The 57,671-nt window shown below is 33.4% G+C and carries 34 protein-coding genes (2 of these 34 cut by a window edge); 16 read left to right on the forward strand and 18 right to left on the reverse strand.

What is annotated here, in order from left to right; translation table 11 throughout:
* On the reverse strand, positions 1–1,503 hold the 5' portion of the coding sequence (locus FGM02_RS16775) for a hybrid sensor histidine kinase/response regulator transcription factor (protein ID WP_139959656.1). The gene continues 2,748 nt to the left of window position 1, outside the view; 1,503 of the gene's 4,251 nt are visible here — the first part of the coding sequence; the start codon lies at positions 1,501–1,503; its stop codon lies off the left edge, out of view.
* A gap of 280 nt (positions 1,504–1,783) precedes the next feature.
* Between FGM02_RS16775 and FGM02_RS16780 the strand changes: the two genes are divergently transcribed.
* Together FGM02_RS16780 and FGM02_RS16785 are read left to right on the forward strand one after the other, a co-directional pair.
* Positions 1,784–2,872, forward strand: coding sequence for a leucine-rich repeat domain-containing protein (locus FGM02_RS16780; protein WP_139959657.1), 1,089 nt, complete (start codon positions 1,784–1,786; stop codon positions 2,870–2,872).
* A gap of 182 nt (positions 2,873–3,054) precedes the next feature.
* On the forward strand, positions 3,055–4,134 hold the full coding sequence (locus FGM02_RS16785) for a hypothetical protein (RefSeq protein WP_139959658.1): 1,080 nt from the start codon (positions 3,055–3,057) through the stop codon (positions 4,132–4,134).
* Positions 4,135–4,213: 79 nt separating this feature from the next.
* Here FGM02_RS16785 and FGM02_RS16790 read toward each other — a convergent pair whose 3' ends face one another.
* The 10 genes from FGM02_RS16790 to FGM02_RS16835 all read right to left on the reverse strand — a co-directional run bounded on the left by FGM02_RS16790 (position 4,214) and on the right by FGM02_RS16835 (position 20,712).
* Entirely contained in the window at positions 4,214–5,260 is a 1,047-nt protein-coding gene (locus FGM02_RS16790) for a GntR family transcriptional regulator (protein WP_166461214.1), read from the reverse strand.
* A 441-nt stretch (positions 5,261–5,701) separates the two neighbouring features.
* On the reverse strand, positions 5,702–6,883 hold the full coding sequence (locus FGM02_RS16795) for a carboxypeptidase-like regulatory domain-containing protein (RefSeq protein WP_139959659.1): 1,182 nt from the start codon (positions 6,881–6,883) through the stop codon (positions 5,702–5,704).
* Between the two features lie 46 nt (positions 6,884–6,929).
* Positions 6,930–8,330 carry a sulfatase family protein gene (locus tag FGM02_RS16800; RefSeq protein ID WP_139959660.1) on the reverse strand — a complete coding sequence of 467 codons (1,401 nt, stop codon included), beginning with the start codon at positions 8,328–8,330 and terminating at the stop codon, positions 6,930–6,932.
* 74 nt (positions 8,331–8,404) lie between these two features.
* A complete protein-coding gene (locus tag FGM02_RS16805) occupies positions 8,405–9,826 on the reverse strand; it encodes a sulfatase family protein (protein ID WP_208021543.1) in 1,422 nt (473 codons plus the stop codon).
* Positions 9,827–9,875: 49 nt separating this feature from the next.
* Entirely contained in the window at positions 9,876–11,405 is a 1,530-nt protein-coding gene (locus tag FGM02_RS16810) for a sulfatase (protein ID WP_139959661.1), read from the reverse strand.
* 19 nt (positions 11,406–11,424) lie between these two features.
* Complete coding sequence (locus FGM02_RS16815; RefSeq protein WP_139959662.1) at positions 11,425–12,906, reverse strand: sulfatase-like hydrolase/transferase; 1,482 nt, start codon at positions 12,904–12,906, stop codon at positions 11,425–11,427.
* A gap of 96 nt (positions 12,907–13,002) precedes the next feature.
* Positions 13,003–14,550 carry a RagB/SusD family nutrient uptake outer membrane protein gene (locus FGM02_RS16820; protein ID WP_139959663.1) on the reverse strand — a complete coding sequence of 516 codons (1,548 nt, stop codon included), beginning with the start codon at positions 14,548–14,550 and terminating at the stop codon, positions 13,003–13,005.
* Positions 14,551–14,576: 26 nt separating this feature from the next.
* Positions 14,577–17,810 carry a SusC/RagA family TonB-linked outer membrane protein gene (locus FGM02_RS16825; protein ID WP_139959664.1) on the reverse strand — a complete coding sequence of 1,078 codons (3,234 nt, stop codon included), beginning with the start codon at positions 17,808–17,810 and terminating at the stop codon, positions 14,577–14,579.
* Positions 17,811–18,192: 382 nt separating this feature from the next.
* The gene (locus FGM02_RS16830; protein WP_139959665.1) at positions 18,193–19,017 is read right to left on the reverse strand and encodes a T9SS type A sorting domain-containing protein; all 825 of its coding nucleotides are present in this window, start codon (positions 19,015–19,017) and stop codon (positions 18,193–18,195) included.
* A gap of 207 nt (positions 19,018–19,224) precedes the next feature.
* Positions 19,225–20,712 carry a sulfatase family protein gene (locus FGM02_RS16835; protein WP_139959666.1) on the reverse strand — a complete coding sequence of 496 codons (1,488 nt, stop codon included), beginning with the start codon at positions 20,710–20,712 and terminating at the stop codon, positions 19,225–19,227.
* A gap of 161 nt (positions 20,713–20,873) precedes the next feature.
* On the opposite strand from FGM02_RS16835, the gene FGM02_RS16840 reads away from it, so the two are divergent.
* The 11 genes from FGM02_RS16840 (at position 20,874) to FGM02_RS16890 (ending at position 43,383) form a co-directional block, all read left to right on the forward strand.
* Positions 20,874–22,850: a sulfatase-like hydrolase/transferase gene (locus FGM02_RS16840; RefSeq protein ID WP_139959667.1), complete on the forward strand. Its 1,977-nt coding sequence runs from the start codon at positions 20,874–20,876 to the stop codon at positions 22,848–22,850.
* Positions 22,851–22,970: 120 nt separating this feature from the next.
* Positions 22,971–24,728: an alpha-L-rhamnosidase-related protein gene (locus FGM02_RS16845; RefSeq protein ID WP_139959668.1), complete on the forward strand. Its 1,758-nt coding sequence runs from the start codon at positions 22,971–22,973 to the stop codon at positions 24,726–24,728.
* 5 nt (positions 24,729–24,733) lie between these two features.
* Positions 24,734–26,254 (forward strand): sulfatase, encoded by a 1,521-nt coding sequence (locus tag FGM02_RS16850; protein WP_139959669.1) that lies wholly within the window; start codon positions 24,734–24,736, stop codon positions 26,252–26,254.
* An 11-nt stretch (positions 26,255–26,265) separates the two neighbouring features.
* A complete protein-coding gene (locus FGM02_RS16855) occupies positions 26,266–27,600 on the forward strand; it encodes a family 43 glycosylhydrolase (protein ID WP_139959670.1) in 1,335 nt (444 codons plus the stop codon).
* Between the two features lie 9 nt (positions 27,601–27,609).
* Positions 27,610–29,061, forward strand: a complete 1,452-nt coding sequence (locus FGM02_RS16860; RefSeq protein ID WP_139959671.1) for a sulfatase family protein — start codon at positions 27,610–27,612, stop codon at positions 29,059–29,061.
* 75 nt (positions 29,062–29,136) lie between these two features.
* Positions 29,137–31,707 carry a beta-glucosidase gene (locus tag FGM02_RS16865; protein ID WP_139959672.1) on the forward strand — a complete coding sequence of 857 codons (2,571 nt, stop codon included), beginning with the start codon at positions 29,137–29,139 and terminating at the stop codon, positions 31,705–31,707.
* A 369-nt stretch (positions 31,708–32,076) separates the two neighbouring features.
* On the forward strand, positions 32,077–36,045 hold the full coding sequence (locus FGM02_RS16870; protein ID WP_139959673.1) for a G8 domain-containing protein: 3,969 nt from the start codon (positions 32,077–32,079) through the stop codon (positions 36,043–36,045).
* Positions 36,045–39,080, forward strand: a complete 3,036-nt coding sequence (locus FGM02_RS16875) for a G8 domain-containing protein (protein WP_139959674.1) — start codon at positions 36,045–36,047, stop codon at positions 39,078–39,080. The genes FGM02_RS16870 and FGM02_RS16875 overlap by 1 nt, the downstream gene beginning before the upstream one ends.
* 91 nt (positions 39,081–39,171) lie before the next feature.
* Positions 39,172–39,945, forward strand: a complete 774-nt coding sequence (locus tag FGM02_RS16880) for a 3-keto-disaccharide hydrolase (RefSeq protein WP_139959675.1) — start codon at positions 39,172–39,174, stop codon at positions 39,943–39,945.
* 238 nt (positions 39,946–40,183) lie between these two features.
* Positions 40,184–41,551 carry a T9SS type A sorting domain-containing protein gene (locus tag FGM02_RS16885; RefSeq protein ID WP_139959676.1) on the forward strand — a complete coding sequence of 456 codons (1,368 nt, stop codon included), beginning with the start codon at positions 40,184–40,186 and terminating at the stop codon, positions 41,549–41,551.
* A 161-nt stretch (positions 41,552–41,712) separates the two neighbouring features.
* Entirely contained in the window at positions 41,713–43,383 is a 1,671-nt protein-coding gene (locus FGM02_RS16890; RefSeq protein WP_139959677.1) for a glycoside hydrolase family 43 protein, read from the forward strand.
* A 240-nt stretch (positions 43,384–43,623) separates the two neighbouring features.
* Here the strand turns inward: FGM02_RS16890 and FGM02_RS16895 are convergent, their stop codons facing one another.
* From FGM02_RS16895 to FGM02_RS16925, 7 genes are all read right to left on the reverse strand, one after another.
* Positions 43,624–43,932: a sulfatase-like hydrolase/transferase gene (locus FGM02_RS16895; RefSeq protein WP_139959678.1), complete on the reverse strand. Its 309-nt coding sequence runs from the start codon at positions 43,930–43,932 to the stop codon at positions 43,624–43,626.
* 11 nt (positions 43,933–43,943) lie between these two features.
* Entirely contained in the window at positions 43,944–46,682 is a 2,739-nt protein-coding gene (locus tag FGM02_RS16900) for an alpha-L-rhamnosidase (RefSeq protein ID WP_139959679.1), read from the reverse strand.
* A gap of 239 nt (positions 46,683–46,921) precedes the next feature.
* Positions 46,922–48,367, reverse strand: coding sequence for a sulfatase family protein (locus FGM02_RS16905; protein WP_139959680.1), 1,446 nt, complete (start codon positions 48,365–48,367; stop codon positions 46,922–46,924).
* 82 nt (positions 48,368–48,449) lie between these two features.
* Positions 48,450–48,764, reverse strand: coding sequence for an L-rhamnose mutarotase (gene rhaM / locus FGM02_RS16910; protein ID WP_139959681.1), 315 nt, complete (start codon positions 48,762–48,764; stop codon positions 48,450–48,452).
* Positions 48,765–48,841: 77 nt separating this feature from the next.
* Positions 48,842–49,921: a PKD domain-containing protein gene (locus FGM02_RS16915; protein ID WP_139959682.1), complete on the reverse strand. Its 1,080-nt coding sequence runs from the start codon at positions 49,919–49,921 to the stop codon at positions 48,842–48,844.
* A 29-nt stretch (positions 49,922–49,950) separates the two neighbouring features.
* Positions 49,951–50,982: a hypothetical protein gene (locus FGM02_RS16920; RefSeq protein ID WP_139959683.1), complete on the reverse strand. Its 1,032-nt coding sequence runs from the start codon at positions 50,980–50,982 to the stop codon at positions 49,951–49,953.
* Between the two features lie 5 nt (positions 50,983–50,987).
* Positions 50,988–54,245, reverse strand: coding sequence for a glycosyl hydrolase (locus FGM02_RS16925; protein WP_139959684.1), 3,258 nt, complete (start codon positions 54,243–54,245; stop codon positions 50,988–50,990).
* 379 nt (positions 54,246–54,624) lie between these two features.
* On the opposite strand from FGM02_RS16925, the gene FGM02_RS16930 reads away from it, so the two are divergent.
* From FGM02_RS16930 to FGM02_RS16940, 3 genes are all read left to right on the forward strand, one after another.
* Positions 54,625–55,842 (forward strand): alpha-amylase family protein, encoded by a 1,218-nt coding sequence (locus FGM02_RS16930; RefSeq protein WP_139959685.1) that lies wholly within the window; start codon positions 54,625–54,627, stop codon positions 55,840–55,842.
* 174 nt (positions 55,843–56,016) lie between these two features.
* On the forward strand, positions 56,017–57,399 hold the full coding sequence (locus FGM02_RS16935) for a hypothetical protein (protein WP_139959686.1): 1,383 nt from the start codon (positions 56,017–56,019) through the stop codon (positions 57,397–57,399).
* A gap of 190 nt (positions 57,400–57,589) precedes the next feature.
* Positions 57,590–57,671, forward strand: the beginning of a protein-coding gene (locus FGM02_RS16940; RefSeq protein WP_139959687.1) for a hypothetical protein. It continues 545 nt past the right edge of the window; only the first 82 of its 627 coding nucleotides appear in the window; its start codon is at positions 57,590–57,592; its stop codon lies off the right edge, out of view.

Raw genomic sequence — 57,671 nt, forward strand, 5'->3', positions numbered from 1 at the left:
AACCCCATACCAAATAGCCCCCTTTTTATCTTCTTCAATAGCAAAAACACGACTTTCAATAGGCCTTCCTAAATTATCTTTTATTTTATTGATTTCATTAACGTCATAGCTTTTGGCCGCTTTATCAAACGTAATTTTAAACAAACCATTCAAAGCACCAGCCCAAATAGTACCATCTCTAGAACTCATTAAACGTTTTACTTCTGGTTCTACCAAAAGCTGGTTTAATTGTTTGTCCTTACCCGAATAGGTATACATTAATGGTGATTTCAAACTGTTGTCAATCGTATCTTTTAGCATGTTTTTATCCATAGCCAATATATTTCCTTCTCGAGTTCCCATCCAAAAATCTCCATTTCTATCTTCACACATTGACACGATTGGAGATTTAGATAAACTTGAGGATTCTTTTGGATTTAAGTACTCACTAGAATTGTAAAAAGCATGACTGTCCAAATCCATTTTATACAAACCTGAATCCAAAGTACACAACCAAAGAATATGAGAGGCATCGACAAAAATTTCTCGAATATCTAAATTACTTATAAGCTCTTTTTGTTGTTTGTTTCTAGACAAATTATTGATCACACCTGATTCCAGCTCATAGTTCAAAAGCAATTTATTTCCTGCAATCCAAATTTTCCCTTTTCCATCACTACATAAATTAATATTGCGTTGCACTTTGGATCTGTCAATATCTGGCCGAGCACCAAAATCAATTTTCTCAGACTCCAGAACTTTTAAATTTTCATCCAATTTTATTTTCAGTAATTCATAATGATTGTTAACAATCCAAACGGTGTTTTTAGGATACTCTAACATGTCAAAAATAGTACTTCCCTCCTTAAATAAAGTTTCTGTATAATTAATAGCTTCTATGGCCAACTTAGGTGTTTTTCCTTCTCTAATAACATCAACTTGATGTAATTTCACTTTCTCTGTTGGTGTTAAAAACCAAAATTTCCCATTTAAAGAAGGAATTAAGTTTTGAATATTTAAATTTAAGCCTTGGTATTCCTTTAAAAAAAAATCATACTTTAATTTCCCACTACTTTCAATTTCAAAAAACCTTATACCTTTTAATGTATTGATAAAGAACACCCCAGACTGTGTTTGGTGGATACTTACTTTCCCTGTATATCTAGGATCTCCTTTTCCTGTAAAATAAACATCAATTTTTCCCGTATTTGTATTTATTCTATTCAAGCCAGCAGCTGTTCCTGCCCAAACAATTCCATCTTTGTCCTCAAACAAATCATAGATCACATTACTACTCAAGCCTTTTCCGCTTAAAACATAATTGTATTGTTTCATTGAATACCCGTCATACCTATTAATTCCGTTAAAGGTACCAAACCACAAATAACCATCTTTATCTTGAATGATACTCGTTACAGAATTATGCGACAATCCAGCTTCACCTGCTATTTGGTTCAGGCGCCATTGAGCAAACAAGGACAGGTGTAGAAGCAATACAAAACAGGTAAAATAACATTTTTTCAAAATTGCAGTCTTTTAAATTTAGTTAGTAACTGTAGTGCTAAGTTTAGCAATATATACTTAGCAAACAAGTTATTTGACAAAAACTCTAAACTAGAAGCTAAAAATAAATAACTACCAACGATCCTTTATTTAACAGAAACAGCAGGATGAAAACATGAATAAAAGTGAATAATATTGTAACAGAAATAACCATCGAAATTATTTCTAAAAAACAAAATTAATTCAATCAAGAGTACTTCTTGACTTGTATTAAACAAATATTAATCTAAAACCACTTAAAATGAAAAAACAATTACTATTGATTACAGCACTAATTATGTGTGTAACGCAATCTTTTGCACAATTTGAAGTAGGAGGCTTAACTTTTAACATTCAAGGTACTTCCACCAACGTAAGTTGTACAGGGTTTACCACAGGAAACGAAGTTGCTTCATTAGTTATTCCTGAAAAAGTAACTGACCCAGCAACAAGTATAGAATATGCTGTTACAGTTATTGCAGGTGGTGCATTTTATAACAACGATGGCATCAACGATGCTATTATAACTTCTATTAGTTTACCGGGAAGCTTAAAGATTATAGCACTTAATGCATTTCGAGAATTACCTAACTTGACAACTGTAACTTTTGCGCCTTCTAATGAAGATGTTGAATTGTTACGATTTGAGGATGCTATTTTTTGGGGCTGTTCAAAACTTGAGAGTATTGACTTAACAGGAACAAACATTAATTTTGGAAGAGGTGTAGGAACTCCAGCCACAAAAACAGGTAGAAATTTATTTAGAGATTGTACGAGTTTAAAATCTTTTACACTTCAAAACAACACACAAACGAGTAGAATCTTTACAGGTGCATTTAATGGGTGTACAAGTTTAGAAACTGTTGACTTCTCAGGTACTGCAATTTCAACGTTTAGTCCTAATGCATTTCTTAATTGTACGGCTTTAAAAACTTTATACTTAGGTGCTGATACTGCTCCTGTTACCGTAAATGCAACTGCTTTTGGAGGCATAACTGCACCAATATCTGGTGGACAGTTATTTTTACCATCGGCTACTGGAGTAACTAATTACACTGATAGCGCTATATTTGACTGGGAATCTTACTTCACTATTGCAACTGGGACTTTAGGTGTTGACGACTTAGACTTAGCGGCAAATTTTAAGTTATTTCCTAATCCTGCAAAAAATACGATAAGCGTATCTAATAATGTCGTTTCTGCTAAAATATATAGTCTTTTAGGTACAGAAGTTAAAAGCTTTTCTTCAAACAATGATTTTGATATTTCTTACCTAGCAAATGGTATTTATTTATTTAAAGCCGAATTTGAGAATGGTGCAACTGAGACAGTACGTTTTGTGAAAAAATAATATTTAGCAAAAACACTCACCTCAATTAAAAGGGCATAAATCAATGATTTATGCCCTTTTTTTCTTTTTCATTTATTATAAATTTAAGATTCCTAACCACTCCAAACAGATTCGACAGGATGAATTCCTTATTACTAAGACCTATACTTGTACTATTAAAAATACATGTAAATACAGTACTCATGAAAAAAGTAACAATAACAACATTTGCCATCATTTTAAGTTTATTTCTAACTGGATGCCATAAAGAGCCATTGGTTACAGATACGGAAGTTGAACCTAAAGAACATTTTCCATTAACAGGTTACAAAGTTTGGTTAGGAACTACTTGTACTCCTAAAAATGCCATTTTAAAACCGGAAACATGGTCACGAACCGCTAAATTAGTAGAAGGACTAAATGTTAACAACACTCCTGTGCTTCCAGCAGCTGGTACTCCTAGTGAAGGAGAAGAATCACTCTCTACAGCACAATTTAATCAATTGATTCAAAGCTTTGATTTAGGTAATAAAAACGGATTTATCCCCATACCTAGAACCTTTTTTAAAAGTGCTGCTTTTCCAGAAAGAGCAGATTTAATTCCCTTTCTAGAAAATAAATTTCGAGATATCGATGCGGCAGGCTATTCCATAAACGGAATTATGTTTTTCGATAATTTTATTGGTAGTAGCTCTGAAGCCTCTGGAGGGGTCGCTTATGTTTGGACGGAGGAAGAAGCCCTAACAATGAGAACTTGGCTAGATGCCAACCGACCAAATGTAAAACTGTATTACAATGCAAGAAATTTCTCTTTAAAAGATAGAAATTGGTGTGAAAATCCGTTGGTAGATAATGTTGTAATTGAAGCCAAACCTACCTTGTGGTATGAGAACAAAGGATCTAGACAAGATTTATTAAAATGGCTATGGACCAACCCTAAAACAATTCATAAACGCGTTATTTTCCAAGTTCCAGTACATCCATTATCAGAAAACCCTTATGGAGATCCAAATTCTTTTCAACAAATCCGAGAATGGGTTCGATGGTTAGGCGCTGATTTAATGGGCATTGAATTTCTAAGAAGCAGCAGAGTGGTATTGATGCCGGTTACCTACAATCCAGCATTTACTTTTTACCCAGAAACTAGTAACAATGGTGCTAACTATAGCAATACTATGACAGGAATTGCGCTATCACTTATTGAGCAAAAAAACTTATTTCAAGGTTTAGATGCCTTACCTACTAAAGAAGATGCTTACAATATGAATCGAGTTAATCACTAATTTAATTCGCTTTTAGCAACTAAAAAAAAGGCCGATAACTTGATAAGTTATCGGCCTTTCTATAAAAACAACTTCTTCCTTAAGCAGATGCTCTATCTATAAAATTAAAGGGAACTTTAAATTTACCTCTTTCTTTATTTAAAATCATTTTTGCCGCTGTATCGCCCATTATATTAAAGTCAGTAGACACTACTGATATTCCAAAAAGATCTTTTAAAGGGGTGTCATTATAAGAAATTACACCAATATCTTCTCCTAATACCGATTCATTTTCTCTAGCTTGTCTTATAAAATTCACCAAGTCAGATTCTTCTATAATGATAAATAAATCGCCTTGCTTAACAATCATATCATCATAAATTTGATCTATAACTTCAAAACCAAATTGATGTTCAGCACAAAATTTTCCAATTCCATGCAAAATTCTTTTTGGATACGGATAAATCGACTCTTCAGGATACACCAAAATTATTTTTTTATATTTAGATACTTTATGAAGACCTGCTGTTAAGGCCTGATATACATCATTTTCAAAATCTTGGTAAATAGAAATAATTTGATTTTGATCGACTTCTAAATCATTATCCATTAAAATCAGTTTGTTCTCCGGTATTTTTTTTAAGGCTTTAGATACCGTTTCTGTTATACTAGAATGCTGAAGTTTGTCTGTTTTAAAATGAGGCATCACCACATAATAATCATAAGACGATTTATGTTTGTCTAATAAATTTAAAAATAAGGTTTCATCACAATGATAAATATGAAGATCGGTATGGGCATTGGCTCCAATACTCTCTACAAATGAGTTGTAAATTCTCATTTTATAAGAACTTAATTTATTGATCAGGAACAAAATATTGGTTTTTGAAATAAGTTTTGTTCTAGCTATATAAAATCCTTTTCCTCTAATAGAAGAAATAACTTGTCTTTCTTTTAAAATATTATAGGCCTTTTCAACGGTATCTCTTGACACGTACAACTCCTCACTAAAATTATTTATAGAAGGAATTTTTTCATCCATCACCAAATTTCCTATGGAAATATTATGGATAATAGATTTTACAATTTGCTGGTATTTAGCCTCTCTTGAATCTTCATCAATTTGAATAAATTTTGATATCTCCATATAAACTTAAATTTTAACTATTGAACAAACTTTTTGAAATTGAGCCTCAAAACATACATTAAAGTATCTTCATTTAACTCGCTAAATAAAAGAAACTCGATTCCTTTTTATTAGCACTTCAAAATTAGGTTGATTCAAGAAAAATTATGGGGACATATATCTTTTAAATGAGGTTATATAACTAATCAAGGTGCGAAACAAAATGATAAAACATTACAATACAAGCACTTAATTATTAAACAAAAAAAAACACCTCCTAAAAGGTGTTTTTCTTGTTTTGTCCAAACTTCGACTAAAAACATCTGATTTTGTAGCCGTATGAACTAATAAGTAACGATTTAAATTCATAAAACACAAACTAATTTCTAATCGTAAAAAACAAACATTGCTATTTCAATACTTTCCATTTTACAGATAATTTTAGTACTAGGTAATTTGAATTTATTTATTTACGGCACTAAATTGTACTTTTAAAGGCACCCCATAAATAGATTCTAAATCTTTGACACTTTTTTTATAAAATGCCGTTTCGGGTGGTAAGCTAACCGTATCCCAAAAAACGGGATTGTATTTCACTCCATAATCTCCAGCATCTTTGCGTTCAGAAATTACATTCTTGATATCAAATTTTTTCTTATTTGACTCAATACTTAAAACGATTGCTTCATGTCTATAAGCGCATTTTACTTTTGTTGTTTTTAAATTAAGTCGTTTTCTTTTTTGCTCACTAATAATTCCATGAAAAAACGGGTCTCTTTTATGGTAGCTTAGAACCAATTTTCCATTAATATCTTTTTTATAAAGAAAAAGTGCATTTAATCGAGATAATTCCATTTTATAAATACCATAAGTATCAATCCCTATATAAAGTCTTATAAAGTCCTTTTTCTTTATTTTGTTTCGTCCTTCAATAATCACAAGATCTTCCCCATCATAGGAGGTATCACCCGTTTTACTCCACTTATAATCTTTTAATGAAAAACCTTGTCTAATTGGATCAATTTGAGTCATTACAATTACTGTATGCACAGGTTGTTTTTGATTGACAAATCTATAATCCGCCGATTTTCTTTGCTCCGCAATCTCTATCTCATCAAAACTTGGAACACTAGGGCCGTAATCAAGTATTTTAAGATAATGTTCTACCATAAAACGTGTTTTACCATTTTCTACAGAAGACCTTCTATAAATCATGTTAATCTGATGCTTAGAACTCAATGTGTTTTTTCTAACTTTTTTTACAGCATTTTTAACATACGTAGCTGGTTTTAAAATTTCCACTTCAGAAAGGGAAACATTTTCCTCAATCAAAAGAAGAACTTTTTCTTTTTGTTGTAAATAATCTTGAACTTTTATTTTCAGTGTTTTAAAACCAATACTAGAAACTTCCAAAGTATCTAACAAATGTTCTTTTGACAATTTCAAACTAAAACCTCCATCGTCATTACTAGAAGTTCCTATATATTTTGAAGGAATTCCAATGGCTGCATAAGGAACCGATATATCAAATTCATCTTTGACAAATCCCTCAACTGTTATATCTTTTTTTTGTCCATAGGATGAAGCCGTGAATACTAAGACCAATAATACTGTCTTTAAAAATGTTTGTTTCAAATAAGTCATGTTTAAGTTTTTTTTATTTTTTTTCTAAAAAAAATACAATTCATCATTAATTATTGGGTAAGCCATCTAAATAATAGTCAAAATAGTTATTCGCCGCGGCGGTCATACCTCCATTAGAAAACCCTCCTGGTGTTAGACCATTAGTCCAAACACGCAAATCTTCTTTAAGTTCGGTCGCTATTTCGGGTTCAACAGATAATAAATTATTTATTTCTCCAATATCTGCATCAAGATCAAAAAGGTATTCTCTATTATCTCCTTTTAAAAACTTCCATTTTCCTTTTCTAATAGCAGATTGTCCTCCCCATCTCCAACATAAAATTTCATGTGGAGCTCCCGCTTTTTCTCCATTCAAATAAGGAATTAAATTAACACCATCTAATGTATTATCCTTTGTCATACCGGCCAATTCTACCGCAGTAGCCGCAAAATCTAAAGCAGACACTGGGTGTTTATATACTCCATTTATCAATTTATCTTTCCAATACACCACAAAAGGCGTTCGAATACCTCCTTCAATTAAAGTTCCTTTCTCTCCATTTAAGGGATCGTTTAAAGAACCATCCCATCCAGGACCTCCACCAGGTTTGTCTTCTTTCGTTATTTTTAATGGCGCCCCATTATCTCCAATAATAAAAATAACTGTGTTTTCTAATAAGTTATTATCTTTCAAAGCTTTTACAATTTCTCCAACTCCATCGTCTACAGCAGACAACATTGCCAATGCTTGACGACGACGTTCTGGCATTTCACCAGGAAATCTAGCTAAGTATTTTTGAGTCGCATCCAAAGGAACGTGTGGAGCTCTATATGCTAAATAGAAAAAAAACGGATTGTCTTTATTCATTTCTATAAAAGTAGTGGCCGCTTTGCTACAGGCCTCTAAATGATATAAATTTGTCGATCCTTCCTTAATTGGGAATGTATTCCCATTTAAATCGAAATTAGCAATCTCATTATTACTGCTATTTTTTTGAAACACTTGATCAAAACCATGATCAACAATTTCTTCATTAGCACCTAAATGCCATTTACCAGCCATTCCTGTTGTGTAACCCGCTGTTTTCAATCGATCTCCAATAGTTATCTGCGCATTAAAACCTTCCTTAGAATCAGCATTAAGTTCCAATCCAAATTTTGATTGAAAACGACCTATTAAAATACCTGCTCTTGAAGGAATACATTGTGGAGCGGTAGAATAACCACTTTCCATGCGTACACCATGAACTGCCAAAGCATCAATATTTGGAGTTTTTACATCTGTTTTAACACCTTGAGCAGAAAGATCGGAATATCCATGATCATCGGTATAAATAACAATAAAATTAGGTTTCTTTTGTTCAACAATAGGTTCTTCATTTGTTGAAGAATCTGTAACTTTTTGACATTGAACAAAAGTAAGAGCAATAATAAAATGAAAAAATATTTTAAAAATAAGTTTGCGCATTTTCTATATTTTTTTTAAAAAAAATCAGTTACTATTCTTACACTGATAAACATAAAAAGGATATTGTAATTTATCTATTGCTTGCTTACTTTAATTTTCCCCTTAGTATAAGGCAAGCCATCTAAATAAAAATCAAAATATGTATTCGCATTTTTAGACATAGTTCCTTTTGTAAATCCTTTAGGTGACAAATCTTGACTCCAAGCAAATAATTCCTTTTTAAGCTGTGCCGCTATTTCTGGATATTGTTTTATGACATCCTTCTCTTCTTCAATATCCTTATCTAGATTGAAAAGATATTCTCTTCCATCTCCTTTTAAAAACTTCCATTCTCCTTTTCTAATTGCAGATTGTCCTCCCCATCTCCAACAAAGACTTTCATGTGGCGCTTCTGATTTCTCACCACTTAAATAAGGGATCAAATTCACCCCATCCAAAGTATCATCATTTTCTAAACCAGCCAATTCAACTGCAGTAGCAGCAAAATCTAATGCCGATACAGGATGCTTATAAGTTCCTTTTTGTAACTTATCTTTGTAATACACCACAAAAGGAGTTCTAATTCCCCCTTCTATCAAAGTCCCTTTTTCTCCATTTAAAGGATCATTGTAAGAACCGTCCCAACCTGGACCTCCACCTGGTTTATCATGTTTGGTGATTTTTAACGGAGCTCCATTGTCCCCAATGATAAAAATAACTGTATTTTCTAATAAATTATTTTCTTCTAATGTTTTCACTATTTCTCCAACTCCATCATCTACAGCAGACAACATGGCTAGCGCTTTGCGACGACGTTCAGGCATTTTTCCAGGGAAACGATCTAAGTATTTCTTTGTAGGATCTAAAGGAACATGGGGTGCTCTGTATGCTAAATAGAAAAAGAAAGGCTCCTCTTTATGCATATTGATAAACGTGGTTGCAGCTTTACTACAAGCATCTAAATGATACAATTTTGTAGTTCCTTTTTTTAACGGAAATGTATTTCCATTAAAGTCGAAATTTGCCAAACCTTCACTTGCGCTATTTTTATACAGTACTTGGTCAAAACCGTGTTTGGGTATTTGATTCCCTGGTCCTAAATGCCATTTACCAGCCATACCTGTAGCATAACCAGCCGCTTGTAATCTCTGAGCTATGGTAGTTTGTTTATCAAAACCTTCATACGTATCTCCATTTAACTCCAATCCAAATTTAGATTGATGACGCCCTGACATAAGACCTCCGCGAGAAGGCACACATTGTGGAGCAGTAGAATAGCCACTCTCCATACGTACGCCATTACGAGCTAAGTTATCAATATTAGGTGTTCTCACATCCTTCTTAATACCCTGTATAGAAAGGTCTGAATATCCATGATCATCTGTATAAATTAAAATAAAGTTGGGTTTCTTTTTATTTTGACTGTTACTGTTTGATGTTTTACTTACTACTTGGCATTGAACATTCATAAATGTCAACACAAACAGGAAAGATAATTTTATAGTGTTCTTTATCATTTCTAATATGTTTTTATATGTTCTCAATTTTAGAGCGAAAATCTATTCGTTAATTTATTTGTATTTTTTTACTTTTCAACCCTTTATTTTGGACACCAACTCTTTCTGGATGGTATTTAGAAGCATCAAATTTTGAGTTTGCAACAGGCTGAATTGCCTTTGTGTCTTTTAAATGTTCTGTTATTAACTTGTCTAATTCAGCCACTTTTTCAGGATAAACAGCAGCAAGGTTATTGTGCTCACTAACATCCCATTTTAAGTTGTACAACAAATAACTATGTTTTCCATTATTTCCCTGATAAAACATTCTAATTAATTTCCAATCTTTAGCATGCACAGAAATAGCCGCTGGCAACCAGTCTGGAACAGCCGGTTGATGAGGAAAATAAGTAAATATACCTTCTCTTTTTATTGAAGCACCTTTCAGCGTTTCCGAAATATCAATTCCGTCTAACTCATGATTATCAGGAAGTTCCAAACCTGCCAAATTTAATAAGGTTGGATAAAAATCTGTAGATTGAATTAACGCATCATTTATTGAACCTGCTACCGTAACGCCTGGGTACGAAATAATTGTTGGCACTCTTACCCCACCTTCAAACATAGTTGCTTTTCCACCACGTAAAGGTCTGTTACTAGTTGGTGGGGCTAAATATTTTTCTCCATTTGGTAAAACATCCGTAACTCCGTCGTACATATTACCTCCATTATCACTGGTAAAAACTATAATAGTATTTTCACTAACGCCCAAACGGTCTAATTCGTCTAGTAACCTACCCACCGCCTGATCCATAGAATGTACCATAGCTGCATAGGTAATAGAATGTTGTGCATCCGTTAAATCGACTTTGGTTCTGTAGTATTTTTTCAAACTTTCTTTTGCATCAAAAGGAGCATGCACAGAAAACTGCCAGTAGTTCATAAAAAAAGGTTTGGACGTATCTACTCTTCTTAACCAAGAAATCGCTTCATCGGCCATTCTATCTTCAATATGTTCTTTTGAAATTTTTTCTTTAAAATTTGGATATTTCCAAGGCGCCACAAAACTACCTGCCGGACCAGGACCAGGCCAATGTGGAATATCCACATCAAAACCATGTTCTAAGGGAGAATAAGGTTCTTTCCCTAAGTGCCATTTTCCAAAATGTGCCGTTTGATAACCCGCTTTTTTGAATTGCTTACCTAAAGTTGGTAATTTATTATTTAATCTTGTTACCGATTCTAACAATACTGCTTTATTTCCTGGTGAAGGTTTTGCTTGTAATGTGGCTTTTAATTTTACATTCCCCAAATGCGCTGTTGGCGCTGTTACCCCAGTTCTAGCTGGTGTTTGCCCTGTTAAAATACTAGCTCTAGTTGGCGAACACAAGGGACTTGCAGCATAGGCACGGGTATAAGTGATTCCTCTTGCTGCTAATCGTTCTAAATTTGGTGTTTCGTATAACTTCGTTTTTCCATAAAGTGTTACATCGCTCCATCCTAAATCATCAGCCAAAATAAACACAACATTTGGCTTATTTTGAGATTTTACACCCATAACAAGTGCACATGTAAAAAGTAAAAAAAGTACTTGTTTCATTTTTTTCTATTCAAAATTATTACTTGTTTTTTTCCTCAAAAAGTTCCATCGGATTTTTAGTGTAGTTGTATTGCCATTTTTCATTAGGCTGCACGCTTCTAAAATCTTCGGCTCCATAAAAATTATCTTTATAGCGTTTCATCCATTGCTTTGTCAAACCTTTTAGGTGTTCTTGAATTTCTTTGTATTCTGGATGATTGTAAAGATTGTTTAATTGGTGAGGATCTTTTTTTCGATCAAACAAGGTATTGGTAATCGGATTGGCATCTTTATCCATTGAAAATGTAAAATCGTCTGTAACCACACCACGCCAATTAATATTTTTAGCATGCCCTAATCGATATACCCAAAGCGGCACGAAGTCGTCCTTTTTTACTTCATTTTTAGCCAAACTTTTTGATAAATCTCTACCGTCATATTTTTGTTTCGAATCAATATCTAAATAGCCCAATAGGGTAGGTAAAATATCCATTGTTCCAAAAAGTGTCTTCGTTTTCGTTCCTTTTTTAATTTTCTTTGGATATTTAATAATAAAAGGAATTTTATTTGAATAATCGTGTGGATATTGTTTCGGTAAAATTGCTTGATGAGATTCTAACATATCCCCATGATCTGCAGAAAAAGCCACCAATGTATTTTCTTCTATATCCATCTTTTTTAACTGTCCCATTAATCTTCCTAAAGCAATATCGACCCCAGAGACTTGTGCCATATGACCATGATACATTCTTCTTCTATCAGGTGTATCTTCTAAACCTGGGCGTAAAATAATGGAATCACGATTGTATAATTTCATCAACTCTTTTTCAGTATCATATCGATAATGCATTTTCCCATCTACGCCTTTAAATTTTCCCCAATCATGTGGTGGATGCAAAGACAATACAATGGCGAACGGTTTTGTTGGATCTATATTTTTTAAATAATTAATTGCTTGACGTGTTTGCCCATAAGGCTCCCATTCATTAAAAAATTCTTTTTCTTCTTTTTCATTCCAAAAAAACGATTTTCCTGCCCTAAAGTCTACATGACAGTTGTTGGTTAAAACCGTATCAAAACCATAACTCAATTCCTTAGGAACTCCCCTATCTCTATTTCCTCCTAACAAATGCCATTTCCCAAAATAAGCGGTTTGATAGCCTTTTTCTTTTAAGATTTCTGCCATTAACTTTGTTTTATTTGGCAACAATGGAACATCATTTACAAAGGCTCCATTTTTTAAGGGATGCATTCCACTCATTAACATTCCTCTAAAAGGAGTACAAACAGGTTGACTAGAAAATGCATTTTCTAATAAAATTCCTTCTCTAGAAAGTTGATCTAAATTTGGAGTAATAATTTGTGTATTCCCATAGGCTCCCACCATATCTGCAGAATGCTGGTCTGAAAGTACAATCACAAGATTGGATAACGGTTCCTTAGTTTCTTTCGCAGAATTTTTAGGATTAAATTTACAGCCTATAACTAATGGAACAATAAAAAGGATAAAAGTATACTTCATATTCATACTACGATTAAATTCTCTTTTAAGAGAAACTATATTAATTTTAAAACTAAAAGTCGCAAAATATTTTGCGACTTTTAGAAATATAATATTTTATTCTTCCCCTCCCCAACCTGGATTATTAGGTAGTAAATTTGGGTTTTTACTAATCTCTACATCTGGAATTGGAGATAAAAAAAATTTATCATCCCAACTACTATTAGGAAAACGCCATTGTCTTAATAAGTGATCGTTAAATTCTTCCTCAGCAGTTCCCCATCGTCTTATATCGAAAAGTTCTCCCATTTCTGCAAAAAGTTCTCTGGTTCTTTCTTCTCTAATAATAGTTCGTAAAGCCGCTGGATCAGTTTCCGTAATCTCACTAGCATTTACTCTGTCTCTAGCTATTTTCAGATAAGGCAATGCACTTCCCGATTCGCCATTTTCATTATAGGCTTCTGCTAACATTAAAAAAGCATCAACATATCTGTAAACAATATGGTCTTTTGTGTGAGCCACGTTATTATTAGCGCCACCATCCATATATTTAGTTGAACAAATACCACTTCTTCCTTGATAAGTTGCACCACGTGCAACAAGTGGCGTAGATCTATAAGGAACCTCATTCCCAGAACGTAAATTAATATAAGTATTTTGATACCCTTCAGCTAACCTCACATCGTCAGGCTCATAAAGATCTAAAATTGCTGGATGCCATGCTAAAAGATAATTACTTCCGTTTCCTGATTGTATACCTCCAGTTGTACTATTATTTGGGTTAGCCCAAACTGGTAATACAGCTCCTAAACCATTTTCATAAATATTACCAAATGCAAAAATAATCTCTTTATTTCCTTCATTACTAATATCAAATATACCGCCCCAATCAGATTCTAGTGCAACATCATAATCCCCAGGATTATCTGCTAATGGTTTTAAAGCATCTATAGCTTTTTGATAATTTTCGGTTTTTTGTAATGGCAATCCGGCAGAGGTTAAATACACCTTACCTAATAAAAATGCTGCACCTGCTTTAGTAACCCTACCAGGAGAACCTCCCCATGTTACAGGTAAATTATCATTAGCATATTCTAAGTCTTCAATAATTAAATCGTAAATAGTTTCTGTTGCAGTTCTTCCTTTAAATAGAATTTCAGGATCAGCATTAACAACAGGCTCCGTGTACAATGGCAAATCACCAAAAATTTGTGTTAATTGAAAATACGTGTAAGCACGCATCCATCTTGCTTCTGCAATATATCGATTTGCAATCTCTGGCTGATCTTCAAAAAATGGAGATAATGGCACATTTTTAATGATTGTATTTGCTCTACCAATAGCAATATACCCTACACGCCATAAACGATCATATCTAAACGGTTGTTGTTCAGGAGTTAAATAAGCGGAATGTATAGCAAAACCTGCACTTCTTGATGTGGCGTACTTACTACCTGCCATAGTCCCTACCATGTACATGTCTTGTTCCCAAACTACATGCTTAAATGCTTCGTAAATACCTAGGTTTTGAGCTTGTAATTGCTCTTCATTTTGGTAAAATGTGTCACTACTGTAAGTCGAAAATATTTCTTCTTCTAACGCTGTATCGCATGATAGAAAACCTACTATCATTAAACAGAAAACTAATATTCTTTTAAGTTTCATAATATATAACTTTTTTTTTTGGACAATTAAAATGTTAAGTTTACACCTAGTGTATACACCTTTGGTCTTGGATATGCTGAATAATCAATCCCTCTATTTAAAGCACCGTTTCCATTGGTACTTACTTCTGGATCTGGACCTGTATATTTTGTAATAGTTACCAAGTTAGTTCCCGTTGCAACTATAGTCGCATTTTTAAATAATGGAACCTTTTTTAAGTTATATCTAATACTTAAGTTTTTAAGTCGCACATAAGAACCATCTTCTACCAAAACAGAATTTGGGATATTAACAACTTCTGGACTACCAGTACTTGGATATCTAACATTATTATGTTGGTTATCTAAAGTCCAACGATTTGCAAGATAATCTTGCGAACTATTAGCACCTACCCAACCAGAACTAATAAAGGCTCTATTAAGGTTTAATATGTCATTACCGAAAGAACCTTGGACAAACATAGATATATTAAAATCTCCTACTTTGAATTGATTGTTCCATCCAAAGAAAAAGTCTGGGTTAGGATTTCCTATAACCTGTCTATCTTCTATACTTATGATACCATCGCCATTAAGGTCGTCAAATTTCCAAACCCCCGGCGTATTTGCTTGTACAGGACCATTACCATTATTATTTCGAGAGGTTGATGCAAAACGAGGATTATTTGTAGGATTACCATCGGCATCAACTCCTGCTTCTGTTTTAATGTTAAAATTACCATTTGGATAGTCTACTAAATCATCTACTTGAATTAATCCTGTTACTTTATAACCATAAAACAAACCTAATTGCTGCCCTGGAGTAGTTCTTGTACCATCAATTCCGAAGAAGTTTGTAGCTAAATTAGGTCCTTGAATAAATTCATTGGTACCGTATTCAATTAATTTGGTTACGTTCTTTGTCCAGTTGAATTTGGTTGTCCATGAGAAATTCTTATTTCTAAAAATATCGTACGAAAAATCTACTTCAATACCTCTATTTTCTAACTTACCATCATTAATTGGAATAGAACCAAAACCATTTTGAAGTGGTATTTGTAGATTATTTAATAAATTTTCAGTTATTCTTTCATAAACATCAACTGATGTTCTTAATCGGTTTCTGAATAAATTTAAATTCAATCCTAGATTTAATGTAGAACTAGTTTCCCACGTTAATTCTTTATTTGCAATACGTTCAGAAAAAGTAGCTGTGTTAAGTGTGTTATCAGTTAAACCAATTCTACCAATAGCATAAGTATCTAATGTTGAATATGGCCCCACACCAATTGAACTACCTACTTTACCATAAGAAGTCCTTATTTTAAACTGAGAGATACTTTTAATCTTTTTCATAAAACCTTCTTTGTTTACATCCCAAGCTACTGCTACTGAAGGAAAGAACCCCCATGGATTTCCTTGACTAAACTTAGAATCTCCATCATTTCTTCCGGTTGCTGTAAACGTGTATTTCTTTTTGTATGAATACACAAATCTGAACAATAAAGACTGGATGTAATTATTTGACTTAAAAGACTTAGGGTCTGATATTTGCTGAGCCAATTGAATAGCATCTGGCCCTAAATCATCAAATGTAAAATCATTATATAATATACTCTTTCTATAACTAGTAACATCTGTATAACTGGCACCGGCTGTAACATTAATATTATGTCCATTAAACTTTTGATTGTTATAATTTACAAATGATTCAGCTGTAAATCTACTGGTCTCAGCATCAGAAAGAAACAACCTCCCATTTGCATTTCTTCCTAGTCTTGTTCTCTTATTTGCAAAACTTTGGTTTGTATTATTATTATAATTAAACCCCAGTCTATTCGTCCAATTTAAACCTTTTGCAATATTATAAACACCGCTAGTAGAAGCAATTAATGATTTACCTCGTACCACATTATCCATTTGCGTAGCTTCAATTAAAGGGTTTTGTACAATATCTCCCTCTTGATCAAACTCATTTAAATCTCCTGACTCATCAAATAAACGCACAAACGGATTGATTCTCATCGCTGAAAAAACAACACCAGCTAAACCACTCCTTGCGCTGGTTTGAACTCTTTGATTTCTAGAATTATTTAATTGCACATTTGTGTTAAGCGTAAATTTCTCACCAACTTTCATTTTAGAATTGTATCTCAAATTCATTCTCTTAAATACGGAGTTTATAATAGTACCTTCATTTTCGTTAAAATTAACTGACAATAGTTGTGAAAATGTTTTGGTCCCGCCAGAAATACTAAAACTCAACGTTCTGTTAATACCCTGTCTAAAAATAGCATCCATAAAATTAGTACCTACCCCTGCATTTTCAGGTAAAGGTCTGTTCGTTTCTGATCCATCAAAACGAATTCTATCAGCATCTAACAATTCCTGATATGTTAACTGAGGACTTTGTAACACCGGTCTGTCGTTTGCAAATTGCGCATATTGACTTGCCGTAGCCAATTTATAAGGTACACCTATACTAGATATAGATGTTTTAAAAGACAGCTGAATTTTTGTTTTACCAACCTTTGCTTCTTTCGTTTTAATTAAAACAACACCATTACCCGCTCTAGCTCCATAAATAGCTGTAGCAGATGCATCTTTTAAAACTTCTATACTTTCAATATCGTCTGGATTTAAACCTGCTAACGGATTCGTATTTGTAAAGAAACTATCACCTTCAGCCTGAGTATCTGTACCTAAAGGAATACCGTTTATAACGTACAAAGGCTGACTACTTCCGCTTACACTATTTATACCTCTAATGTTTACAGAAATACCTCCTCCTGGCTCTCCTGAATCTTGTTGCACTAAAACTCCTGAAGCCTGACCTTGAAGTGTTTCAGTTATATTAGTAAACATCTGATCTTCTAAATCTTTACTTTTAATAGAACTTATGGCTCCTGATACATCTTCTCTATTTGCTACTCCATAACCGATAACAACAACTTCGTCTAACGACTCCACATCATCTTTCATAATAACATCAACAACTGTTGACTTAATTACTATTTTTTCAGTAGTTGAAAATCCAATATAAGAATATACTAATGTAGCTGAATCTTTAGTTAAGGTAATTCGATAATTACCATCAAAATCAGTTACTGTTCCATTTGAGGTTCCTTTTTGAACAATAGTTACACCAGGCAATGGTAAATTATCGACTGACTTAACAACCCCTGTAACTTCGCCTTTTTGTGCATAACTCCCAAAGGAAATAATTGTAAAAAGCAAGAATAAAGTCTTTTTTAAGACATTTCCGTAATTAATTAATTTCATACTTTCAGTTTTAGTTGGTTTAATGTTAATGAATAGTTCTTTATTATTTCTATAGCAATATTAGTATTATAGAAAGACAAATGCATCCTGCCGAATCTGCATCAACAAACTATTTCGTCTCCTTTTCATTGTTAGAAAAACAGATATAAAACACTAGAAAACTGACAACTACACTCATAAAAAGGAGTTCAAGAACTCAAATTATAGAAACGGAAAGTTAAAATTATTTTACGGACGAACCTTTTATTTTTGAACGCCATTATAAAATTAAAATTCCAACAATTCTGCTTTTATTTTTTAAGTATTTGTTATTAACACACAAAAAAGACCCATACAAATTAACTGCATCGGTCTTTTTCTAAACTTAATAAAGATTTATTTCTTAGTTGATGATTATTTGTTTTACTATAGCTCCTTCATTTGTATGAATTTTAAGAAAATAATTTCCACTTGCTAATGATCTTGCATCTATTGAATTTCCGTTTGCGCTTAAAACTTTTTGTCCCGCAACATTAAATATTTCCAAAGAGTTTGCATCTACTCCAGAAACATGTACCAAACCGGTTGAAGGATTTGGATATACCGAACTTTCCTCGGCAACTTCCTCATTTGAAACATTTAACGTAGTATCCGTAATATAACTAAACGTCAAATCCACATCGTCATTATTTGTAGTTGAACCTGGTAATTTAACCGACCCAACCAAGGTACCATTTGCATAATTAGGACTCGTGTTATCTGATTTAAGCCTAAAATATCTTGCGGCACCTGTAGCAGGTTTATGAAAAGTAAAAGTATAATCATTTCCTGAAACTAAAATTACATCTGTACTTAAAGTTACCGTGTATTCAGATTCTGCAGTACCTCCGCTAGCACCACCCACAATAGGAAAATCTGAAATAGCAACATCATAAAGTTGGTTATCCGCAATAATATTTTCTTGACCATTTACTGTGGAAGGTTTTCCAGAGTAAACTCTAAATCGCCCAGCCGCTTGATCACTTTGACCTGCAAATTTAACGGTCACTGAAGTAAGTTTCCCTGAATCACAAGCCTGAAAGGATTGACCAATAAAAAGTGCATCCTTTGTTCTTTTTCCAACAAAATTAGCTTGGTCAGTTTGAGCTTCTGTACAGGTCTGCGCATTCACTGTTCCTAAAGAAAACAGAGCTACTAAAAGAATTGATAAAAAAGTAATTTTTTTCATAATTGATTGTTTAAATAATTGGTTATTAGTTGCACAATATTAAACTCAATAAAATTATTTCTCATCCTGCTGTTTCTGTGGCAGCAATTTGTCCCTCAGTATTCCCATACCAACAATACTCTTTTAATCAAAGAAAAAGACCAACATTTACATTGGCCTTTTTCTGTTTTTTATAATTCTAATTTCTCTTTCTATACCGATTATAAACTACTTTATTGTTTGACGTGTTTTTATTTTTGCAGGATTATCCTCGACATCACCAGTTTCTTTTCTCCATGTAATCAATGCAGTATTTAACTCTTCTTTCTTTTCTTTAAATTTTACTTTTCCAGCTAAATTAACAAGTTGGTAAGGATCATTTTTCATATCATACAATTCTTCCTCAGGTCTTCCTGATTCTAACAATCGTAAAATTTCATATTGCTTAGGATACGTAAATTGTGCTTTTACCGTGGCTTCATAACTTCTATTGTTCCATCCTTTTACATCCATTAAATCGGCAGGCAACAAATAATTTTTATTGGGCATTAAATTTTTTATAAAATAAAATTCCCCATCAAATACCATACGACTTGGGTAATGTTCTTTTGGATTTGGTCCGTGAGAATTGTGTTCGCCAAAAATATAGCTCCTTCCTTTTACTTTTTTCTGATGACCTGTTAAAACAGGAAGCAAAGATTTTCCTTGAACCGTTTTTGGAATGGGTAATTTTAAAAAATCTAAAACCGTAGGCATAATATCAATATGCGAAATGAGCGCCTCTGAAACTTGACACTTTTTTACTTTTGGTCCCACTACAGCAAAAGGCACATGCAAGCCTTCTGCATAAGCGGATGCTTTTGCCCTGTGATATGGCTGCCCTTGGTCTGAAGTAAAAATAATCAACGTATTGTCATACACTCCTTTTGATTTCAGTGCCGAAACAACTGCTCCTGCACAAGCATCTGCCAATTGTATGCAACCATAATATTTACTCAAATCTTTTCGCATTAATGGTGTATCAGGTAGATAATCAGGTACCGTAATTTCGTTAGGATCTGTCATATACTCCGGAAAATGCTTCATATGCTCCTCAAAATTTCTATGTGGCGGTGAAATATTGGCTTGAAAGAAAAATGGTTTATCTCCTGATTTCTCAATAAATTCAGCAATTACTTTTTTATATTCTTTAGGGCTATTATGAACAGGATCTTTGTCTGAATATGGAAATTTCCACGGCGGACTCATGTGAAATTTTTGAGTAATTGCTGTGAAAAACCCATTTGCTTTTAAAATCTCTGGCAATGTTTTAATGTATTCATGAACTCCTACTTTGTCAACTGTTGGCGATTTCCTTCCAAAAAACTCAATGGGATCAGTTAACTTTGGTGTAATGGTATTTCTCCAATGGCCATTTGCATGAGGAAACATACCCGTATTAATTGAACTTCTACTTGGAGAACAGGAAGGAACTGCAGCATATGAATTTGTAAAACGAACTCCGCTTTTTGAAAAAGCATCAAAATTTGGTGTTTTTACCCCTTTCGCACCATCAATTGCGGTATCATAACCTTGATCATCTAATAAAATAAGCACCACATTTAATGGTTTTTTATTTTTACCAATTTCGTTTATTGTGCTTTGACTTACACTTGGAAATACTATAAAACAACTAATAATGAGAAGTACTAAATATTGCTTTTTTATTGAAAACATAAAATTATTTTTTAACTATAGTCAAAAGTATTTAAAAAAAATTAGGCAATCATCCTGCTTTAACATGCTAAACCTATCTGTAACAACAGGTTTCGACAGGATGCAAAATTCAACTGTAATCTTTTTTTTTGTTAGGTAATTTCATACCTTATACCTAAAACATGTGCTATAAATCTTCTTTTCTATTTATTTTGTTTTGCCTCCTATATACTTCTCAAAAAACAATAGGTCAAACAACAAAACCAAATATCGTTTTAATTGTGGCTGACGATTTAGGCTATAGCGACATCAGTTGTTTTGGTGGTGAAATACAAACACCTCAAATTGATAAACTAGCCAAAAATGGCGTGCGATTTAATAAATTTTATGTTTCTCCTATGTGTGTTACTAGCAGGGTAGCAATTCTATCTGGAATGGAATATCAAGCGGCTGGACAAAATAATTTCCGCAAAGGAATTAGCATTGCAGAACCTCTAAGAAAACAAGGGTACGCAACAAGTCTTGTAGGAAAAAACCACGGAATGCCTTCCTTAAAAATTGGCAACCCCAAAACCGATTTTGGCTTTGACCATTTCTATGGTTTTACGGGTGGACAAATAAATAGTTTTACAGGTAAAGGAAATGTAAAATGGCAGAATGACGGCAACATCTTTCCAAACACAAAACTTCCTAAGGATTTTTATGCGTCTAATAACTTTACAGATTACGCACTCTCTTACATGAAAGAAGCTATTAACAACAACAAACCGTTCTTCACTTTTGTTGCATACAATGCGCCTCATAGTCCATTGGATGCCCCAGAAAAAAATGTCAAAAAATATTATGACCCCGAAAACGGTATAAATGTTTACCAAAAAGGTTATGATAAAATGAGAGAAGAACGCTTAAAGCGTATGAAAAAAATGGGTATAGTTGATAAACATGTTAAACTATCTGAGCAAGGTGTTGAAATACCTGATTGGAATTTGTTGCCTAAAACATCAAAAAACTCTTGGGATTTACAAAAAGATTTTGAAGCTTTATCAAGAAGTGCTTATGCAGGTATGGTAGACAATCTTGATGAAAATATTGGAAGAATTGTTTCTTTTATTGAAGATCCTAATCAGGATGGAAATACAAATGACAGCCAGTTAGACAATACCATTATTATATTTATTTCAGACAATGGCGGATGTTATGCAGGCTCCTATACCAATAGAAATGCACTTCCTTGGAGTCAACAAAATAGAGGAGCCGGTTTTACAACAAATTATGGATGGGCAACTTTAAGCAACACACCATTCCGCTATTACAAACACGCAAGTCATGAAGGAGCCATTCGTTCACCAATGGTTATGCACTGGCCTAAAGGAATGCAATTAAAAAACAATAGTATCAATTCAGAAATGCTGACACTTTGGGACTTATACCCAACATTTTTAGAGCTAGCAGATGCTAGCTACCCTAAGAACAAAAAAAAACTACCCGGAAAAAGTTTCTTGCCCTTACTAAAAGGTGAAAAATTTGAATCGGAAGAGTTCTTTGTATCAACATTTTATCGTTCAAAAGGAATCATCAAAGGAAACTGGAAACTCGTAAGTTATTTCGACAGTCCTTTCGAATTGTATAATTTAAAAAAAGACCCAACAGAGCTAATTAATTTAGCAGATTCTTGTCCAAAAGAGCATGAAAAATTGATGAAAGCTTGGGATGATTATACCTATACACACGGTTTTGAAGACGACAAACATTGGAATACTTCACCTGGAAAAACAACAAGGGGCTGGGGATTTGACAGAATGAGCAAAGGTTTGTTAAAAACTATGCCCGAATATATGAGTCACCAAGTGGCAATTGACCAAAAATTAACATTAATTTTTAAAAGTAAAATTTCATTTGAAAACACAAAAGGAAAATCTATTCGATTGCAGAAATACGGAAATCCAGAAATAATTTGGTCAAAAGATTTAGATGAAAACAGTTCATTTCAAGGAAAAAAAGAAATAGTTTTCGACGATTTCCCTGTATTAGAGCCAAATTCTCATTATTACATTACTTGGGATTCTGGATGGGTAAAGTACTTCGAAAAAGGCAAATGGAACCCCTTAAGCGCGGTTAGAGAAAGCGCCTACGCCTATAGGTTTAAAACTGGCTCATAAACAACCTTAACATCTAAATCACATAAGTATTCGACAGGTTTCAACAGGATGCAATTTATAGTTTACATAGTTACTTTTACGTACATAAAAACTATTAATCCATTTCCAAAAGTTGAAAAAATGACAAAAAAACACGCTATATTATTGCTGTTCCTTTTTATACAAACCTTGTTTTACGGTCAACTCCCTCCTGTCTTTGATCAAAACGACGAGGCTAGAGCGAGTCATTCTGAAATGACAAAAACATACCTAACTCCTGCTCGAATCATTTGGAAATCTGACACTTCTGATACTTATATTCAAAATGAGGAGAGTTTATTAAAAAAAGGGAATGGTCAAGTTGCTGTAAATGATAAAAATTCATTCAGATTAATTAGTACAAAAGATCATAAACCCGGAATAATTTTAGATTTCGGAAAAGAAATTCATGGAGGTGTAAAAATTTCTATGGGAATAAGACCTAGTAAAAAACCACTTAAATTAAGGGTTCGCTTTGGAGAATCTGTCTCGGAAACACTTTCTGATGTAGGTGGTAAAAACACGGCGACAAACGAGCATTCCCTTAGAGATTTTATCATAGAAGTACCATGGTTAGGTTCTGTAGAAGTAGGTGAAACAGGATATCGTTTTCTTAGAATTGATATAGTTGACGCCAATGAAATTGCACCAATCAAAGAAATTGCTGCTGCCTTTATATATAGAGATATTCCTTATGTAGGCTCTTTTGAAAGTAACGACCAACGTTTGAATGACATTTGGATGACAGGTGCCTATACGGTTCAACTAAATATGCAAAACTATTTATGGGATGGAATTAAAAGAGACCGATTGGTTTGGGTTGGAGATATGCACCCTGAAGTAATGACTATTAATACTGTTTTTGGAAAAAATGATATTGTTCCTAAAAGTTTAGACTTGGCAAGAGACCAACACCCTTTACCACAATGGATGAATACTATTAGCTCTTATTCTATGTGGTGGTTATTGATTCACAAAAATTGGTACGATTATCATGGAGATTTGGCCTATTTAAAAGAACAAGAAACCTATATGATTGGCTTATTAAATCAACTGAGTACTTTTATCGACAAGGACAATAAAGAAATTTTAAACGGAGGTAGGTTTTTAGATTGGCCTACTAGTACCGACCCTAAAGCAGTGCATGCAGGTTTACAAGCCATGATGATTCTAACTTTTGAAGCTGGTTCCGAAATAATGCAAGCTTTAAACAGAAGTGACTTAGAGAAAAAGTATAAAAAAATAGCAAAAAAATTAAAGAAACATACCCCTAAAGGAAATACGTCTAAACAAGCAGCTTCTATGATGGTGTTAGCTGAAATTTCTAAGGCTAAAAAAACAAACAAAGAAATATTAAGTAAAGACGGAGTGCAAAACATGTCTACTTTCTATGGATATTATATTCTAGAAGCCATGGCAAAAGCAGATGATTACGACGGTGCCTTAACCGTAATAAGAGATTATTGGGGTGGTATGTTAGATCTTGGCGCGACTACATTCTGGGAAGATTTTAATATAGAAGAAGCAGCAACTAGCGAAAGAATAGATAGAATGCCAACCGCAAATAAAAATGATATCCATAAAGATTTTGGCGCTTTTTGTTATGTTGGTTTGAGACATAGTTTATGTCATGGTTGGGCAAGTGGACCTACTTCATGGTTGACACAACACGTCCTTGGTGTAAATGTTCTAGATGGCGGAAACACAATTAAACTGGAGCCTCATCTTGGCGATTTAAAATTTGCCAACGGTACATTTCCAACAAAATTTGGGGTATTAAAAATCAAACATAAAAGAAATTCGCAAGGTAAAACAATCACTTCTTTTGAAGCTCCTAAAGGCTTGAAAGTAATACAATAATCATTATGATAAAATCTTTAAAAGCAATTCGTTTATTCGCATTTGTTATTGGAACACTAACACTTGTTTCATTTACTAATAAGAATAACAAATCTCCAGAAAAACCGAATATCATTTTCTTTTTAGTAGATGACATGGGATGGATGGATACTAGTATTAATGGGAGTCAATACTATGAAACGCCAAACATGGAACGATTGGCAAAAATGGGAATGAAATTTACACACGCCTATGCAGCCAATCCTTTATGCTCGCCTACTAGAGCAAGTATTTTAACCGGTCAGGACCCTGCCAGAATTCGTTTAACAACACCTGGGGGGCATTTACCTCCAAATCCTAAAAAAGTATTAGCAGCTAAAAAAGGGGCACCTTGGCAAAAGGTAGCAACTCCAGCTTCCCTTACATTTCTTCCTACTGAGCAGTTTACAATTGCCGAAGCCCTAAAAGAAAACGGATACACAACCGGACATATTGGAAAATGGCATTTAGGTCAAAAAGGCTATTGGCCAGAAGACCAAGGTTTCGATGTTAATATAGGAGGACAACAACATCCTGGTCCTCCAAGCTACTTTTCTCCTTATAAAATACCGAACCTTCCTAACGGAAAAAACAAAGAATATATTACCGACAGAGTAACCCTGGAAACTGTACAATTTTTAGAAAACCAAACAAAAGACAAACCATTTTATTTAAACGTTTGGCAATATGGAGTTCATGCACCCTACCAAGCTCCAAAAAACTTGATAGCAAAATACACTGCTAAAAAAGACCCAAGAGGAAAACAAAACAGTCCGATTATGGGAGGTATGATGGAAAAAGTAGATGAAAGTTTGGGTATTATTCTTGACAAATTAGAAGCCTTAGACATAATGGACAATACGTTAATTATTTTTTACTCGGATAATGGCGGAAACATGTACGATGAATTACCAAATGGTTTTCCTACCAATAATTTCCCGCTAAGTTATGGTAAAGGAAATATTTACGAAGGTGGTATCAGAGTGCCATGTATTGTTTCATGGAAAGGTAAGATTGAAGCTAACTCAATTTCTGACGAACTTATTCAAAGTACCGATTTTTACCCAACTTTATTAGACATAACGAATACTAAAAAGAATTCAAAACAACTTTTGGATGGAACATCTTTAACCAATTTATTATTAAAGAAAAAACCACTAAAAAGAAAAGCAATTTTTTGTCATTTCCCACATTATATCTCCGCAACTACAAACTACCCTACTACTGCTGTTTGGCATAAAAACTACAAGTTGCTTAAAGTTTATGGTGAAGGTACTGATAGAGCTCCAGAATACAAATTATTCGATTTAGACAAGGATATTTCAGAGACTCATGATATTGCAAATAACGAAAAGAAAACAGTGCAAAAAATGAAGAAAATGTTAAATAATTATCTATCTGACATTGACGCCTTAGTTCCTGTAAAAAACCCTAATTATAAAAAAGATAGCCGAACTAATTTTGGAAAAACGCATAAATTCCCCATTAAAAGTTACCCTAGTTACTAAAAACAAAACTCATGAAAATAATTTTTAAATCCCTATTAATTCTATTTCTAGTTATTCATTATTCTGGAAATATTTCTGCACAAAACCCAATTATGCGTGGTTATGCAGACCCTGCTATGAAAGTACATAACGGTAAAATGTATATGGCCATTGGTAAAGACAAAGCCATTGGAACAAAAGGATTTAACATGCCTTATTGGACAATTATCTCTTCTACAGATTTAAGGGACTGGAAAGTAGAAACACATATAGACCCAAAAGACACGTATCTTGGAAAAGAAAGTATGCGTTGTTGGGCAGCAGATTTGGCTTTTAAAGATGACAAAGTATTTTTCTACTTTTCTAATGGAGGATTAGAAACTGGTTTGCTAGTTGCCGATCAACCTGAGGGACCTTATGTTGATATTTATAACAAAGCATTTTTACCTAAAGAAATGTCCACAAATTATGAATATGACCCAACAACATTTACAGATGATGATGGTAAAAATTATTTGATTTATGGTAGAAATGGTTTCTTTCAAAACAAGATGTTGTATTACCAATTGATCGAATTAAACGAAGATATGGTATCGATAAAAGGAAAACCTATTTCTTTAAAAACAGACACTGAGTTTGGTTTTGGAGAAAATGGAAGAGCTAGAGATCATCAATATTTTCACAAATATGGAGATACTTATTACTTGAGTTGTGCAGGTATTTATAGAACGTCTAAAAATATTGAAGGCCCTTATATTAACGAAAGAAGTACGGGGCAACCAAAAGGACATACAAGTTTTGCCAATTTCAATGGGCAAAGTTACCATGCTTGGGAATTTACTTGTGCGCCATACGACAATAGAGCTTACAGACAAACAATGATGACGTATTTACATTACAAAGATAATGGTGATATGCTAAGTGATTTAAACTTTGTTGAAGGTGGAAAATACTATGAAACAGGTGTAGGTAGTTACAACGCTAACTGGGATACAATTGAAGCAGAATGGTTCTTTAAAAAATCTGAAGGAATTGTTAAAAAAGAAGGTCAAGGTGGATTTGTTTTGAAAAATATTCAAAACAATGATTTTGTAAACTTTCCTAATATGATTAAAATGAAAAAAGACACTCGTATTCATTTTAATATAGCTTCTAAATCAAAAGGCGGAACTATAGAAATTCGATTAGACAGTCCGACTGGTGAAATAATAGGTACTTGTGCTATTCCTTACACAAAAAAATGGAGTTCTTACAAAACGGTTTCAGCACAACTAACAAATAAAGAAAAAACTCATAATCTTTATTTTGTATTCAAAGGAAAAAAAGGTGAGTTAGCTCATTTAAATTCATTTAGTATTAAAAAATAATTATATCCTATGAAAAATTATCTGATCTTAGGTATAGTGTTAACTGCATTCTTAAGTTTTCATAAAACACAATCACAGAATAAAAAAAAGCCGAATGTAGTTATTGTATTTATAGATGATGAAGGATATGGTGATGTTGGAGTTTATGGAGCAACAGGTTTTCAGACACCACATATAGACAAAATGGCGAGTGAAGGAATGCGCTTTACAAATTTTTATGCAGCGCAACCAGTATGTAGCGCTTCTCGTGCAGGAATAATGACAGGTTGTTATCCGAATAGAGTTGGAATTAATGGCGCATTATTTCCTTTTCATAAAAAAGGATTGAACCAAAATGAATATACGATTGCTGAAATGTTTAAAGATCAAGGTTATGCAACAGCATGTGTTGGAAAATGGCACTTAGGGCATCAAAAAGAATTTCTACCGTTACAACACGGTTTTGACGAATTTGTTGGATTGCCTTACTCTAACGACATATGGCCTTACAGTAGCCAAACAGGAAAAAGACTTCCAAAAAATAAAGGACGTGGTAAGCTTCCCGATCTTCCTTTGATTGAAGGGAATGAAACTGTTAGTTATATCACCTCTTTTGAGGATCAAGATAACTTAACTACTATGTATACTGAGAAATCAGTAGAATTTATAAATAAAAATGCAAACAAACCATTCTTTTTATACTTACCACATAGTATGGGACACATTCCTTTGGGTGTTTCTGATAAATTTAGAGGAAAAAGTGAACAAGGAATGTATGGTGACGTAATGATGGAAATTGACTGGTCGGTTGGTCAAATTAATAAAGCGCTAAAAAAGAATAATCTTGAAGACAATACCATCGTAATTTTCACTTCAGACAATGGGCCTTGGCTTAGTTTTGGTAACCATGCAGGATCTTCTGGTGGTTTAAAAGAGGGAAAACTTAGTAGCTGGGAAGGTGGACAACGCGTGCCATTTATCATACGTTATCCAAATAAAATTCCTCCAGGAACTGTTTGTAATAAATTAGGTTGTGCAATTGACTTACTTCCTACCCTAGCTTCTATGACAAAAGGAAAACTGTCTAAAAATAAAATTGACGGTGTTGACATAAGCTCACTTTTAGAAGGTGATTTTCAATCTAATCCTCGTAAAACCCTTTTATACTATTATGGAAAAAACAATTTGAACGGCGTTAGAAAAGGAAACTGGAAATTAATATTACCACACAGTTATAGTACTTATCAAGGCGCTTTAGGTAATGACAGAAGTGGGAGTAAAAAAACGAAAATAGTTATTACTAAACCTGAACTTTATAATATGATTCGTGATCCTGGGGAACAATACAATGTGTATGCAAACTACCCTGAAAAGGTAAAAGAACTCATGGAAGTTGTTGAAGCAGCACGTAAAGAATTAGGCGATTTAAATGTAGGAATCGAAAAAGGGACTGGAAACAGAGAACCCGGTATCGTAAAGTAGTAAACTCACATATAGAACTCTTACGACTAAAAAAACACTAAAAAACAGAATGTTTAATTAAAATAAAAACATCTTATGAAGTTAATTTCAGCTATCACCTTATTATTGTTAATCTCTTGCGGATCAAATCCACAAGCCACAAAAGATGACATTACACAAAACCCAATTAATAGCTCATCAAAAAAGTACAACGAATTTTTCACCCCAGAAATGGAAATAGCGGTAGAGAAAGTTCTTAAGGGAATGACATTGGATGAAAAACTTACCATGTTGCAAGGTGATATTGACGGTCAAGCACCACCTAGTAGAGGTTCAGCAGCTGTAAAACGTTTAGGTGTCGGTGCCATGATTTTTTATAATGGTCCTAGAGGACTACAAACGTCATATAAAAGCACCCTTTTTCCAACAGGTATTGCGCAAGCTGCAAGTTTTAAACCTACCCTAGTAAAAGAAATTGGTGCTGCAATTTCTTCAGAGTTATTAGAGGCCGGATGGGATATTCTAGAAGCACCTTCCATCAATATTATTAGAGACCCTTTGAATGGACGAAATTTTGAATATTATACCGAAGATCCTTATTTAAATGCAAAAGTAACAAGTGCATTTATTATAGGAGGACAAGGTGCAGGTGCATTAAACTCTGCAAAGCATTTTATAGGAAATAATAAAGAACAAAATAGAGGTCAAGTAAATGCGGTTATTGATGAAAGGGCTATGCATGAAATTTACTTACCCGCATTTAAAGCAGCTTGTGAAGTTGGAGTATTGAGTATAATGACCGGAGCAAATAGAGTGAATGGCCCTCATGCTTCTGACAACCCGGATATAATCAATATATTGAAAGAAGAATGGAATTGGCCTGGCTTTTTATATACCGATTGGAACGGAGTGCAAACATCAAAGCAAGCTTTTGAAGCTGGGCTAGACTTATCTATGCCAGGAAAAGTTAAATCTCCATTTTCAGTTAACAAAATAAAACCTATAGCGAAAGCAAGTAAAACTAATTTACTAGCATTAGATGATAAGGTGAGACGTTTATTACGTGGTAATTATTTTGCAGGAAAACTACCTGGATCTCCAGCGAAACCATCAGTAATTGTTGATTATGATAAACACCATCAATTAGCATTTGATGCAGCATTGGCGAGTATGGTATTGGTTAAAAATAATAAGAACCTATTACCTATATCCAGTAAAGTAAACAAGATAGCTGTACTAGGACCTATGGCGAATAAAAAATTCTTTAAAGAATCTGGAGGAAGTTCAGGTGTTAGAGGAGTAATGTATGAAATATCAGCGCTACAAGGTCTTAAAAAAAGATTTGGAGATAAAGTTACGAATGTACCTTTTTCAATCAATGAATTATACAAAAAAATTGCAGCTCCTAACGTATTTCATATTGATAAAACTGGTAATAAAAAAGAAGGATTCTTAGCTACTTACTCAGGTAAACACCCTAATACTGATAAAAAAAATATCGTATACCATAGTACTCCCGATATTAATTTTAATTGGGAAATGGCTTCACCGGACCGTGATGAATTAAGCTCTGATAGATATATTGCAGAATTTACTGGTACACTGGTTCCTCCAACATCTGGAAATTATACCATTAGAATAAAAGGGAGTCAGAAAGTAACACTTGAGCTAGATGATAAATTGGTTTCTAACAAAATGTTTATTCAAAGATTTCGTGAGTCTACTATGAAATTAGAAGGCGGAAAAAAGTACAAAATCAAACTTACGTTCCGTAAAGCTCGTGGTGATGGAAATATTCAATTATCTTGGATAACTCCAAATTCTGAGCAACAATTAAATAACAAACTTGACAGATCCGTGGAAGCAGCTCGTAATGCAGAATTTGTTGTTTTAGCTGTAGGTTTAGATCATAATACCGAATCTGAGGGTATGGATAGATTAAGTATGGGACTTCAAGACTATCAAGATAAATTGATAGAGCGCGTAATTGCTGTAAATCCTAATACTGCCATAATACTATACGGAGGAACACCTATGTCTATGCCTTGGTTTGATAAAGCTCCTGCCCTAGTACTACCTTGGTATGCAGGTATTGAAAATGGTAATGCATTGGCTTCTTTATTAGCTGGAGACAATGATTTTGGGGGAAGAATGCCGATAACTTTTCCGAAAAAATATGAAGACTCACCGGCAGCACCTTTTCGCCAAAACTCAGCTAAAAATGATACTATAGAACATAATGAAGGGGTTTTTGTTGGTTATCGTTGGTATGATAGCAATAAAATAGCCCCATTAATTCCTTTTGGGAAAGGATTGAGTTATTCAACTTATTCTTATGGCAAACCAACTATAAAAAAAGATGGAGAAAATGTTACTGTATCACTTTCTGTAAAAAACACAGGAGATGTTGAAGGAATAGATGTTGTACAATTATACATACATGATCAACAATCTAGTTTCCCTAGACCTTTAAAAGAATTAAAAGGATTCAAAAGCATCAAATTAGCAGCAGGAGAAACCAAAGAAGTTTCATTCCAACTTAATGAAAGTTCATTTTCTTATTACAACCCCGACACTCATAAATGGTGGTTAGAACCAGGTAAATTCGATATATTAATTGGCCAATCTTCTGATAATATTTTGAGAAAAGTATCAATTAGACGTTAGTAAAACATAGAAAAAAAGTACTAAATAGTTATTTACATATCCCCTAATAAAAACATGTAAATAACTATTTTGTTGTTTTATAATAATCTTATATAGAAACAACTCCTAAATATTTCAATCTTTTTAAATCCACAAATAAAAGTTTGAACTGTCAATATTCTTGAGATTATTTAGTTAAATAAAATTCCAACATTCAAATAATTAACAATAATACATATACATTATTAGAATACTATTTATTTAAACATAAAAACCACTAAAACCATATAAAAACGGAGCAGATGTAACAGGATGCAATTGTCACAGTTTTTCACAAACTTTGATACAAATTAAATATTTTTTATAGCCACTTTAAAAAAATCAATATTTATGAAAAAAATACTCCTTTTCATTTTCCTTTTATCTATAAATTTCATTTCAGTTTCGTATTCACATTACGAAGGAAAGAATGAGGTCATTAATCCCAATGATCATTACTCTATAAATGCACTAGCATCTATCACTGCAATCTCAAATGGTGAATGGAATAATAATTCTACATGGAGTTCTAATTCCATTCCTACAAACCTTGATGATGTTATCATTCCGAATGGAATTAGAGTTACACTATCAGGTACAATGACAGCTAGAAGTATAAGTGTTTTTGGAATTTTAAGTCCTTTTAGTCTAACCACAAATTTCGAGTTAACAACCAAGGGTGTGATGATACAAAATGGTGGATTAATGCAAATTGGTAGTACAGCGTCTCCCTATTCGGCAAATGGTATTATTACACTTACAGGGTCAAACCCTTCGGAGGTATTAATGGGAAGCTCTGTAATGGGTTCCAAATTAATTGGGGTCATGTCAAATGGACGATTAGAACTTCATGGTATTGCAAAAAAAAGTTGGACACAATTGAACGCTACCGCATTAGCAGGGGCTAATAACATTACTTTAAAAGAAACTATTGATTGGGAAATTGGTGATGAAATTGTTATTGCATCAACAGACTTTGACCCACATCAAGCGGAAAAAAGAAAAATCACTTCAATAACAGGTAATATTTTAGGACTAGATGCTCCATTAAACTATATGCATTGGGGTGTTGAACAAACGTATAACAATGGTACCAAAGACCTTATTTTAGACGAAAGAGCTGAAGTCGGTTTATTAACACATAATTTAAAAATACAAGGAGACATTTCAAGTGAATCAAACGGTTTTGGTGGGCATATTATGTCTATGTCCGGCTCTATTTCAAAAGCTTCAAATATTGAATTGTATAGAATGGGACAAAAATCTCAACTCGGTAAGTATCCTTGGCACTGGCATTTATTAGGAAATGCCAATGGACAATACATTAAAAACTCAGGTATTCACACCTCATACAATAGAGTTATTACTGTTCATGGAACAAACAATACAGTGGTAGAAGGTAATGTTGGTTTTGATTTTCTGGGACATGGATATTTTTTAGAGGACGGAGATGAAACTGGTAATTTATTTAAAAACAACTTGGGTGTTTTATGTAAAAGACCCAAAGATGGAGAGGAAACTACACCTAATGATATTGGTATTGGTGCCGACAGAGGTGTCCCTGAAGAGGCATTTCCATCAACATTTTGGATTACAAACCCCAACAATGACTTTATAGGAAATGTTGCTGCCGGTTCAGATGGTTCAGGATTTTGGCATCTCGTTTTAATAGAGCCAATAAATGAATCTGGTTCAAGCTATGAACCAGGAATTCAACCTATGGGAGTTTTTGATGATAACAAAGCTCATTCAAACTTATTTAATTGGGGTATCGATAGTGGAGTAGATAAAACTACGGAAGAACTGACAAATGGACATTACAGACCACAAAATGCCAATGGAAGTCAATTCATTCCAACCATTAATCGATTTACAGGTTATAAATCAGTTGATAGAAATGTTTGGATTAGAGCCAATAAAATGGATTTTTATGATTGTAAATTTGCAGATAATGGACGTTCTGATTTTTTCTCATATACACAAACTTTATTCAATTCATTAGTTGTTGGTAAATCTGACAATATTGGTACGCCTACATCTGCAAGTGAGATTGAAGCAGGCAGAACATTGCCCTATCCTGATAGAGGAGCAAAAGTTTTTAGCAATGGTTTTAGAGGACATAGTATTTACGACGGTCCTTCTGGAATTGTAGATACACATTTTGCAGGTTTCGATTCTAACGGAGCTAATGCTTTTTGTTTCCAAACCAATGGAGCTTCACGAAAATCGACCAATCATTTTGCCAGAGGAATTACTTATGACGCTGCTATACCGGAAGCTAATAAATTTGATTTCACCAATACTTCTTATGTAAGCTATATGTATTTAAGTGGTATTATTGACGAAGATGGAAGTCTTACAGGACATGCTGGTAGCCGAGTATCTCCTATTATTTCATCGCATCCTAACGGGCGAAACTTATTTGAAAAAGGTGCCAACGTACAACAAACTGATATTATTGAAAAACCAGAATGGGGTGCTTGGATTACTTCAGTAAAAGAATATAATTATTTTAGAAATATTGATTTTACGGATAAAGCAAATGGTGCTTTTACACCACGTTATTTTATTACAGAATATCCTGATAAAACCACTCATGCTGTTTTTAATGTACAGACACAGCAAATATATTTTGATGGTCCTGTTATTACAAACGATTTAGAGTACACTTATTATCTTCAATACCATAAACTCTCTAAATACATGGTAGGCGTTTTAGACGGTTGTAAAACAAATTCTGAAAACATGATTGTTGCGTATTCAAACATTCCAGGCATAGCATATGGTGGAAATGCTACAAGAGTTACAAGTATGGCACAACTAAAATCAAGTACTAACCAAGCCTATTTTATAAAAGATAACACCTTTTATTTTAAATTTATTAGTACAGGAATACAAAGTAATCATCTACAAAGACAGTTTGGACAAGACTTCAGGTTTAGAAATAGTGCGACTATTTGTAATGCCGGAAATTGCAATGATGATTCAGAATGGGGAGATATTTTAGATGATGTTACCTTAATAGATTATAGCATTCGATCTATGGATTTAGGATCTATTGACACTAATGACGATTCTAGAGATAGCGCAACTACAACAGATGGCTTGACCGTTCCCTCTTTTACTTATGCAAATACCAAAGTAAATTTTACTATTGAAAACAATGGTAATGGTCAAGCTGGTTATACCGATTATGTAATTAATTTAGCTTCTAGACAAGTTTGGGAATATTTCAATACGTTGAATATTAATTATACCGGACCTGATGTAGAAGTATTAATTGAAGATACCGAAGGTGCAACATTAAGTTTAGGAACTTATGCGTCTTCGGACATCGAAAACATTCGTATTGGTCAAGACTCTGAATTTGATAAATTTACAAAAGTTAAAAAATTAATATTACGTTTTCACGAATCTCATATAGGAGATATTCATAGTACATCTTCTGCAAATGTTCAGATCAATTACATAAAATTAGGTCTTGATATTCCAGAAAATTATAGTGTATCATCAACATCCACAATTCAAGATTCTGATGGAGATGGAATTTTAGATGCCGATGAAATAAGCCTTTGTAGAGATTCTAATTCCGCTTCAGATTTTGCTTTAGAATTTAATAGTGACAGTACGATTTTTGATGGATTTACACAAAAAAATGCAGATGGTAGTATTACAGAAGAATTAGGAGTATTAAAGGGAACCTCCTCGTCTAGCAGTGGTGATGTTCAAATTATAAAAAATGGTTTCTTAGACATGTTAGGTTCAGACATTAGTACACTTAGTATCAGACTTAAAGCTAATACAGCCAGCAGCAGAGTACAATTTTTTTGGCAAAATGAAAATAGTGGTCCTGCTTCAACAAGAACAGTTTTCAAAAATTACACGGGCAATGGTAATTTCCAAACTCTTTCTTTTGATATGACTTCGAATAGCGAATGGCAAGGACAAAAAATTAAAGGTTTTAGAATAGATCCTATTTCTAATACCAATGTTTCTTTTGAAATTGATTGGATTCGTGCGAACAATGCCATTGACCCTACACTACCATGCGCTGATTTAGCTGTTGAAAAAATTGCCCCAAAGAATGCGATAAAACTATATCCTAATCCTATTAAACCTAACCAAATAATAAATGTTATTGGTATAGAAAACTATAATAATATTAAGATTATGGTTTACAATATTACTGGAAAAGAAGTGCCTTCAGAAATCATAGGAAACACAATAAAACTTCATAAAACTTCATCCGGAATTTATTTTATAAAATTCTTCCTAGAAGATAAAAATCAAATCATTACAAAGAAATTATTTGTAAAATAATGAGAAACACGCGAGTGAAAAATAAAAATAGATTAATCAATTTTATGAAAAACAGCTTATTGAATCAGAAATACTTAGTTCTACTTCTCTTACTTGTATCAGGAGTATTATTGCATGCTAACAACAAGGATTCAGATAGCTATATCACATCTAGCAAATCAAGAAAAACAAATAGCATCAGGTTTTCTTCAAAACCTGATGCTATATTGTCTACTATAACGTCTATCCCCTATAGCGGGAATGTTAGCCTACCAGTAGGTAGTAATATTACAGGGCTTCATAAATGGTCATCTATAAACAGTTGGGTTGGAAACTTAAAGCCAACAAATACAGATGATGTTTTTATAGATGAAAATTCTGTGTTGGTATTAGATGAAAACATCAGTGTAAAATCTATTACCGTTGCTGGAAAATTAATTGTCGATCTTTCAAAAGACATTCGCATTTCCACAGAATTTATTTTCGTAAAAGGAGCACAAGCCTACTTTGAATGGGGAACAGAAACGGAACCCTATTTAAAAAATGGAGTCATAACTTTGATTGGTACGGATACTGAGAAAAAAATTCCCAATACAAACGTCTCAACAAAATCAATTGTTGTTATGGACAATGGAGTTCTTGAACTACATGGTGAAAAAAAATTATCTTGGACAAAACTAAGTGCCAATGCAATAAAAAATAGAAATGTTATAAGCTTGGTAGACCCTGCTACAAATTGGAAGGTTGGAGATTCTATAATTATTCTATCTTCTCGAATTAATATGAATCAAGCGGAAGTAAAAACTATAAAAAGCATTTCGAATAATAAAAAAACAATTAGATTAGATTCGGTATTACAATATCCACATATCGGTACAGCTCATTCTTATACTAGTCCATCAAACAAAACATGGAATGCTGATATTAGAGCAGAGGTAGGATTGTTATCAAAAAGCATAAAAATCCAAGGAGATTCTGATTCAGAAGATTTACAATATGGTGGCCACATTATGGTTCATTTCAATGGTATTGCTCATGTTGAAGATATAGAGTTGCATAAAATGGGGCAAAAAAAGGTACTTGGTAGATACCCTTTCCATTGGCATTTAGTAGAAGAAAGAGGTGCTGGGCAATATTTAAAAAACACGAGTATTTATAGAAGCTATAACCGTGCAATTACAATTCATGGAACAGAGTCTACATTAGTTGAGGGTAATTTCTGTGTGGACCATCTAGGTCATGGTTTATTTATGGAAGATGGAGGCGAACGTTTTAATATTATTAGAAATAATGTAGTAGCCGTTACAAGAAAGCCAGACGAGGGAGACGAATTAACACCTTCTGACAATCAATTCAGCACCCCACAAAATGCTTCGCCATCTAGTTATTGGCTTACAAACCCAAACAATATTGTTACAAACAATATAGCAGGAGGTTCAGATGGTACCGGTTTTTGGTTTATTTTTCCAGATAAGCCCATTCAACAGTCTTCAGGTGTAGACAGACTAAAAAATTTAAATCCGAGAGGAGATAAATTAGGTGAATTTTCAGGAAATACAGCCCATAGTAATAAAAATGGCTTTGATATATTTGATATTCTAAGAGAAGATCATTCCATAGGAGCCAATGCAAGTTGGAACAGAACAGAAAAACGCTATTTAGACAACAATACTTGGTATGCAAATGAAATTGGCGTGTATGGTGGTATTGGTGGTGGCGTCCCTACTAGAAACGTTATTTTTAGAAATAATGTGTTTGTTGACAACGAAATTCATTTAATGCATGCGAATTATACAGATCATCTCAACTGTATATTTATTGCAAAATCAGGTGAAAGTGTATTTAATGGAGAACGTGTTTTAATGAAAGCATACGACGGAGCGTTTTCTATAACTAACTCTTATTTAGTAGGTTGGAATCAGCCAGAAACAAAATACGCAGCATCAATTGGAGGCTCTAAAAAGCATCCAAATTATGTGGTATCAGGTATTGAGAAAGATTTTACGGGACCTCCCAATTTTAATCTTCCAAATTATGACAGGTTGCAGAATGGCCCTGCAGGTGCCAATAGTACATCACATGTTCGAGTATGGATCTTTGCTATATGGGACAAAGATGGTTCTTTAACTGGTGTACCAGGTGGAGGAACTATAATATCTAATCACAATATGCTCCGTGATGGTACAGAAAAACCTTTTGAAAATTGGCGGAATACCTACTTCACAAAAAAACGTATTGGACATCTTAATTTCCCAATAATTAGCGGTAATGAAAATGACCCTAATGCTCCTAGAATGACTTTTACAAGAACTAAAGCAGGAACATCTAAAGCAGGGCATTATCATTCTAATGGTTTTTATAATATTCCTCAAACGGCTGTCATTTTAAATGATGATTTTCTCTACACGATTCAATTTGAAAATCTACCTGATAGCAGAAAACTTACATTAAGATTGGAAGACACTTACAAAGATGGTGACCATATAATCATTAGAATGAAGAATTTTGCGAAACTTGCAGGGATTACTACAGAAGAAAACTATCCTGTAGCTACAACCTTAACAGCTTTAGAAAACTCAAGCGAAACAACAGTTGCCAAACTAGGAAACCATTTTTACGTAAAGTTCTTTGGTACAAAACTAGGAGTTTCTGTTATTAATTTTAAATGGAATATACAACCTGCGGGTTGGCCCGTATTAGATACCGATAATGATGGTGTTACAGATAGAGATGAAACTTTTGCAGGAACCGAGTATATAGGTTTAGGTCCACTATATGAAAATGAACCACTGTTAAATATTCAATCTGTACAAGTAAACAATAGTATAACTTTATACCCTAATCCTATCAACTCTAACCAAATAATAAATATTGTCGGTTTAGAAAGCTACAATGATGTTAAGGTTATGGTATATAATATTACTGGAAAAGAAGTGCATTCAGAAATCATAGGAAACACAATAAAACTTCATCATATTTCAACAGGAATTTATTTTATAAAATTCTTTATTGAAGATAAAAAACAAATTCTTACGAAGAAATTATTTGTGAAATAATGATAGACAACAAAATTAAGGTTCTTAGTACAATGATAAATAAGCAACTCTTTTTATCATTATACTAAGAACCATTTAGATGAATCTGCATATGAACAAAAAACAATTACAACCATTCACACCTATTTTATATATAGTGATTTCAGCATTTATTATGTTGTCATGCAATACTAACATATCAAAACATGAAGATTTCAAACCAATATTTGATGGTAAATCTTTAGATAATTGGGAAGGAAATTTAAATATCTGGACTGTAGAAAATGGAATTATTTATGGAATAACAACACCTAAAATTCAACTTAAAAAAAACACGTTCCTTATTTGGAAAGGAGGAACTCCAAGTGACTTCGAACTAAAATTAGAATTTAAAATTTCAAAAAACGGGAATAGTGGTGTCAATTATAGAAGTGAAACGGTTAAAGGAATTCCTTATGCCCTTCGAGGATATCAAGCGGATATAGATGGAAAACATAAATATACAGGTCAGAATTATGAGGAAAGAAAGAGAGCAACCTTAGGGTATAGAGGTGAAAAAGCAGCTATTTATTCTCAAGACAAAAACTATAACGGTGGTTCATTAAGAGCTAATATCACAAAAAACTGTTGGACTCATAGAAAGGTTTTACAAACACTAAATGATTCAGATTCTCTGAAAGCAAAAATCAAGAATCATGACTGGAATCAACTTCACTTAATCATTAAAGGAAACAGATTGAAACATTATGTAAACGGAGTGTTATTTAGTGATGTAATAGACAAAGACAGTATTAACAGAGCCCTTTCTGGAAAAATTGGACTACAGGTTCATGTGGGGCCTCCCATGAAAGTTCAGTATCGAAATATCTTATTGAAAGAAATCTAACTTTGAGTTTCGTGAACAAAAACAAAAATCCTTAACAATATTCGTTAAGGATTTTTTTGTACCTAAACAGTAGTATGATTCCATAGATTACAGCTACTTATATATTGATTCCATTTAAAAATTCTCTTAAGCCCCTTACAGAAGCAGCAGGATGTAATTTTGTTATTTTAACTAGACTTTTGAACTACAATGAATAACTAAAATATAAGTATTCACAACAACCATTAAAACTTTAACCATGAAAAAAATTATTTTAAAAGTAACAATCATTACTAGCCTTCTACTGTCTCTCGATAGTTATAGTCAATATCAAGTTTGGCTAGGTACCATAGCTGCACCAAGGAGTTCATTAGATGTAACTGACCAATGGGAAGACGCCGCCAGAAAAGTACAAGGGTTAAATATTAAACGTGCCAACAAGTTCGTTTCATTGCCTGGGACTCCCAACGATGGTGAAGAAAACTTAGGTAATGGAGATGAGTTTGATTCTTTTGTTAGAACTTTTAATGCAGCTAGTCTTAATAATACAAATACTGGATATGTAGAAATAGCAAGAACAAAGTTCAAGGTTCTTAGGCCTAATGCTCCCGATTACCTTTTAGAGAGACCTGAATTAGATGATTATTTAGTAGATCTATTTCGTACGACCAGTGATCGAGGTGGATATAGTGTTAATGCTCTTATGTTTTATGATAATTATGAAGGAAGTAATTCTGAGAACAACCTTATTTATAGATGGTCTAAGAATGAAGTTCAAAGAATGAGAGATTGGTTGGATGCAAACGGAAGAGCTGGTGTTAAACTTTATTCTACCGCTCGGGGTAACTCCTCTAATAGTCAAGAGTTTATTGAAGACACAAATGTAGATGGTGTTGTTATAGAGGGTATTCCTCAAAAATGGTATGATACAACTAAAAACCAAAACAGACAAGATTTACTTAGGTGGATAGTAGGTGAGCCAACCCTTAACAACAAAAGGATTATTTTTCAACTACCTGTAAGTAGTATGGATAACCCTTACGGAACCCCTAGTGGTTTTGAACAAACGCGAGAATTTGTTAGATGGCTTGGAAGTAGAACCTACTTGAGATTTGAGTTTCTACAAAATAATAGAGTAGTGATTATGCCTGTAACTTACAATCCTGCTTTTACTTTTTATCCCGAAACAGAAAATAATGGAAGAAATTATGCTAATAGTATGACAGGTATTGCTTTATCGCTAATAGAACAAAAAAAGAATTTTCAAGGTCTAACTAGTATTTTACCTACGAAAAAATTTGCTGCTAGAACTGTAAGACCTAATGCTTTTAGAAAATCTGGAGATTCATCTAAAGATAAACGATCTATAGAAACTTTAAACTTAGAATCTACAGATATTCTAATATATCCAAATCCATTAAACAATGGTAACTCGTTAAATGTAAAAAACTTAACATTAAATCAAAATGTACAGGTTGAAATCACTGATGTAACAGGAAAAACAATTCAATACAAGAAAACAGAAAACACTTTAAACTTACAAAATACAAGTGCTGGAATATATATTGTTAAGTTCTTTATTGAAGACGCTAATGAAGTAATTATTAAAAAGCTTTTTATTAATTAATCTCTTTTACAAGAAAGTGCTAAGTTACCACCTTACCTATCATTTGGTAAGGTGGTTTTTACTATTTTGTCCATTTGTCAAATAACAGTATAATATTCAGTTCCTTCCATATTAAAAATAATACTTCGGTTTATTAATCCATCAACACACTACCTAAAAAAATGAAACAAATTTTATTAACGCTTATAATTATTGTTTCTCAAAACACTATAAACGCACAACAAACAGGAAGATGGGGAGATCAAGGAAATGGAACCTACAAAAATCCAATTCTTCAAAGTAATTACCCCGATAATGACGTTATTAGAATGGGAGATACGTTTTATATGATGTCTTCCACAAATCATTTTGTTCCTGGTATGGTCCTCTTAAAATCAAAAGATTTAGTAAACTGGGAATTTTCAAACCATATCATGAATGCTCCAGTAGATTATGATGAAAATTTTAGTATTACTCAAGAAAGGAAACTAACAAGTCGCGGAAACTGGGCGGGTTCTTTTGGTTATAATGGGGAAGAGTACTTTGCCTATTGGTGCTACAACAAACGAAATATAAAGCCTGGAGGTACACATATTATAGTCTATTCTAAAGCGAAAACGATGGAAGGACCATGGAGTATCCCTAAAGAAATTACTTGGGCAAATGGCAGTCATATAAACACCACAGATCCAGGTGTGTTTTGGGACTTAGAAACTAAGAAAGCATGGATAGGCCTATGGACTCATGGAGAAGTTAGAATCTACCCTATGACATGGGATGGGACTGAAATATTAGAAAACAAAGGAGAAGGAATTCTTGTAACAAACACTTATCAAGGAGAGGCTGTAAAGATCTTTAAGTTCAAAAACAGGTACTATGTTTCGAATGTTTATGTAGAAAAAGATGCTCAAGGCAACAGACTAAGAAAAGGAGCTATTCAACGCTCAAAAAGTATAAAAGGTCCTTGGGAAGGAAAACTTATCTTAGAAAACGGAAATGGAACTAATAGAAACCCTGCACAAGGAGCTTTCATTAATTTAGAAAATGGCACAAGCTGGTTTTTACATCAATTGTCTACAGGAACTCCCCAGGAAAGATATATGGGAAGACCACAATTTCTAGAGCCTGTAATTTGGAAAGATGGTTGGCCAAATGTAGGTATTGATACCGATGGAAATGGTATTGGAGAAGTTATTTGGCAACATAAAAAGCCAATACAGGGTCATGCCGTAAAAGCGCCTGCAACTGATGACTATTTTAACCTTCCTGAATTAGGGATGCAATGGAACTGGCGCTTTAACCCTGATATGGAAAAATGGTCCCTTACAGAAAGGCCTGGTTTTTTAAGATTAAAATCATCTGTCCCTTCTTCCTCAAAAAATAACAGTCTAGATGAACTTCCAAATATTATTGGACAACGTTTAATGGGAAGAAATAATAATGTAATGACCACTAAAATAGAGCTAAGCAAAATGGTTTTTGGGCAAGAAATCGGGTTTCACATTTCTTCTCAACAAAACAACGCTATCGCCCTAAAAAAAGAAAAATCCGGAAAATTACAGTTGCTGTTTAGATCCGGTAAAAATGATATTCCTACAATTCAAAAAGGCAAATTACTCGATACTAACGTAATTTGGTTCCAAGCAAAAGTAAACGATGGTTTAGCTACTTTTTATTATAGTTTAGATGGAAAAAAATTCAACCAATTTGGACAAGAAGTTCGTTTATTATTTTCTGGCTTTACGCCCAATATGGTAGGTTATTACAGTATGAATTCTCAACCTAAAGGCGCTATTGATATTGATTGGTTTACCTATAGCTATGACGGGCCGAAAGGAGCATCTAAAAAATAATTACTATTGAAATATTGATTCTGACTCATATCTGATATATAATAAAAATAGTTGATGATTTCTAGTAGGACTTAGAATGAAAACCTACCCCAATTTTAGAAATTTCCATGTCAATTTCTGCTGGAGCACCAGAGAAACCTACAATTAAGTAACCGCAGGCAACTTTCTAAATAACCACACCTTTATATCCTAACTCCGCAATTAAAGCTAGGCGATTCATAGTTCCTAAATTTTGAAGGGTCAAAGCCATTGCTGAAGCTTTTGCATTAACAACATCCTTTGTATTGCCAAACGAGAAGGAGAACATGCAGGCGATGCACAATGTGCATTTTTGAATAACATAGATTCTGATGCTAGTTTATCTAAATTAGGTGTTTTACTTAAACCCATACCGCCTAATGGTCCTATCCAATCATTCATAGCATCTACAGGGATAAAAAGAATATTTGGTTTTGAGTCGCTATTTTGTGCAAAACTAAAACTGTTAATTATTAGCAGAAAACACAATACTATTAAATAATTATGATCTTTTAAAATGGTATATTTCATATAGGATTTCTTTATGAATTTTTCATTTCAATATTATAAGTCCCTGAAGCAAAAGAACCAATATTCGTAAAATCAGCAGATAGATCTTGGTTACTAACTGCTTCTCCGTTTATGGTTATTGAAACATTTTCCCCATAATTAGGAACAAATATCTCTCCATTTGAGTTTTTCGGTATTTGAAGCTCCCAAGAAAAAACACCTCCTTTATTTATCCAAGAACTTTTAATAACCCCATATTTTGATTTATACGAAGCTTCAACGTGTTCTATTTGCCTTGTTAAATACGGCTTAAAAATTATTTTCTTAAATCCTGGCTCCTCCTCTGACGGATTTATTCCTGCAATACCCGAATAAAACCAAGCATCAAACCCACCTTGCATTGGATGGCTATGACTTCTTAGCATCAATTTATCATATTCTTCTGGGTTTGTGTTAACTGGTAAAATTTCCCATAAAGTGGTAGCATCATAATGTGACCACATGGCTTCAAAACTATGATCTCCTTTTTTAGTAAGTAATTGGTATGCCTTCTCTTCTTGTCCATTTTCGCATAAAGCTTGAAAAACTCTAGAAATTCCAAAAATCCCAGTACTTAAAAAATCGTTGTGATTTTTAGCACTATCATCAACAATTGCTTTCGCAACTTTTTTCCTATAGGCTTCAGGGGTAATTCCTATTTCCAATGCCATACTATTGGCGGTTTGGCTACCATAAGTTCCTTTTTCTTTATCTAAAAAAGAACTGTTAAAACTTTCTTTAAGTTGCTTTTCTAATAACTTATACTTTTGTTCATCCTCTTTATAGCCCAATATTTTTGCCGTTTTCCTTAAAATAGATACATCTAAAATGTGGTAAGCCGAGGAACTAACAGGTACAGGACATTCAATGCTACTAGTTCCTTTTGGAGGACACCAATCTCCCAATCCATGAACAATAAGTCCATTTTCTTTTTTAGAACCTACATAATTCACCCAAGTAGTCATATCATTATAAAACTCTTTTAGGATGGTTTTATCTCCATAATAAGTATAAATATACCAGGGCAATTGTACAACAGCTGTTCCCCAATCTGGAGATGCCGTACCACTTGTTCGTCTTCCTGGGGCAATCATTGTTGTTATTCCTTTAGGTTTTGTTATTATACTACGATCATGAAAATTTCTTCCAAAATAAAGTTCCTTTTTTTTATTTTTTCCAGAAGATCTCATGTCATAAGCATATTTTTTTAAAAACTTATGGGCTTGAAAATTATGAATAAGTGTTTTTGCAACGGCATGCGCATCACCCGTCCATCCACATTTTTCACGATGTGGACAATCTGTTGGAATACCTTGCATATTGCCTTTTAAAGTCCAAACCGTTAAATCGTGTAATTTATTAATATTAGGTTCCGAAGTTTTAAAACTACCCATTACCTCCATAGAAGAATACACTAACAATCCAGTTAACATTTTTTTTGATGGCTTCTTATTAAGGCCTGATACTTCTGCATACCTAAAACCGTGATAGGTAAATCGAGGTTCCCAAATTTCCAATCCACCACCTTTACAAATATATTTTTCGGTCTGTATATTTTTAGTCGCTTTGATTCCTGTTGATCTAAAATCTAATTCACCCGATTTCCCCATTTCTTCGGAATAGCGTATGATAATCTCTTGTCCTTTTTCTCCTTCAATTTGCAACTTAGTCCAACCTGTGAAATTTTGACCAAAATCATAGATATACTTCCCTTCGCTACTTGCTGTTACTTTTATTGGAACAATAGTATCCATCACTCTAATTGGTTCTACAAACTGTTCTACAAGTTTCCTGGGGTGTTTTTGACTTAATAGTGCTTTATTCCAAAGCGAATCGTTTTCTAAATTTGATGACCAATCTTGAATCTCTTTTCTCGCATCATAATGCTCTCCTGTGTAAATATTAGTATAAGTAATTGGTCCTTCCGTCCAGCTCCAAGAAGTATCTGTACCTATTATTTCCGAAGTTCCATCTTTATAAAATAGTTGTAATTGCCCTATTAGATTTGGTTGTCCATAAATCATAGATGTATTCCAAACCACATTTTGATTGTACCAACCATTACCTAGCATAATACCCAGTACATTCTCTTTTTTTAATTGTTCTAACGGAATATCATAGGCGGTATAAAACATATAATCATTAAAATTAGTCTGAGCAGGATCTAATACATTTTCTCCTATTTTTTTCCCATTTATATACGCTTCATAAAAACCTGGTGCCGCAATATAAAAACGTATATAATCAATTTCTAAGTTTTCATTTACCTTGAAACCTTTTCGAAATATTGGTAGCGGATTTTCTGATTTATAATCGTAAGTAATCCATTGAGCTCCCCAGTCTTCATTATTTACTAAAGGAGCGATTAGCTTTTGAGGTATACTCCATTCTGATTCATTATTATTTTCATCCCAAATTTTAACTTTAGAGAAATATTCATGTCCCCCTTTCAAATTGGCTCCTTCATATGGAATAAAGTTTTGCTCTTTACTCTTAACTTTTCCTGAATCCCAAACAACACTTGTAGCATTGTTTTTTTTATTTAGTGAATAAAGTACAATTTGATAGGCAGTTTGTTCATTGTCTTCTGTTGTATTGAATCTCCAACTAAAAGTGATGGGATTCGTATCCAACGAATTTAATTCTGACTTGTGCGAAATACTGTATTCCGTAGGTTTCTGGCAAGCGAAAAGAGTCGAAAGCATCAATAATACTAAAATGTGTATCCTCATTTTTCTAAGAAATTTTAAAATATTTTTTAAAGATGATCATTCTATTTTTAAAACGTGTCCTGTAGCATGCTTGGTTGAATGTATAAGTTTATCAATAAATTTTATTCTATCCATATACTTAAAAAACATAAAACAGCCTTATTGATCACTAACTTACTTGTCGATTAGTAATTAATTTGTTTTGAAAAAAATCAGTTCTATATCAAATAGAATTCTTAATTTCCTAGTATCATTTTACTCTAATGTGTATAAGGAACAGTTCCTGTTGCATCTAAAGGATACCCCCATTTATCTACATAATGCCTTCCGGGAAGAAATTCATCATTTGTATCTTTTAATAACTTTGCCAATTCTTTTTCTAAATTATTTTGAATAGAAGCATACGCTTTATTCCCAACTAAATTATTTATTTGGAAAGGATCATTCTCGTCATCAAATAACAACCAAGCACCTTTCAAATCTTTTGCATAGGTATATTTCTTTGTCTTCACAGCTCTATATTCTTTTCCACCATGTTGTACCTCATTCCATTGACCGAATGGTTGTACACATGTCAATAAAGTAGATTCACCAACGTTTTCTTTTCCTTCTAAATAAGGTCTATAGTTTATTCCTTCTACTGTGTCAGGAATTTCAACATCACACAAAGCCAAAATTGTTGGCATAATATCTTCTGAATTCATCAATGCATCTCTAGTACCTGGAGTTATATTCATACTTTGTGGAATATGATATAACATAGGGACTCCTGCAGATTCCTTATAAGGTTGTTGCTTTTTGTAAGCTCCGTGAGAACCTAATAAATCACCATGATCTGCCGTTACTACAATAATGGTATTGTCTAACTGATTGGTATTTCTTAAGTTTTGAACAACCTTTCCAATCATGTCATCCAAAGCCGAAATATGTGCATAATAACCTGCAAGATCTTTTCTAACTTTTTTCTTCATATGCTCAGGAACATTCCCTCGCAAAATCATATCCTCCGGACGAAACTTAGCTCTATACTCCTTAGGAGCAGAATGATAGGGCGCATGGGGTGTTCCATAAGAAAGCAGTAATAAAAATGGCTTTTCGCTAGTGTCTTTTGTATTCATATACTCAATTGCAGCATCCGTTTGTGCAAAAGTATCATAGCCCTTCCATATATTTCTTTTAGGATCATCATTGTCATAATATACAGACCCGTTGTAGTTATGCGTACATTCATTCCCCATCCAAAATTGGAATCCCTGTCTTCTATTACCAGGTAATACATTTTGCAATCTACCATGTCCATCTATATGCCATTTTCCAATAAAGCCAGTTTCGTATCCTTGCTTGCTTAGTACTTTAGCCATACTAACAGCATTGGTGTCCAATTGAACATCGTTCATAAAAACACCATGAGTTAATGGTCGTTGCCCTGTTAAAAGAGAAGCTTTAAAAGGCGAACAAACGGGCATACCTGATACCGCGTTTTTAAAATTAACACTAATCGCTGCTAAACTATCTAAATGTGGGGTTTTGATATTCGGATCACCTGCATAGCCAGTTGCCTGAGCTCTCCACTGATCTGCCAAAATAATTAATACATTTGGCTTTTTTTCTGTCGCTGTATCTACCGTATTTCCTTTTTTCATCGTACAGGATATGACTAAGCTAAGTCCCAAAATCAACAGTACTATTTTATTTGTTCTAATCATTTTTTATTTCTTTGAAATTATATTTTGATAACGTCCCATTTCTTTATTACAAAAAAAGAATAGACAACATTATTTTTAATTTTTACTCCATGTAAAAAACTTCTTTCAATTCGGTAGCCACAGGACTATTATCTTCATTAGTTTCCATTAAAAAAGCCATATGCTCCCACCACTTTTTACAGATTTCTGTTTTCGATATTGCGGCCCACATTTCTTCTGAAGCAATTTCAGCATATGCAAATAAGCTATTCGTTTCTTCATCTAAAGAAATACTATAATTGGTCACACCATATTCCTTTAACATGTCATATAATTCTAACCAAATGGGGTTATGTCTTTTTGTGTATTCTTCCAAGTTATTTGGAAGCAACTTCATTTTAAATACTTTTCTAATCATTTCAGTAAATCTTTATTTTTCAGTTATAAGTTTTAACCATTAACCTATTTACATAGGATGAAAAAATAGTTATCAATTTATTCTGTAACAATTTCCCACACTTTTGAACGAACTGAAGTTTCACTAGAACTTGAAATTGTCAATACAACGATCCATTCGCCTCCTTTTTCATAATGGTGTGATGGGTTCTTCTCATTTGATATAGTTCCATCTCCAAAATCCCAATGCCACGTTTCTATATCTCCAAACGATTTATCTTTAAATTGAATCCATCGTTCTTTTCTATCTATTTCTATAAAAGACCAATCTGCTTGAATGTTATTTTGATGCTCTTTCTCTAAAGGCATCAACCTAAATAAATTCAAATAACTTGCATTTCGAATCATTCGGGTATCATGTGCTAAGTTGATAAAAGACTCTGATTTCCCTCCATCATAATCGATACCACACCAGGACAAACCAATAATTTCATTTTCTTGTAGCTGACTTATTCTAGAAGCTTCAATTCCCGAATAATCAGCATGATCAAAAGGAGTAATCCAAAACTCCATTTTAAGTTTTCCTTTTTTCCCATGCTTAAATTTGTAATCATAAGCAATATTAAAATACGGAAAGTCCTTTATCCATGGTGTGTTTCCCCAAACCATAGCAGGGTCTTTATTTACAGCAGGAGTAAAAACATGATAATTCTGTGCATGAGAACCATGACCTTTGAAATGCAATTTTTCTACAGAAAAATGGTCTAAATTACCATTGTCCTTTTTAATAAAAGGACCACCTGATAAATCAGCATCTACAACTACTTCAAAAATATCTTGTCTCAAGCCTTTGTCTTCAAAATCCCAAAAATCATCATACGATTCTACATAAAAATAAAGTCTATTCAAATCTTTTACCCAAGCTACCTTCACATCTACATCATAATCTTTAGGGTCTAAATCAAAATCTAATCCCCTTACGGTTTCCTTCATTTGTTTTAAACCTATGCTATAAGAATCTGGTACGCTTTTCCAGTCAGAAAACTCACCATCAATTCTTGGCATTTCATTCTTCGGAAACTGATACACTTTATATTCTTTAGATCTTTGTCCAAAAGAGCAAAATGAACATCCTAGAAAGAATGTAACACAAATTATATATAAAATTTTTCTACTCATGTATAAATAGCTAGAAATAGCAACTGTCTTTATTTCAGTGTCTCATTCAGTTTGTAAACTTTAGAACGTATGTCATCTAAATCACCTACAATTAACCAATAATCATATTCAAACACATCGTTTTTCTTCAATGCAACTGCTTTTATAGGCGCTATATAAGAAGTTTGACTATCTGTACTTTCGAACCCAGGAGCACCTGCCATACCTGCTAAGAAATTTGAAGCAATAGGAGTATACACTCCCAATCCCCATTTATTGTCATCAACAAACGCCATCCAATGTTCTGATACTTTTTGATTCTTATAACGTCCCCAAAAACCATCTTCTAAATGTTCAACAACGGGGTTGTCTAAAGTATCTCCTGTAAAAGGAGCTTTTCCAAAATAGCTGTATAAATTTTTAAGCGCAGAAATAGGATACACTGCAGGAAGTTCTTGACTCGGAGCTCCCCCATCTTCCGTATATATATCATACAATCCTTTTTCTGATTCTGATTTTACAGCATTAGCTTTTTTATCTCTTTGAGTATCATAGATACTGTCTTTTCGAAAACAAGTCAATCTATTATGAACTTTGATTACGTTCCCTTCTAACGTACTCCATTGTTCAATAGTTGCCTCGGCAGGTTCGTTATTCATATCCCATAACATTGGTATACATTTTACATACAAGGTATTTTCTGTTTTTGTACAAGCAACAATCTCGGCTCTATTTTTATAAGAATCTCCTACTTGAATAGGATTCCAAGACCAAGGAGACCAATCTGGATTTTGTCCATCTTTAGTTCTATTTATGCTTTTACCGGCATAATAAGATTGCTGAATATAACGACCTTCATCGTGTACATTCACAATATTTCTTTCTTTCCCAGATTCGGAAATATAAAAAATAGCTCCTCCTCTAGTCAAATCTAATTTCAAAGACAAGACACCATTATCGAGACCAACTTCTTTTTGGTTGGTATCAATAATTGTTGCAACAGATTTCTCCGAATTATTCTTATTGACTTTACAACTGACTATAGAGAATAATATAACAGTGCTAAAAATGAACTTTTTCATTCTATTTAATTTTTTGCTGCTTGAATTGTAACAGGTCCTAATAAGCCAGAAGTAATTAGCTCTTCTGCTTTTGTAGCACTATCTATAATAACCCAAGTCGTTCGCTCTTCTTTACTTAAAGCTCTATCACCAGTTAATCTATTTCTCCAAACATTCACAACTTCTACTTCAATTGTATTTTCACCTTCTTTAAGTACATTATTCGCATTTAATTTAAAAGGGGCTATCCATGTAGTTCCAATATTTTTTCCATTAATTTTAACAGTCGCCATAATACCTACTTTCCCTAAATCAATAAAAACATCATTCTCAGTGTCCTTTGCCGAATAATCAAAAGTTGACGTGTAAACAGCCGTACCTGAGTAGAACTTTATTTTATCATCTTCACTAGTTATCCAGTCAGTTAACGATGGGAAATCAACGATAGTTTTTGGTCCAATTTCTTTGTTTTTGAAATCAACTTTCCAAGAATTTTCTAATGTCTGTACAATTTTTGTTTCAGGGAAATTATTTTGATTCTTAACATCTTTCGTGTTTTCTGCTTCAGTAAAGACAACAAACCAACTTTGCAATGCTTCCATTTTTATTGGCACTGCAGTACGACCATTTACATTCTTAAAATCAGGTAAATCCTTCATTGTTCCACTAACTGCATCCCATAATTGAGGCTTCATTCCATTGACTCTAAATGAAGGTGAGAATTCAATTACTTGATCACTTTGGTTAGTTAAGAAATAAATTTCCATACCTGGCATTGTTCTGTGTGTCCAAAGAACAGATGCTTGTCCATTTAAATCTACATCCTTGTCGATGTTCAATTTCGTAAGTGCATCTTGCAATTCCAAACCGTCTACAATAGCACCTTTTCCATATGATTTTAGTTTAGCATCACTGCTTCCCCACATTTTAGCTGCAACCGCTTTCACTTTTTCATCACTTTCAGGATAGTTTTGTAAACTTGGAGATTTCACAGGAGCCTTTCCATAAATCTTACCACCTTGTGCTACTAAAGATTCTAATTTCTCTAAAAGCTCTGGTCTCATGGTATCAAATGGAGGCAATACCATTAAACTGTATGTCATTCCATCAGGTAAAACTAACTTTCCATCTTTTACAGACATTCCATTTATAATTACCTCAGCATTGATATAATCATAAGAATATCCTTTTGGTAATTCCGGATTTCTAACTCCTGTCATAATTGGTGCATCTTCTCCAATAAAATAACAAACATCTGCCGCATATTTTCCTTGTTGCAGCATATGTTGAGATCTTCTCAAATAATCGAAATAAGATTTAGATTTTTTAAACCATGTATTGTGACGGTTAAATTCTGTACTAAACCAAGCATTTACTCCTGGTACTCTAGCATCGTCTGGTTGATGGATATATAAATGCAACACAAAATGATTGATTCCTTCTGTTAAAGACCAATCCCCTCTTTTCTTAAGCATTGCAGGATGTCGAACATATGAACGATTTCCAGCAGTGAACGCCTCAGCAGACACTCTGTTTTTCCCATAAATATGAGCTGCAGATGATGCAGATTTACATTCTATATCTCCTAAAGTTCCTTCATTCCAAAATTCTCCACTAACTAAATCAGATTGACCACCATACATTAAGAATTCTGATGGAAATCCCCAGTGACCATAATTTTCTAACCAAAGTTGTAAATTGTCTTTATTACTTGCTTCTCTTAAACCTCCTGTATATTCGTAAGCAACTGCATCTGCAATAGAACGACGTAAATCCCACAAGAAACGTTCAGACTCTTCTACACTTCCTACAATTCTTCCTGTAAATACAGGTAAATATTTCTTAGGATTGTAACCAAACTTGGCTTCAAATTTAGCTTCATAACCGTCTGTCCAGTTTTGAGAACCCATTTCGTAACTATCAGCAATTACATATTTAAAGGCGCTTTTACTTTCTTCAGGAATTCGTTTTAAAAATTCCCCGATAAATTGTGAGTAATGATACTGAGCCAAGGCTTTATTTGCTTTATCCACTTCATATCCTTTTCCTTGTGGTGCCGATGGTGAATTTTTTGTTCCAGTAGGTGTCATTCCAAAACGTTGTACTGTCCAATTACCTGCTGGTGCATTCCAACTAAGCTTTCCACTAGCATCCATTTTATCGCTAATGTCAATCACGTCATTTGATCCTACTTTTAAAGAAGCATCCACGTCTTTTTGTTGATCCCATTTATAACTATTCCAAGCTGGAAATGGTGTTGGATGCATTTTAGCCAAACTTTTTCTAGCAAAACTCTCCATTCCTGATGCTTCAGAAATTACAAGTTCTCCAAGATCCCAAGATTGCTTTTGCTGTGCAGCGTTTCCTTTATTTAACTGTTTAAAAATTACTTTAAAACGATTTGATTTTACTCCAGGTAAACTTATTACTAAATGAGCGTACTTATCGGCTCCCACGTTTGGTGTTAGTTTTCGTCTATCAACCGTAAATGTTTTAATTTTTTTATATTTTCCATCAGTCATGGCGAATACCTCAGCTTTCAAAAACATATTCTTTTGTCCTGGAATAAGATGTAAACTATTCGCTACTATCTCATTTTTAGTTGTTAGTTCAACTTCATATTTCCCAACTTTATTTGCAAAACTAGTTACAGAATTATTATTCCCATCAGTTAAGTTATTCCCATTTTTAACTGTAGGCTTAATTACAATTTTAGTGCTTTTTTGAGAACTTGTAATTCCCTCTGCCTTTATGGATGGAAATGCCAACACATACGTATCTTGAAATTCTTCAAAAGGTTGTGCTAATTGTACATCTATATTTTTCCCTCCTTCTAATTTAACTTCAGAATAAGTTACATAACGCATCGCCATATCCGACTTTACCCAAGGTCCACCAGACTGACTCCAACCCGGACAATTAAATGCACCGATATCAACACCTATACGTTTTCCTTCATTGACTGCATGCACCATATGCGACCACCATTCCTCACTTAACATAGGAACTTTTCCGTCTTTTTCATCAGGATTTATATTTCCTATCAAAGCACCACCAATTCCGGCTGCCTTCATTGCTTCTAAATCTTTGGTAATTCCATCTTTAGAAATATCATCACCAATCCAATACCAATAACACCAAAGTGTATTATCATCTGTTGGAGTAATAAATCCAGCTTTTAGTTTTTCTAAATCAAGTTTATCCTCTTTAGAGGTTTCACAACTATTGAAAATAAGTGCGAATAAAACGATAATAATTTTAAAATTTGTTGATAGAAATTTCATAATTGGTATACCTTGTAATTATATAATTATTGTTTATTGTCTTCTCAGTAATTTCTTAAATTCTAATAAAAAACATTTTTCACTGATAAGCTTCCGTAAATAAACAATTAAATGCTGTTTTACGCATCCTGCACTTTATGGTCTAAACTAAAGAATAAAAAAGTTACTTCACTTTATTTGACCCAAACCATAAACAACAGGATACAATTTAAGCATCAGTACTTTATATTTGAAGCTGAACACTTCTTGTACTCATAGTTGTAACTAGGAACAAGAATCATTTATAATACGCATGAAAATAAATAAACTTGTTTTTTTAAACATTCTTTTAATTACAATATTTCAACTGATAACTAGTTGCCAAAAAGACGCAATAATCTTGGAGGAAGAAGAAGTTCCAGAGGAACCTTTAACAGAATTTGCAATCATTTCAGAGTCTAACCCTCGAATTACCACACATCATTTGACATCTGGTTCCTCGGGTTTTCAATTGGGTATCACATCAAACGCGGGTGGTGTGATTAACGAGATTATCATTCCGGGTATTGGAGATATCATGACAGAAGAAGCAGATTTATATGGTAGAGCTGGACAAGTCGCCATAAGAGACTCATCTCATGGTGGTAGATACAACCCAACACAAGCTGGCTTCAATGAAACTTTAGGATCAAAATGTGCCATTACTCAAACACCTAATAAATTAGTGGTTGAACCGAGGCCAATGGCTTTATGGCATGGAGATGGTCAATACGACTTTACCCGCTGGGAAAACATAGGTGCTGATCCCTATAAAACTGATGGTGGAAATACGGATGAAGATGGACTTGATGAAGAGGACTTACCGGGAAAACAATTAGATGAAGTAAGAAGTGAGTTTGATTATTATGGAACTTACGAAGATATTTCTGGTAAAAACGGAATTGATATCGCTATTATAAGACATTACTACCAAATATCTTTTATTCGTCCGCCAGGACACTGTATCAATCAACATAGAGCTGGCACAAAATTATGGAATCCTCAACCAGTTCAGTCAGACATTTCAGTTAAAAACCCTGCAGGAGTACATCCAGGTTCAGATAAAGATTTGAATAGAATGACAAGCGTTTGGTCTTTAAGACACGATAGAGCAAAATGGACTCCCAAGTATACCTATTATAGAAAAACAAATGGAGCATGGGCAACACTTATTATGGACAATGTAGGCAAAATAGATGGAGAAGAAGATTTCCCTTCTGGCGACAATACTATTTTTATAAATGCTGATTCTAATATTGAAACACAAGGGAAAGCACTAGCAATTTATCGCCCTAAAACAGACATCAATACAAATACCATTATTGGAGTTAATGAAACTAATGGAAGCATTGTGTATAAAGACAAAAGAACGACTACACAGAAAATTCAATACAGTCCTAAACGAATTCAAACAATGAGTAAATATGGTTTTGTTGATCTGTTACGAGGAATGATTAATAGAACGCAACTAGATGGAAACACATATGAAGCTTTTCGAAATGAAGTTTACATACTTTATGGCACACCAAAAGAGATTATGGATGCTATAGCTATTTTGGATGTTAGTTTAGGAGTTTAAAACGTATCAAATAATTTTCCCTTATATAAATTACTTCATCAATACAGCAATAGTATAACAACATTTAAAAAATTACTAGACAGAAACAACGGGATGTCATTAAGATTTCTATCACATACCTTGCCAAAAGATACACATAAGTGTATGTATAAACCAAAAAAATAAACCAAGAGTATGAACAAAAGAAAAATTAATTTTTTAAGGGTAATTTTACCAATTTCACTAGTATTAGTAGCTAGTTGTAATAATGAAATTGACTTTGACAATTCCAACGCTTTAGAAAATTCAGAAACAGAAAAAAAATCTAAATTAAGCTCTTTAGAAAACAAATCTTTACCTGTCATTGCATTTTCTGACACAATACCAGGCACACCTACTTACTTTAGAAGAACCACACACACTTTACCGTCTGGTAATTCAGGCTTTCAAATTGGAGTTACTGATCAGGCAGGTGGTGTAATTAACCAAATTATAATTCCTGGTATCGGTGATATTATGGGGCAAGAAGCAGATAAGTATGGTAGAGTAGGACAAGTTGCAATAAGAGATAGTGGACATGGAGGTGTTTACAACCCTACCCAAGCAGGATTTAATGAATACCAAGGTACTCCCGTTGTAATTAACACATCTGCAGATGGAAAAACTTTAACAATGCCAAGAAGAAAATTAGCTACATGGCATGGTGATGGTAAATATGATTATACGGAATGGGAAAACATTGGTCCAGGTTCTGAAAAAAACGATCTTAAAAATGCAGATAGGGATGATATTGATGAAAGTGATTTACCTGGAAAACAATTAACTGAAGTTAGAAGTGAATGGGATTACAATGGATTTTATAAAGACATCTCTGGTCAATATGGAATTAACATAGGTATTATCAAGCACAGTTACAGAATGTCATTTATACGTAAAGCAGGACATTGTATCAACCAACATAGTAGTGATATATCACCTTTATGGAAGCCGAGTGCTATTCAAAATGATATTTCCGTAAATGCACCTGTAGGTGTTTACCCAGGAACTGATATAGATATGAATAAGATGATCATGGTTTGGTCTTTAAGACATGATTTAGCAAGATGGAATCCTAAAAATGTTATCTATAGAAAAACAGACCGCACTTGGGCAACAATAACACCTAACGACAAAATTGAACTTAAAACACAACCAGCAGATAGTGATGGAACTGCATTTATGATTGCTGATAACACAAATAGAAACCTTGGAAAAGCGCTTTGTGTTTACAGGCCTAAAACAGCAGTAAATACTGAAGTAGTTATTGGTGTTAAAGGAAACAACATTATTTATACAGATTCTAGAGAATCTACTTCAGGTATGATTTGGGATGCAACGCGTAATGCATCAATGAGCAAATATGGTTTTGCGGGTAGATTAAAAGGAATGATAAGTCGTGATAGACTAGATGATATTGGAACTTATGCAGGTGAAGGAGTCTATGAAGCCTACAGAAATGAGGTGTATATCTTATACGGAACTCCAAATGAAATTATAACCGCTACTAGAAGGTTGGATAACAATCTAACACTTTTTTAAAAACACTTAATTTATTAAAAAAAGTCAGAGAATTATAAGTCTCTGGCTTTTCTTGCTTAAAGTAACTAGAAACAACAGGATGCCTTAGAATTTTTTAATTGATAATATTGTACTCTTAACAGATTAACCTAAAAATAATACTATAGCAAACAACTACGCATATTTTCATTAATTAATTAAATCAAATATTATGAGACATTTATTCGTATGCTTTTGCTTAGTTGCATTTACTATTTCTTGCACAGAATCAGATAATTCTACTGATGATAATT

Origin of the sequence: Flavicella sediminum, assembly GCF_006381105.1 — a bacterium.
In the GTDB taxonomy this organism is placed as follows: Bacteria; Bacteroidota; Bacteroidia; order Flavobacteriales; family Flavobacteriaceae; genus Flavicella; species Flavicella sediminum.

What these genes read in the sequence shown, in the direction of transcription:
- FGM02_RS16825 (WP_139959664.1), bottom strand. Translation starts at nt 17,810, where the DNA reads ATGAAATTAATTAATTACGGAAATGTCTTAAAAAAGACTTTATTCTTG.
- FGM02_RS16855 (WP_139959670.1), top strand. Translation starts at nt 26,266, where the DNA reads ATGAAAATAATTTTTAAATCCCTATTAATTCTATTTCTAGTTATTCAT.
- FGM02_RS16925 (WP_139959684.1), bottom strand. Translation starts at nt 54,245, where the DNA reads ATGAAATTTCTATCAACAAATTTTAAAATTATTATCGTTTTATTCGCA.
- FGM02_RS16800 (WP_139959660.1), bottom strand. Translation starts at nt 8,330, where the DNA reads ATGCGCAAACTTATTTTTAAAATATTTTTTCATTTTATTATTGCTCTT.
- FGM02_RS16935 (WP_139959686.1), top strand. Translation starts at nt 56,017, where the DNA reads ATGAACAAAAGAAAAATTAATTTTTTAAGGGTAATTTTACCAATTTCA.
- FGM02_RS16895 (WP_139959678.1), bottom strand. Translation starts at nt 43,932, where the DNA reads ATGAAATATACCATTTTAAAAGATCATAATTATTTAATAGTATTGTGT.
- FGM02_RS16905 (WP_139959680.1), bottom strand. Translation starts at nt 48,367, where the DNA reads ATGATTAGAACAAATAAAATAGTACTGTTGATTTTGGGACTTAGCTTA.
- FGM02_RS16865 (WP_139959672.1), top strand. Translation starts at nt 29,137, where the DNA reads ATGAAGTTAATTTCAGCTATCACCTTATTATTGTTAATCTCTTGCGGA.
- FGM02_RS16920 (WP_139959683.1), bottom strand. Translation starts at nt 50,982, where the DNA reads ATGAAAAAGTTCATTTTTAGCACTGTTATATTATTCTCTATAGTCAGT.
- FGM02_RS16845 (WP_139959668.1), top strand. Translation starts at nt 22,971, where the DNA reads ATGACAAAAAAACACGCTATATTATTGCTGTTCCTTTTTATACAAACC.
- FGM02_RS16790 (WP_166461214.1), bottom strand. Translation starts at nt 5,260, where the DNA reads ATGGAGATATCAAAATTTATTCAAATTGATGAAGATTCAAGAGAGGCT.
- FGM02_RS16795 (WP_139959659.1), bottom strand. Translation starts at nt 6,883, where the DNA reads ATGACTTATTTGAAACAAACATTTTTAAAGACAGTATTATTGGTCTTA.
- FGM02_RS16875 (WP_139959674.1), top strand. Translation starts at nt 36,045, where the DNA reads ATGAGAAACACGCGAGTGAAAAATAAAAATAGATTAATCAATTTTATG.
- FGM02_RS16830 (WP_139959665.1), bottom strand. Translation starts at nt 19,017, where the DNA reads ATGAAAAAAATTACTTTTTTATCAATTCTTTTAGTAGCTCTGTTTTCT.
- FGM02_RS16890 (WP_139959677.1), top strand. Translation starts at nt 41,713, where the DNA reads ATGAAACAAATTTTATTAACGCTTATAATTATTGTTTCTCAAAACACT.
- FGM02_RS16885 (WP_139959676.1), top strand. Translation starts at nt 40,184, where the DNA reads ATGAAAAAAATTATTTTAAAAGTAACAATCATTACTAGCCTTCTACTG.
- FGM02_RS16785 (WP_139959658.1), top strand. Translation starts at nt 3,055, where the DNA reads ATGAAAAAAGTAACAATAACAACATTTGCCATCATTTTAAGTTTATTT.
- rhaM (WP_139959681.1), bottom strand. Translation starts at nt 48,764, where the DNA reads ATGATTAGAAAAGTATTTAAAATGAAGTTGCTTCCAAATAACTTGGAA.
- FGM02_RS16850 (WP_139959669.1), top strand. Translation starts at nt 24,734, where the DNA reads ATGATAAAATCTTTAAAAGCAATTCGTTTATTCGCATTTGTTATTGGA.
- FGM02_RS16835 (WP_139959666.1), bottom strand. Translation starts at nt 20,712, where the DNA reads ATGTTTTCAATAAAAAAGCAATATTTAGTACTTCTCATTATTAGTTGT.
- FGM02_RS16810 (WP_139959661.1), bottom strand. Translation starts at nt 11,405, where the DNA reads ATGAAACAAGTACTTTTTTTACTTTTTACATGTGCACTTGTTATGGGT.
- FGM02_RS16870 (WP_139959673.1), top strand. Translation starts at nt 32,077, where the DNA reads ATGAAAAAAATACTCCTTTTCATTTTCCTTTTATCTATAAATTTCATT.
- FGM02_RS16805 (WP_208021543.1), bottom strand. Translation starts at nt 9,826, where the DNA reads ATGATAAAGAACACTATAAAATTATCTTTCCTGTTTGTGTTGACATTT.
- FGM02_RS16840 (WP_139959667.1), top strand. Translation starts at nt 20,874, where the DNA reads ATGTGCTATAAATCTTCTTTTCTATTTATTTTGTTTTGCCTCCTATAT.
- FGM02_RS16820 (WP_139959663.1), bottom strand. Translation starts at nt 14,550, where the DNA reads ATGAAACTTAAAAGAATATTAGTTTTCTGTTTAATGATAGTAGGTTTT.
- FGM02_RS16880 (WP_139959675.1), top strand. Translation starts at nt 39,172, where the DNA reads ATGAACAAAAAACAATTACAACCATTCACACCTATTTTATATATAGTG.
- FGM02_RS16815 (WP_139959662.1), bottom strand. Translation starts at nt 12,906, where the DNA reads ATGAAGTATACTTTTATCCTTTTTATTGTTCCATTAGTTATAGGCTGT.
- FGM02_RS16900 (WP_139959679.1), bottom strand. Translation starts at nt 46,682, where the DNA reads ATGAGGATACACATTTTAGTATTATTGATGCTTTCGACTCTTTTCGCT.
- FGM02_RS16915 (WP_139959682.1), bottom strand. Translation starts at nt 49,921, where the DNA reads ATGAGTAGAAAAATTTTATATATAATTTGTGTTACATTCTTTCTAGGA.
- FGM02_RS16860 (WP_139959671.1), top strand. Translation starts at nt 27,610, where the DNA reads ATGAAAAATTATCTGATCTTAGGTATAGTGTTAACTGCATTCTTAAGT.
- FGM02_RS16780 (WP_139959657.1), top strand. Translation starts at nt 1,784, where the DNA reads ATGAAAAAACAATTACTATTGATTACAGCACTAATTATGTGTGTAACG.